The 57,671-nt window shown below is 60.6% G+C and carries 52 protein-coding genes and 2 rRNA genes (1 of these 54 running past the window's edge); 22 read left to right on the top strand and 32 right to left on the bottom strand.

The genetic code is table 11. The annotated features are described in order from the left end of the window. From INQ47_RS18090 to INQ47_RS18075, 4 genes are all read right to left on the bottom strand, one after another. Positions 1-279: the 5' end (the start) of a hypothetical protein gene (locus INQ47_RS18090; RefSeq protein WP_392488179.1), read on the bottom strand. The gene continues 471 nt to the left of window position 1, outside the view; 279 of the gene's 750 nt are visible here — the first part of the coding sequence; the start codon lies at positions 277-279; the stop codon falls past the left edge of the window. 54 nt (positions 280-333) lie between these two features. Next, complete coding sequence (locus INQ47_RS18085) at positions 334-1,998, bottom strand: DUF5666 domain-containing protein (RefSeq protein WP_404702263.1); 1,665 nt, start codon at positions 1,996-1,998, stop codon at positions 334-336. Next, entirely contained in the window at positions 1,995-2,840 is an 846-nt protein-coding gene (locus INQ47_RS18080) for a DUF6502 family protein (protein ID WP_021783318.1), read from the bottom strand. Before INQ47_RS18080 ends, INQ47_RS18085 begins: the two co-directional genes overlap by 4 nt. A gap of 190 nt (positions 2,841-3,030) precedes the next feature. Then, positions 3,031-3,570: a hypothetical protein gene (locus INQ47_RS18075; RefSeq protein WP_404702262.1), complete on the bottom strand. Its 540-nt coding sequence runs from the start codon at positions 3,568-3,570 to the stop codon at positions 3,031-3,033. 294 nt (positions 3,571-3,864) lie between these two features. On the opposite strand from INQ47_RS18075, the gene INQ47_RS18070 reads away from it, so the two are divergent. The 4 genes from INQ47_RS18070 (at position 3,865) to tsaA (ending at position 6,360) form a co-directional block, all read left to right on the top strand. After that, positions 3,865-4,320 carry a GNAT family N-acetyltransferase gene (locus INQ47_RS18070; protein WP_404702261.1) on the top strand — a complete coding sequence of 152 codons (456 nt, stop codon included), beginning with the start codon at positions 3,865-3,867 and terminating at the stop codon, positions 4,318-4,320. Between the two features lie 119 nt (positions 4,321-4,439). Continuing rightward, a complete protein-coding gene (locus tag INQ47_RS18065; protein WP_404702260.1) occupies positions 4,440-5,150 on the top strand; it encodes an rRNA pseudouridine synthase in 711 nt (236 codons plus the stop codon). Between the two features lie 49 nt (positions 5,151-5,199). Then, on the top strand, positions 5,200-5,661 hold the full coding sequence (locus tag INQ47_RS18060) for a DUF1456 family protein (protein ID WP_003254807.1): 462 nt from the start codon (positions 5,200-5,202) through the stop codon (positions 5,659-5,661). Positions 5,662-5,667: 6 nt separating this feature from the next. Beyond that, positions 5,668-6,360, top strand: a complete 693-nt coding sequence (gene tsaA / locus INQ47_RS18055; protein ID WP_404702259.1) for a tRNA (N6-threonylcarbamoyladenosine(37)-N6)-methyltransferase TrmO — start codon at positions 5,668-5,670, stop codon at positions 6,358-6,360. 153 nt (positions 6,361-6,513) lie between these two features. On the opposite strand, the gene INQ47_RS18050 is transcribed toward tsaA, so the two are convergent. From INQ47_RS18050 to INQ47_RS18035, 4 genes are all read right to left on the bottom strand, one after another. Further along, entirely contained in the window at positions 6,514-7,836 is a 1,323-nt protein-coding gene (locus INQ47_RS18050) for a dicarboxylate/amino acid:cation symporter (RefSeq protein WP_252459758.1), read from the bottom strand. 351 nt (positions 7,837-8,187) lie between these two features. Then, positions 8,188-9,534 carry an ATP-binding protein gene (locus tag INQ47_RS18045; RefSeq protein ID WP_404702258.1) on the bottom strand — a complete coding sequence of 449 codons (1,347 nt, stop codon included), beginning with the start codon at positions 9,532-9,534 and terminating at the stop codon, positions 8,188-8,190. After that, complete coding sequence (locus INQ47_RS18040) at positions 9,531-10,208, bottom strand: response regulator (protein ID WP_176685113.1); 678 nt, start codon at positions 10,206-10,208, stop codon at positions 9,531-9,533. Before INQ47_RS18040 ends, INQ47_RS18045 begins: the two co-directional genes overlap by 4 nt. A gap of 195 nt (positions 10,209-10,403) precedes the next feature. Further along, the gene (locus INQ47_RS18035) at positions 10,404-11,009 is read right to left on the bottom strand and encodes an outer membrane beta-barrel protein (RefSeq protein ID WP_010952338.1); all 606 of its coding nucleotides are present in this window, start codon (positions 11,007-11,009) and stop codon (positions 10,404-10,406) included. A 129-nt stretch (positions 11,010-11,138) separates the two neighbouring features. Here INQ47_RS18035 and INQ47_RS18030 point away from each other — a divergent pair, with 129 nt between their 5' ends. After that, complete coding sequence (locus tag INQ47_RS18030; RefSeq protein ID WP_021783309.1) at positions 11,139-11,930, top strand: dienelactone hydrolase family protein; 792 nt, start codon at positions 11,139-11,141, stop codon at positions 11,928-11,930. Positions 11,931-12,177: 247 nt separating this feature from the next. After that, on the top strand, positions 12,178-12,879 hold the full coding sequence (locus INQ47_RS18025) for a 4'-phosphopantetheinyl transferase (protein WP_404702257.1): 702 nt from the start codon (positions 12,178-12,180) through the stop codon (positions 12,877-12,879). Positions 12,880-12,882: 3 nt separating this feature from the next. Here the strand turns inward: INQ47_RS18025 and INQ47_RS18020 are convergent, their stop codons facing one another. Continuing rightward, complete coding sequence (locus tag INQ47_RS18020; RefSeq protein ID WP_209967606.1) at positions 12,883-14,490, bottom strand: ATP-binding protein; 1,608 nt, start codon at positions 14,488-14,490, stop codon at positions 12,883-12,885. Continuing rightward, on the bottom strand, positions 14,487-15,185 hold the full coding sequence (locus tag INQ47_RS18015; protein ID WP_176685117.1) for a response regulator transcription factor: 699 nt from the start codon (positions 15,183-15,185) through the stop codon (positions 14,487-14,489). The genes INQ47_RS18020 and INQ47_RS18015 overlap by 4 nt, the downstream gene beginning before the upstream one ends. A 927-nt stretch (positions 15,186-16,112) precedes the next feature. Here INQ47_RS18015 and INQ47_RS18010 point away from each other — a divergent pair. The 3 genes from INQ47_RS18010 to INQ47_RS18000 all read left to right on the top strand — a co-directional run bounded on the left by INQ47_RS18010 (position 16,113) and on the right by INQ47_RS18000 (position 20,956). Then, positions 16,113-18,992 (top strand): ribonucleoside-diphosphate reductase subunit alpha, encoded by a 2,880-nt coding sequence (locus tag INQ47_RS18010; protein ID WP_176685118.1) that lies wholly within the window; start codon positions 16,113-16,115, stop codon positions 18,990-18,992. Between the two features lie 139 nt (positions 18,993-19,131). Beyond that, positions 19,132-19,263: a hypothetical protein gene (locus INQ47_RS18005; protein ID WP_289711634.1), complete on the top strand. Its 132-nt coding sequence runs from the start codon at positions 19,132-19,134 to the stop codon at positions 19,261-19,263. Positions 19,264-19,705: 442 nt separating this feature from the next. Further along, on the top strand, positions 19,706-20,956 hold the full coding sequence (locus tag INQ47_RS18000) for a ribonucleotide-diphosphate reductase subunit beta (protein WP_252459761.1): 1,251 nt from the start codon (positions 19,706-19,708) through the stop codon (positions 20,954-20,956). A 208-nt stretch (positions 20,957-21,164) separates the two neighbouring features. Here the strand turns inward: INQ47_RS18000 and INQ47_RS17995 are convergent, their stop codons facing one another. From INQ47_RS17995 to INQ47_RS17950, 10 genes are all read right to left on the bottom strand, one after another. Beyond that, the gene (locus tag INQ47_RS17995) at positions 21,165-21,683 is read right to left on the bottom strand and encodes a nuclear transport factor 2 family protein (protein ID WP_404702256.1); all 519 of its coding nucleotides are present in this window, start codon (positions 21,681-21,683) and stop codon (positions 21,165-21,167) included. A gap of 40 nt (positions 21,684-21,723) precedes the next feature. Next, positions 21,724-22,848, bottom strand: a complete 1,125-nt coding sequence (locus INQ47_RS17990; protein WP_404702255.1) for an amidase — start codon at positions 22,846-22,848, stop codon at positions 21,724-21,726. A gap of 45 nt (positions 22,849-22,893) precedes the next feature. Beyond that, positions 22,894-23,502, bottom strand: a complete 609-nt coding sequence (locus INQ47_RS17985; protein ID WP_404702254.1) for a flavin reductase family protein — start codon at positions 23,500-23,502, stop codon at positions 22,894-22,896. 106 nt (positions 23,503-23,608) lie between these two features. After that, positions 23,609-24,907, bottom strand: coding sequence for an MFS transporter (locus INQ47_RS17980; RefSeq protein WP_404702253.1), 1,299 nt, complete (start codon positions 24,905-24,907; stop codon positions 23,609-23,611). A gap of 21 nt (positions 24,908-24,928) precedes the next feature. Beyond that, a complete protein-coding gene (locus tag INQ47_RS17975) occupies positions 24,929-26,173 on the bottom strand; it encodes an OprD family outer membrane porin (protein ID WP_404702252.1) in 1,245 nt (414 codons plus the stop codon). Positions 26,174-26,281: 108 nt separating this feature from the next. Beyond that, a complete protein-coding gene (locus tag INQ47_RS17970; RefSeq protein ID WP_404702251.1) occupies positions 26,282-27,232 on the bottom strand; it encodes a PDR/VanB family oxidoreductase in 951 nt (316 codons plus the stop codon). Positions 27,233-27,242: 10 nt separating this feature from the next. After that, the gene (locus INQ47_RS17965; protein WP_404702250.1) at positions 27,243-27,719 is read right to left on the bottom strand and encodes an aromatic-ring-hydroxylating dioxygenase subunit beta; all 477 of its coding nucleotides are present in this window, start codon (positions 27,717-27,719) and stop codon (positions 27,243-27,245) included. Beyond that, positions 27,719-29,002 carry a Rieske 2Fe-2S domain-containing protein gene (locus INQ47_RS17960; protein ID WP_367249990.1) on the bottom strand — a complete coding sequence of 428 codons (1,284 nt, stop codon included), beginning with the start codon at positions 29,000-29,002 and terminating at the stop codon, positions 27,719-27,721. The genes INQ47_RS17965 and INQ47_RS17960 overlap by 1 nt, the downstream gene beginning before the upstream one ends. A gap of 377 nt (positions 29,003-29,379) precedes the next feature. Then, entirely contained in the window at positions 29,380-30,306 is a 927-nt protein-coding gene (locus INQ47_RS17955) for a LysR family transcriptional regulator (RefSeq protein WP_404702249.1), read from the bottom strand. Between the two features lie 135 nt (positions 30,307-30,441). After that, positions 30,442-31,632: an acyl-CoA dehydrogenase family protein gene (locus INQ47_RS17950; RefSeq protein WP_367249986.1), complete on the bottom strand. Its 1,191-nt coding sequence runs from the start codon at positions 31,630-31,632 to the stop codon at positions 30,442-30,444. A gap of 226 nt (positions 31,633-31,858) precedes the next feature. Between INQ47_RS17950 and INQ47_RS17945 the strand changes: the two genes are divergently transcribed. Both INQ47_RS17945 and INQ47_RS17940 read left to right on the top strand, forming a co-directional pair. Further along, positions 31,859-32,386 carry a flavin reductase gene (locus INQ47_RS17945; protein WP_404702287.1) on the top strand — a complete coding sequence of 176 codons (528 nt, stop codon included), beginning with the start codon at positions 31,859-31,861 and terminating at the stop codon, positions 32,384-32,386. Between the two features lie 108 nt (positions 32,387-32,494). Continuing rightward, positions 32,495-33,082, top strand: coding sequence for a hypothetical protein (locus INQ47_RS17940; protein ID WP_404702248.1), 588 nt, complete (start codon positions 32,495-32,497; stop codon positions 33,080-33,082). Between the two features lie 60 nt (positions 33,083-33,142). Here INQ47_RS17940 and INQ47_RS17935 read toward each other — a convergent pair whose 3' ends face one another. Further along, complete coding sequence (locus tag INQ47_RS17935) at positions 33,143-34,072, bottom strand: LysR family transcriptional regulator (RefSeq protein ID WP_404702247.1); 930 nt, start codon at positions 34,070-34,072, stop codon at positions 33,143-33,145. 305 nt (positions 34,073-34,377) lie between these two features. Here INQ47_RS17935 and INQ47_RS17930 point away from each other — a divergent pair, with 305 nt between their 5' ends. From INQ47_RS17930 to INQ47_RS17880, 11 genes are all read left to right on the top strand, one after another. Beyond that, the gene (locus tag INQ47_RS17930; protein ID WP_404702246.1) at positions 34,378-35,772 is read left to right on the top strand and encodes an MFS transporter; all 1,395 of its coding nucleotides are present in this window, start codon (positions 34,378-34,380) and stop codon (positions 35,770-35,772) included. 159 nt (positions 35,773-35,931) lie between these two features. Continuing rightward, entirely contained in the window at positions 35,932-36,156 is a 225-nt protein-coding gene (locus tag INQ47_RS17925; RefSeq protein WP_404702289.1) for a hypothetical protein, read from the top strand. Beyond that, positions 36,062-36,502, top strand: coding sequence for a cytochrome b/b6 domain-containing protein (locus INQ47_RS17920; protein WP_404702286.1), 441 nt, complete (start codon positions 36,062-36,064; stop codon positions 36,500-36,502). Before INQ47_RS17925 ends, INQ47_RS17920 begins: the two co-directional genes overlap by 95 nt. Before the next feature lie 678 nt (positions 36,503-37,180). Further along, positions 37,181-38,419, top strand: coding sequence for an OprD family porin (locus INQ47_RS17915; protein ID WP_404702245.1), 1,239 nt, complete (start codon positions 37,181-37,183; stop codon positions 38,417-38,419). 548 nt (positions 38,420-38,967) lie between these two features. Next, a complete protein-coding gene (locus tag INQ47_RS17910; RefSeq protein ID WP_176685120.1) occupies positions 38,968-39,774 on the top strand; it encodes an NAD(P)-dependent oxidoreductase in 807 nt (268 codons plus the stop codon). 21 nt (positions 39,775-39,795) lie between these two features. Next, complete coding sequence (locus INQ47_RS17905; RefSeq protein WP_404702244.1) at positions 39,796-40,677, top strand: SMP-30/gluconolactonase/LRE family protein; 882 nt, start codon at positions 39,796-39,798, stop codon at positions 40,675-40,677. Between the two features lie 64 nt (positions 40,678-40,741). Then, the gene (locus INQ47_RS17900; RefSeq protein ID WP_404702243.1) at positions 40,742-41,713 is read left to right on the top strand and encodes a TRAP transporter substrate-binding protein; all 972 of its coding nucleotides are present in this window, start codon (positions 40,742-40,744) and stop codon (positions 41,711-41,713) included. A gap of 65 nt (positions 41,714-41,778) precedes the next feature. Further along, positions 41,779-42,306 (top strand): TRAP transporter small permease, encoded by a 528-nt coding sequence (locus INQ47_RS17895; protein ID WP_404702242.1) that lies wholly within the window; start codon positions 41,779-41,781, stop codon positions 42,304-42,306. Beyond that, the gene (locus INQ47_RS17890) at positions 42,307-43,587 is read left to right on the top strand and encodes a TRAP transporter large permease (RefSeq protein WP_404702241.1); all 1,281 of its coding nucleotides are present in this window, start codon (positions 42,307-42,309) and stop codon (positions 43,585-43,587) included. It abuts the gene before it with no gap. Positions 43,588-43,653: 66 nt separating this feature from the next. Beyond that, on the top strand, positions 43,654-44,577 hold the full coding sequence (locus tag INQ47_RS17885) for an EamA family transporter (protein WP_252460280.1): 924 nt from the start codon (positions 43,654-43,656) through the stop codon (positions 44,575-44,577). 25 nt (positions 44,578-44,602) lie between these two features. Next, entirely contained in the window at positions 44,603-45,472 is an 870-nt protein-coding gene (locus INQ47_RS17880) for an aldose 1-epimerase (RefSeq protein ID WP_404702240.1), read from the top strand. A 73-nt stretch (positions 45,473-45,545) separates the two neighbouring features. On the opposite strand, the gene INQ47_RS17875 is transcribed toward INQ47_RS17880, so the two are convergent. The 11 genes from INQ47_RS17875 to INQ47_RS17825 all read right to left on the bottom strand — a co-directional run. Further along, positions 45,546-46,442 (bottom strand): LysR family transcriptional regulator, encoded by an 897-nt coding sequence (locus tag INQ47_RS17875; protein WP_404702239.1) that lies wholly within the window; start codon positions 46,440-46,442, stop codon positions 45,546-45,548. A 108-nt stretch (positions 46,443-46,550) separates the two neighbouring features. Further along, positions 46,551-48,587, bottom strand: a complete 2,037-nt coding sequence (locus INQ47_RS17870; protein WP_404702238.1) for a pyridoxamine 5'-phosphate oxidase family protein — start codon at positions 48,585-48,587, stop codon at positions 46,551-46,553. A gap of 27 nt (positions 48,588-48,614) precedes the next feature. After that, complete coding sequence (locus INQ47_RS17865; RefSeq protein ID WP_103462089.1) at positions 48,615-49,244, bottom strand: glutathione S-transferase family protein; 630 nt, start codon at positions 49,242-49,244, stop codon at positions 48,615-48,617. A gap of 168 nt (positions 49,245-49,412) precedes the next feature. Then, positions 49,413-49,964 (bottom strand): UPF0149 family protein, encoded by a 552-nt coding sequence (locus tag INQ47_RS17860; RefSeq protein WP_104960945.1) that lies wholly within the window; start codon positions 49,962-49,964, stop codon positions 49,413-49,415. 91 nt (positions 49,965-50,055) lie between these two features. Beyond that, positions 50,056-51,045 carry an asparaginase gene (locus tag INQ47_RS17855; RefSeq protein WP_404702237.1) on the bottom strand — a complete coding sequence of 330 codons (990 nt, stop codon included), beginning with the start codon at positions 51,043-51,045 and terminating at the stop codon, positions 50,056-50,058. Then, the gene (locus tag INQ47_RS17850; protein WP_404702236.1) at positions 51,042-52,196 is read right to left on the bottom strand and encodes a hypothetical protein; all 1,155 of its coding nucleotides are present in this window, start codon (positions 52,194-52,196) and stop codon (positions 51,042-51,044) included. The genes INQ47_RS17855 and INQ47_RS17850 overlap by 4 nt, the downstream gene beginning before the upstream one ends. A 10-nt stretch (positions 52,197-52,206) precedes the next feature. Next, a complete protein-coding gene (locus INQ47_RS17845; protein WP_404702235.1) occupies positions 52,207-53,103 on the bottom strand; it encodes a nitrilase family protein in 897 nt (298 codons plus the stop codon). Positions 53,104-53,248: 145 nt separating this feature from the next. Further along, entirely contained in the window at positions 53,249-55,183 is a 1,935-nt protein-coding gene (locus INQ47_RS17840; RefSeq protein WP_252460287.1) for an FAD-dependent oxidoreductase, read from the bottom strand. Positions 55,184-55,326: 143 nt separating this feature from the next. Beyond that, positions 55,327-56,970 carry an acetolactate synthase large subunit gene (locus tag INQ47_RS17835; RefSeq protein WP_404702234.1) on the bottom strand — a complete coding sequence of 548 codons (1,644 nt, stop codon included), beginning with the start codon at positions 56,968-56,970 and terminating at the stop codon, positions 55,327-55,329. 376 nt (positions 56,971-57,346) lie between these two features. Then, positions 57,347-57,462: ribosomal RNA gene (gene rrf, locus INQ47_RS17830) — 5S ribosomal RNA — on the bottom strand. 131 nt (positions 57,463-57,593) lie between these two features. Further along, positions 57,594-57,671, bottom strand: a 23S ribosomal RNA gene (locus tag INQ47_RS17825); the annotation flags it as partial.

Here is a 57,671-nt window from a genome sequence, read left to right as displayed (position 1 = left end):
TAACCCGCTTTCCACGTCTCGGCAACCACCGGGCAAGGGGTCACCATTGGGGCCGACTTCGGGGTTGGTGATACGCAACCAGGGCACGGTAACCTTGTAGGTCATGGGGCCGTTCTCATACTTGCCGACCACCGGCAAGTACCAGATTTCCGACGTGGTGCCGGTGCCATAGTCGCCACTTGAATAGTCCATGCCAATAGCGGCACTGAAGGTATCAGCCAGCACCGACACACAGGTGCATGAGAGCAAACAGGCGAAAAGAGGGAGCGAGGGTTTCATTTGCACCTCAGTACGCTTTCGGGAAGCATGGTCGGACTTTCCCAGCCTAGTTGGCTAACGCCCGGATCGCTCTGGATGCTCGACTTTTTCCACCTTCTCAACTCTCTCTGGTAACTCCACCTTCTCGACCTTTTCGACCCGTTCAGGTTTTTCGACCTTCTCGACTTTTTCGACCTTCTCGACCTTCTCGACCTTCTCGACCTTCTCGACTTTCTCGACTTTCTCGACTTTCTCGACTTTCTCGACTTTCTCGACTTTCTCGACTTTCTCGACTTTCTCGACTTTCTCGACTTTCTCGACTTTCTCGACTTTCTCGACTTTGTCGGGTTTTTCGACCTTCTCTACTTTTTCAACCTTCCCGGTTTTTTCGACTTCAACCTTTTCAACCCGATCGGAGCTTCCGCTGTTGCTGCGGGCCGACTGCTCCAAGGTGTCGCGGTGTGCCGACGTTCCCGACTTGTCAACGCTGCCATGGCTACCGGAGCCGTCGACGGCGCTGCGCCCACTGTGGTCATCACTGCTTTCATCGCGATCGTTGGTCGCATCGCGTGCGCCATGACCGCTGCTGGAACCGCCGGAGCTGCTTTTGTCATGCTCACTACCTTGCCCCGACTGGCTTCTGCCGGGATTGTCTACACGGTCATCCTGGAATTCCACGCGGGTTGCCCGCAGCTCATGAGTACCATTGAGCACCCCGCTCACCCGCACACGTTGATCGAGCGCCAACGCCGTTGGCTGCCTGCCGACAATTACGGTGCCCTGCCCCAACGTCACATTGATACCTGCGACCACCAACTGCCGAGCTTGTGTGCGCTGCACCAGCCCTTCAACCACCGCCTGCTGGACACGGCCAGCAAAAGGCAGGCTCGGGTCTGGACGGGTTTGCGCCACTTCAAGCTGGCGCCCGGTCCACTGGCCGCGCACCAGCAATTCACGAGCAGGCGCCACACGGGTACCCAACTTCAGCCCCTGAAGGCTGCCAGTGCGATCAACCGCGCCGATGGCGCTGGCCTCCCTCAAACCCGGTGCCCGTTCGATGCGGGTGGCCACTACTTCTCCCCGGGCATCGCGCAGGCCGCTGACCCTCACGGGCTCACCAGGGCGCAGCCCTTCAGCCACCCGCGCGCCAGCGGCCAACCGCACAGGTTGCCCCATGACCCGCAGGGGGGCCGAGGCATTGGGCAGCGCCGTCAATGGCCCTTCGAAGACGTTGAGGATCGAAATGCGCCCTGCTTGCAGGCCGCGCTGGGTGGCGAATGCCTCCACCGCCACCACCTGCCCGATCGCCAGCTGACCACTGCTGGCAGGTGCGCCGTTTTCACTCACCGGTACGTCCTTGCCATAGTGCACTTCCATGCCATTGACGCAGATCGAGGCGAATCCGGTGATGGTACCGACGATGCCAGTCCCTCCAGTACCGCCCGGGTGCAGGATCGGCGTACCGGTACCGTCCACACCATCCGCCACTGCACCTGTGCCGCCTGTACCCCCAGGCCGTTGCTGGACTGGGGCACCGGTGCCACCGACGCCGCCATTTTCATTGCGCACACCGGTGCCGCCCATGCCGCCGGGAAACTGTAGACTCGCGGCACCGGCCATACCCACTTCGTCACGGCTGACACATACCGGCGCTGCAGCCACCTCGCCCGGGACCATCAGGTTCCACCCGAAAACCAGGGCAAACGTGAAAGCACTTAGGTAGCGCACAAAAAGTGTCATGGCCCGGGTGTCTTCGACGGATCGGAATCGGTAGCTTCAGTGTAGAAATAAAGCCCGACAGTGATGCGCTGACGTTGTTCGATACCGGGCTCATCAACACTCTCCAACTCAGCTGCAAGTCGGCTGAAGGCAAGTAGTGTCTGCATGCCATCCTTGGCTACCACGTCACGCAGATGCTCGACGCTGGCCGGGCTCAAGGCATCGTAGTGCACGCTACGCTCAAAAAACGGCTGGCCTTCGCCGCTGAGGTTATGCACCGCAGCACAGGCATGGTCATGCAGGTTGTGGCCGAAATACGCAGCCTTTTCATCAAAGCCCTTCTGTGGCACAAATGCATGGGCTTCCAGGTGCACGCAATCCTGCTCATCGAGCCGCACGACGCCCAGGCGCAGCCATTCGTCCAGCACCACCCGACCGCGGATATCGGTGCTGACCCTGGCGACCAGGGCATCGAATGAGCAATCGCCACCCACACTGGCTAGCCGTGCAAGCGCCCTCGCCTGGCCGGGCGCCGAGCAGAATGGTGGGGTGTTGGTCCACACATTGACCAGCTGTGCACCTAGCGTGATGTTATCCGGCAGGGTCGCACGTGCAGTGTCGCCCTCATTACGCAGCCGCCGGACATCTTTACGATGTACGCCTGTAAGCAGGCTGATACGGCTGTCGGTTGGCGCAGTGTCGTTCAGGCGAAACTCGCGATGGGCTACATCGACGAACACCTCCTTGAGCAGGTCGGTGAACATCGTGTAGGTGACCCCTTTGCGCAGCATCAGGCGCACCAGCGGGCGCATGACACGCCGCAGCGCACTCAGCATCGACGGGGGTAAAACAGGCGATTGCATTGAGGGCATTCCTTGACAGAGGCACCCAGTATAAAGCGAGGGAATAAATCCCACGCAAACCGCAATCATGTCCCGGCATGGACGAGGAAAAAGCTGTCAGCGCTCATTGGAAATGACGTGACAAAGGCAGGCAGGCCAGAACCTGCTCATACAAAACCCGTCCGCTGGGTTTTGTATGGACCACTTCGGATCAGTACCAATCAGCTTCTGCTGTTGTCATCCCCGGCCTCGCCACCGGCATGAACACCGTGGTCATCACCCGGTTCGCCACCCACATGGTTGCCGTGATCATCACCAGGTTCACCACCAACGTGATTACCGTGATCATCCCCAGGCTCACCGCCGACATGATTACCATGATCGTCACCTGCTTCAGCATGGTTGCTGCTGCGCCCAGCGTTTGAATTGCCGTCGTGGCCACTGCCACTGTTGCCGGCATGGCCACCACCGTCACTGCCGCTGCCGTGGCCACCACTTCCGCTTCCGCTGCCACCATGGCCACCGCCTCCCCCACTTCCACCGCCACCGTGACCACCGCCTCCACCACTTCCGCCGCCACCGTGACCACCGCCTCCACCACTTCCGCCGCCACCGTGACCACCGCCTCCACCACTTCCGCCGCCACCGTGACCACCGCCGCCGCCACTTCCACCGCCACCATGGCCACCACCGCCTCCCCCATGACCGCCACCGCCGCCGCCGCCATCTTTAGCGTAAGCACTGGTGCCATGAGAAATCGAGTCAGGGATCAAGGCAATGGACATCGATAACACGCCAGCTACAGCTGCCGCGAGTAACGCCTTCTTGAACAGCAGGTGGATTTGCATAGTCCGTCTCCAGATCTTCGCCACGAGAACGCCAAATCAGTCAGGAATCCAGTTTCAGATTGAACTTATATTTACGTGGGATTTTTTCCCACGCTTAATTAATAGACCGTCACTCCCCAGGTCTCAAGCGCCAAGCGAACAAGCCGACCGGTGGTTGGCCTGCTATGTTTTCCCTATTGCCCCAGAGGAACGCCGGCATGCCTGCGCTACTGACGCTGCAAACCCCGCGCTTGAGCGACTACAGCGAGCTGGTACAAGTGTGGGAGGATTCGGTACGTGCCACCCACGACTTTCTGCCAGAGGGCTATATCCTGCTGCTGCGCGAACATGTGCTGCGCCGTTATCTCGACGCAGTGATGCTGATCTGCTGCAAGGACCGCCAGCGCATCTGTGGTTTCGCCGGTGTCGCCAACGGGCGGGTGGACATGCTGTTCGTCGCACCTGGCTACCGCGGCCAAGGGGTAGGCAAGCGCCTGCTGCGCTATGCCATCAGCGAACTGAATGCCGAGTACCTTGACGTCAACGAACAGAACCCGAGAGCGCTGGGCTTCTACCTGCATGAAGGTTTCGAGGTCATCGGCCGTTCGGAAACCGACGGCCTGGGCCAGCCCTACCCTCTGCTGCACATGAGGCTAATGCGCATAGTGCCTTGAGGCGGCGCCTGAATGTGCCGCGCTATGTGTCCAAAATGGCGCATCTGACACAGATTCCCATCATCTACCGCTTGCAGGCAGGTACAATGGAGGCCTTTCCCTGCCTTGCGAATTGCCCCATGTCCGAACCCGTCCGCCTGTCCAAACGCCTCATCGAGCAGCTCGGCTGCTCCCGCCGCGAGGCCGAGCAGTACATTGAAGGAGGCTGGGTAACGGTCGATGGTGTGGTGGTCGAGCAGCCGCAATTCAAGGTTGAGCAGCAGCGCGTCGAGCTGCTGCCGGGCGCCCGTGCCGAAACCCTGGAGCCGGTCACCCTGCTGCTGAACCAGCCGGCCGGCATGGACAGTGAAGTCGCCCGCGCCAGCATGAACATGGGCAGCCTCAGCGAAGCCCACCGCGAAGGCGTGCGCGCCCTGCACGGGCATTTTGCCCGGCAGGCCTGCGTGGCACCGCTGGAGCGTGGCGCCAGCGGCCTGCAGGTGTTTACCCAGGACTGGCGGGTATCCCGCAAGATCGAGGCCGACCTGCGTCGCCTGGAGCAGGAGTTCATCATTGAAGTGCGCGGCGAGACCACCCCCCAGGCGCTGGAACGCCTGGCGCGCGGGGCCATGCGCAATGACCGCGAATTGCCTAAGGCCAAGGCCAGCTGGCAGAACGAGACACACTTGCGCATGGTGTTGAAAAACCCACAACCAGGGCAGATTTCCGAGCTATGCGCCTACCTGCGTCTGGAGCTTTTAAGCATGCGACGCATTCGCCTGGGTGGTGTGTCGATGGGCAAGTTGCCCTTGGGCCAATGGCGCTACCTGGCTACCTCCGAACGTTTTTAAGCAATACGCCGCGCCGGAACGCGCGGCACCTGAACAGGATTCTGCTGCAATGAACCACAACGACGTCCTGCGCAGCCTGCGCTACATGCTCAAGGTGAACGACGCCAAGATGGCCGAGATCATTGGGCTCTCTGGCCTCGAAGTGCATCCTCTGGTGCTGGCCACCTACCTGAAGAAAGAAGAAGAGGAAGGCTTCGTGCGCTGCCCGGAACGGGTGATGGCGCACTTCCTTGACGGCCTGGTGATCTACCGCCGAGGCAAAGACGATAGCCGCCCGCAGCAGCCGATCGAGCTGCCGGTAACCAACAACCTGATCCTCAAGAAGCTGCGTGTGGCCTTTGAGCTCAAGGAAGACGACCTGCACGCGATTCTCAAGTCGGTCAACTTCCCGGTCAGCAAACCTGAGCTCAGCGCGCTGTTCCGCAAGGCTGGCCACGACAACTACCGCCCGTGTGGCGACCAGTTGATGCGCAACTTCCTCAAGGGCCTGACCCTGCGCGTGCGCGGCTGAGTGGCCATGCAGCATACGGTTGTCCCGGTCGGCATCGTCCACTCCTGTTTCAAGGAAAAGTTCGCCATTCCGCGCCAGCCACAGCTGGCGCCTGCCGCCCGTGGCGTACTCGAACTGTTGCCGCCGTTCGATCAAGGTGACGCGGTCGAAGGCCTGGAGCAGGTCAGCCATGTCTGGCTGCTGTTTCTGTTCCACCAGGCCCTGGAAGAAAAGCCGCGTCTGAAAGTGCGGCCACCGCGTCTGGGCGGCAACAAGAGCATGGGGGTGTTCGCCACGCGCGCAACCCACCGGCCCAACGGCATCGGCCAGTCGGTGGTACGCCTGGAGGGCGTGGAGCCCGGGCGCCTGCTGCTGTCCGGGATCGACCTGCTCGACGGCACGCCGGTGCTGGATATCAAGCCGTACGTGCCTTATGCCGACAGCATCGCTGGCGCCAGCAACCAGATGGCCAATGCTGCGCCGGTGGCAATTGCCGTGCACTGGGCCGACAACGCCCTGTTCCAGGCCCGCGAGCATGCGCTGCGCCTGAGCGAGCCGCTGGTGGAGCTGATCGAGCAATGCCTGGCGCAGGACCCACGGCCGGCCTACCAGATACCACCGGCTGAGCGGGTGTACGGGGTGAAGTTCTGGGATGTGCAAGTAAGGTGGCATTACCCGCAGCCGGACGTCATCCGGGTGCTGGAAGTGGTACTGGGCTGAGGGCCACGGGCTTCGCCCGTGTTCGCGGGCAAGCCCGCTCCCACAGGGATCGCGCCAGCTTTTTAGAAATTGAGCAAGACAGTTGCTCCCACAAGGGACCGCGCAGACACGAAAAAGGCGACCTTGGGTCGCCTTTCTCATTTCAACTAGCTATCAACGAGCCGGGCCTTCAGCCACGCCCAGGTCGTCGGTCGGGCGGGTGTCGATCAACGGCGCACCACCGGAGGCCAATTCCGAAGCCAGCTTGTCGTCGTCCATTTCCTTGACCCACTTGGCCACCACCACGGTGGCAACGGCGTTGCCCACCAGGTTGGTCAGGGCGCGGGCTTCGGACATGAAGCGGTCGATGCCGAGGATCAGCGCCAGGCCGGCAACCGGCAGGTGGCCAACAGCCGACAGGGTCGCGGCCAGCACGATGAAGCCCGAACCGGTAACGCCGGCAGCCCCCTTGGAAGCCACCAGCAGTACCAGCAGCAGGGTGATCTGGTGAGTGATGTCCATGGTGGTGTCAGTGGCCTGAGCGATGAACACCGCAGCCATGGTCAGGTAGATCGAGGTACCGTCCAGGTTGAACGAGTAGCCGGTAGGGATAACCAGGCCGACTACCGATTTCTTGGCACCCAGGCGCTCCATCTTGGCCAGCATGCGCGGCAGGGCCGACTCCGAGGACGAAGTACCCAGCACGATCAGCAGTTCTTCACGGATGTAGCGGATCAGCTTGAGCACGCTGAAGCCGTGGGCACGGCAGATACCGCCCAGTACCACCAGCACGAACAGCAGGCAGGTGATGTAGAAGCAGGCCATCAGGTAGCCCAGCTGCACCAGCGAGCCGACACCGTACTGGCCGATGGTGAAGGCCATGGCGCCAAACGCGCCGACCGGAGCCAGCTTCATGATCATGTTGATGATGTTGAACATGACATGGGCAAAGCGGTCGATCAGGTCCAGTACCGGCTTGCCGTAGCTGCCCAGGCGGTGCAGGGCGAAACCGAACAGCACCGAGAACATCAGCACTTGCAGGATGTCGCCGTTGGCGAAGGCGCCGACGACCGTATTGGGGATGACGTTAAGCAGGAAACCGACGGTGGTCTGCTGCGAACCCGCGGCGGCGTAGGCAGCCACGCTGCTGGCATTCAGGGTGCTGACGTCGATGTGCATGCCAGCGCCTGGCTTGACCACGTTGACGACGACGAGGCCAATGATCAGCGCGATGGTGGAGACGACTTCAAAGTACAGCAACGCGTAGCCGCCGGTTTTGCCGACCGACTTCATGCTCTGCATGCCGGCAATGCCGCTGACCACGGTACAGAAGATGATCGGGGCGATGACCATCTTGATCAGTTTGACGAAGCCGTCACCCAAGGGTTTGAGGGCAACGCCCGTTTCCGGATAGTAGTGGCCGAGCAGGATGCCGATGGTGATGGCGACCAACACCTGAACATACAGGGATTTGTACAGCGGCTGACGTGTCGTCATGGCTAATTTTCCTCAAGTGTGCCGGTTCACCCTTCCCAGGGTGATGGGGGCACCTGAATCGCTAACCCTCCTGCACTTGGAGGGATTTGTCGTTGTGTTCGAGCTGCCTGGGCAGGCCTCTGCGAGGATCAATAGCAAGGGTGGTGCCAAAATGCCCATGAAGGGTGCAAGGCCCGTATTTGCTAGGGATAAATGCCCAACGACAGGGCGATATTCCCAGGGCGGATTGGCGGATTTCCGCCCGTTGGCGGAATTTGTACAAGGAGGGATGGCGGAAATCCGCCCATTATGGATTGCCTGTGCCAGCCCATTCGCGGATTTACCTGCGGATGGGCTGGCACAGGCTGCGAGTCAATCCAGGTTGAAGGTGATCCTGAACGCGGCGCCCCCCAGCGGAGAATCGCCAAGGCTCAGCTCGGCGTCATAGCTGTCGACGATATCCTTGACCACTGCCAAGCCTATGCCCTGCCCCGGGTGCTGGCTATCCAGCCGCTCCCCGCGCTCCAGAATGCGCTCGCGCTGATCGGCGGGCACGCCCGGCCCGTCGTCCTCGATGCACAAGGTCAGGTGCCCCGGCGCCTTCACCAGGCTCACCCGCACTTGGCCCAGGCTCAGCCGGTAGGCGTTCTCCAGCAGGTTGCCAAGCATTTCCAGCAATGCGCCCTGCTCCATCGGTACCTGCGCCGCCTCCGGCAACTCCAGCACCACGTTCACACGTTTGTCCCGGTAAACCTTGGCCAAAGTGCTGCACAGGCTGTCGAGCAACGGCCGCAGCAATACGCTGTGGCGTACCAGGCCACTCTTGCGCAGGCTGGCGCGTTGCAGTTGATAGTCGATCTGCTGGCTCATGCGTTCGATCTGGCTTTGCAGCACCCGTGCCTGCTCGCGCTCGCCACTGCGCTGCTGCAAGCTTTCACCCACGCCCTGTAGCACCGCCAGCGGCGTCTTCAGGCTGTGCGCCAGGTCGTCCAGCGAGTCGCGGTAGCGCGTGCGCTGCTCACGCTCACTGCGCAACAGACGGTTGAGCGAGCGGGTCAGGCGCAGCAACTCGCGTGGGTGCTCGCCGCTCAGGCCGTCACGTGCACCTGATTCCACTTCATCCAGTTCGTGGCTGAGGCGTCGCAACGAGCGCAGCCCCCAGGTCAGGCCTGCCCACAACAACACCATGAGCGCCAGTAATGCAGCGCCGAACCCCAGGTAGAGCTTTTCGCGCAGGCCATTGAGGGTGGCCTTGTACTCGCTCACGGGCTGCAGGGCAACAATGCTGTAGGCGGCGCTCTGCCCACCCAGCAGTTTAATCTCGACGTCGTACACGAAGAACTCTTCGCCATCGGACTGGTGAATGCGGGCGAATTCGTTGCCGCGCCCGTCATAGCGCGGCTGGTAGTTGATGTGCCGGTCGGCGGTGGCACGCGACTGCCAGACCAGTTTGCCGTCGCGGTCAAAGATATAGCCGAGCAGGCCTGTGTAGGGCAGGTTGTAGCGCTCGTCCGGCAGCAGTGTCGGCATCTGCAACCGGCCATGCTCGATACGCGCAGCGGAAATCAGCGTGGTCACATCCGAGGCCAGACGCTGCTCGATCGATTCCTGCAGAGCCAGGCTGAAGGCCTTCTGCAAGGCCGGCAGCAACGCCAGCATGAACAGCAGCGCCAACACTGCGGCGGCCAGCATCAGGCGCACCCGCAGCGAGCGGATCATCGGCAGCGCTCAGTGAACAGGTAGCCCAGGCCGCGCACCGTGTCGATGGGCTTGAAGCCGTGCTCGCCTTCAAGCTTTCGGCGCAGGCGGCCAACCAGCACTTCGATGACATTGGGGTCGCGCTCCTCGTCACCTGGGTACAACTGCTCCATCAGGCGATCCTTGGCCACCACCTGCTGGTGATGGCGCATGAGGTATTCGAGGATGCGGTATTCGTAGGCAGTCAGGGCCAGGGCTTGTTCGTCCAGGGTGGCCTGCTTGCGGTTGAGGTCAAGCACCAAGGGGCCTGCGGCGATGGTCGACTGGGTGAAACCACTGGAGCGGCGCAACAGGGCATTGAGCCGTGCTTCAAGCTCCTCGAACTGAAACGGCTTGACCAGGTAGTCGTCGGCACCGGCGGCCAGGCCCTCGACCTTGTCTTGCCAGTTGCCACGGGCTGTGAGGATGAGAATGGGGAAGGTCTTGTCCTGGCTGCGCAGGCGCGTGATCAGCTCCAGGCCGCTGATACCGGGCAGGCCCAGGTCGATGATGGCTAGGTCGAAGTGGTACTGCTCGGCCTGGTACAGCGCTTCTTCGGCGTCAGCGACCGCCTCGACCACATGGCCGCTTTCGCCCAGGCGGGTGTAGAGGTGATGGCGAAGCAGGGCTTCGTCCTCGACCACCAGCAGTTTCATGTGCAGCTCCTTATATGTATTGCCTGTACCGGCCCTTTCGCGGGCACGCCCGCTCCCACAGCAATCGCACAGTTTCTGAAACTTGTGCAGCACCTGTGAAGCCAAAGGCACTGCACGGTTTCTGAGGTTTGTGCAGCACCTGTGGGAGCGGGCGTGCCCGCGAAGAGGCCAGTACAGGATAACGCGGCTCGTCCGTCAGAACTTGTATGAAGCAGCCAGGTAGGTCTGGGCGCTGCTGGTCAGACGCAGGGTGCCGTCCTTCGGCCCGCCATGTGCGCCCACCTCGGTCGCGGCATTGGTGCGCAGGTAACGGTAGCCCAGTTCGACCGAGGCCTTGTCGGTGATGTCCTGGATCACGCCGGCCTGCAGACCGTAGGCATAACCGTAGTCAGTATCCCGGCTGGCACCGGGCGAGTCCTGGGTGAGCTTGGTCACACCCAGGCTGCCCCCACCGAACAGCTTGGTGGTATCGCCCACCGGCAGGAACAAATCGTAGCTGCCCAGCAGGTTTTCCTGGCGCAACTTCAGGCCGCTGTGGTCGCCCGAGACATTGTCATAGGTCATGTAGTAGCGGCCCTGGTCGTTGATCTTGCCCAGACGCACACCCCAGGTATCGTCCTTGCCGATAATACCGTCGGCATTGAGGTGGTCGGTGTTGCGTTGCAGCAGGCCGGACTTGCGGACTTTGTCGCTGGTCTGGCCGTAGGTGAGGCTGGCGAAGTTGTCGTCCGCGGCCTGGGCGGTGGTAATGCCAGCGGCACAGACGGCCATGGCGGCAAGCAGGGTATTGAAGGTTTTCATGGCTGGATACTCCAGTTGGGTGCGCTGTTTCGGTCTGGAAGCTAGAGTAATCAGGGCACCCTGAACCGCGACTGAACCCTGGCTGAACCCCGGCTGAACGAACCGACAGCAAAACAAGGAGTAGTGAACATGCGAGCCCTGCTGGCCCTGACCCTGATGTGCAGCGCCGCCCTCGCCCAAGCGGCGGTAGTGACCCGTGAGATTCCTTATCAGGACGACGATGGCAACCGCCTCGTCGGCTACTACGCCTACGATGATGCGCTGGACGGCAAACGCCCAGGCATCGTTGTGGTGCATGAATGGTGGGGCCTGAACGACTATGCCAAGCGCCGCGCGAGAGATCTTGCCGCCCTGGGCTACAAAGCGCTGGCCATCGACATGTATGGCGATGGCAAGCACACCGAGCACCCGCAGGATGCCCAGGCATTCATGGCCGAAGCGATGAAGGACCCGGCCGCAGCCGCAGCGCGCTTCGACGCGGGCCTGGACCTGTTGAAAAAGCAGCCGAATGTGAACAAGCATCAACTGGGCGCTGTCGGCTACTGTTTTGGCGGTAAGGTGGTGCTCGATGCCGCACGTCGTGGAGAGAAACTGGACGGCGTGGTGAGTTTCCATGGCGCGTTGTCCACCAAAACGCCGGCCAAGCCTGGCGTAGTGCGCGCGGACATCCTGGTTGAACATGGCGCTGCGGACAGCATGGTCACCCAACAGCAGGTGGACGCGTTCAAGGCGGAAATGGATGCGGCCAAGGTCAACTACCAGTTCGTCAACATTGAAGGGGCCAAGCACGGCTTCACCAACCCCGATGCCGATCGGCTGAGCCATGGTGAGCATGGGGGGCCGGACATTGGCTATAACAAGGCAGCGGACGAGCGTTCCTGGGCGGATATGCAGGCGTTCTTCAAGAAGGTGTTCAAATAAAAGATTGTGCAATCGTTGTAGCAGCAACTGTCTTGCTCAATTTCTAAAAGCTGGCGCGATCTGTGTGGGAGCGGGCTTGCCCGCGAACACGGGCGAAGCCCGTGCCATCCACCGCGGTGTATTCTTTGCGGGTAAACCCGCTCCCACAAGGATCACGCTGTGATCTGCGCCATGTTTTCATGGCTGCGGTAAGTCATCCTGCCACGCCACCTCCCTTAGCGCCTGCACAGCTGGCACAATAGCCGCCATGAACACACTTCCCGCCTGCTGCGCCCCGCTCCAGCACCACTGGCCCCTGCCCCACCCATTGCCCGGCGCGGTGCTGGTCAGTTGCGCCTTCGACCCTGCCCACTTGGCCGCCGACGACTTCCAGCGCGCCGGTATCGTGCCCAACGCCAGCCTGCAGCGCTCGGTCGCCAAGCGCCAGGCCGAGTACCTGGCCGGTCGCGTATGTGCCCGTGCCGCGCTGCAGCACCTGGACGGCCGCGACTACGTGCCCGGCACCCACGAAGACCGCTCGCCCATCTGGCCCACCGGTATTCATGGCTCGATCACACACGGCAAGGGCTGGGCCGCCGCCGTGGTCGCCGCCGAGGGCAGTTGCCAAGGCCTGGGGCTGGATCAGGAAACCCTGCTGGATGACGAGCGCGCCGAGCGGCTGATGGGCGAAATCCTCACCCCGGCAGAACTGGAGCGCCTGGACCGCCGCCAGCTTGGGCTTACGGTCACCCTGACGTTCTCGCTGAAGGAAAGCTTGTTCAAGACCCTGTACCCACTGACTCGCCAACGCTTCTACTTCGAACACGCAGAAGTACTCGACTGGTCCGCGGAAGGGCTGGCGCGCTTGCGCCTGCTCACCGACCTGTCACCGCAGTGGCAGCAAGGCGCAGAGCTGCAAGGCCAGTTCTGCCTGCAGGACGGCCACCTGCTGAGTCTGGTCAGCGTCTGACCTTTACAGCGGTGCCTGCTGCCGCGGCCAGGTCAGGCTGAAGCAGGCTCCACCCAACGCGGCACTGCGCCCCACCGTAGCCCGACCCGCGTGCCAGTAGATGATCCGCCGTACGATCGACAAACCCAGGCCATGCCCGCCCGAAGCACGGGTACGGCTGTCATCGAGGCGGGTGAACGGTGTGAAAATGCGGTCCCAGACACCCTCGGGTATCCCGGGTCCGTCATCTTCCACATCGATGCGGCAGCGTTGCTGCCCCAACTGAAAGCTAAGGCGTACCTCGGACTCGGCATGGCGCATGGCATTGCCGACAAGGTTCTGCAGGGCCCGGTGCAAGTAGCGCGGCTCGGCCTCGACCCAGGCGCCTTCGGTATCCGCACCCTGGCAGTCGCCGCGCACCACCCGCACCTCGGCACGCAAAGGTGCCAGCTCTTCGATCACCCGATCGAGCAAGGCATCCAGATCGACCCGCTGGAACTTCAAGGCCGGTGCGCCCTGCTCCAGGCGGGCGTAGGTCAGCATCTCGTCGACCAACTTGTCGAGGTCCTGGATATCCCCGTCCATGCCCGCCAGGTGCTTTGCCCGCATCTGTTCATTCGTGGCGCTTTCGATCATCTCCAGGCCAAAGCGCAGGCGCGCCACCGGCGTGCGCAGCTCGTGGGACACCGCTCGCACCAGCTCGCGCTGCATGGTCAGCGAACGCTGCAGGTGCTCGGCCATGCCATTGAAGGCAGCTGCCAGGCGCCCCACCGAGTCGGCGTCGCCGGCCGGCACGCGGGTGTCCAGGCTGCCCTGGGCGATGCGCGTGGCAGCAATCTCCAGGCCTGACACACGACGCTCCAACTGACGCACCAGCAGGTAGACCACCAGGCCGATCAGGCACAGCCCCAGGAAGGCAATCAGGATCAGCAACTGCGGCGGATAAGGGTTGAGCTGGTACAGCGGGCCGATTTCCAGTACCCATGGCGAGCCCGTCAGCCCGGCGAAAACACGGATCGAGTCACCATCCTTGCCCAGCGCCATCACCGTGTCCCCCTCCTCCACCCGGCGCCGCTGGTCATCGTCCAGGCCGACCCGCTCGATACGTTGCAAGGCGACGCCAAAGCCGAAGCCTTTTTCCTGCTTGATCTGTGCCAGGCGTTGCTGCTGTTCGGTTACCGGGTAGCGCACCAGCTCGTCGGCCAGTAAATAGAGGGTGGCCCGCGCCAGTTGCTCGCTGATCTGTTTGATCTGCGCGACCAGCATCAGGTCTTCCTGGCCCACCTTGCGCAGCACTTGCGCCGCATGCGGGCCAATCCTCTCGACCACCACCAGGCCACGGTACAGGCGCGCCCGCTGGCCGCCGTCAAGGCTGCGTGCGCTCATCGGCTGCAGCGCCAACGGCACGCCAAGCAGGCGCTCCCAGATCAGCAGCGAACGCTTGCGTTGGGTTTCATTCTGCACTGCCAGGTTGTCGGCCATCAGGCTGAAGGTGCCTTGGGCCAGACCCTCGCGGTGCTGGGCAGCGCGCACTTCATTGACCAGGTGCAGGCTGAGCACGCCAAGCAGGGCCACCAGCACCAGCACGGCCAGCATGCCGCCGTAGATGCGCAGAAAGATCGAATTGTTCATGGTGCCTCGCCGACGAACAGGTAGCCTTTACTGCGCAGGGTCTTGATCAACCGCGGCTGAAGCGGGTCATCGCCGATCTTGGGGCGGATTTTCGAGATGCGGATGTCGATGGAGCGGTCCTGGCCGTCGTAGCCCACGCCACGCAGTGCGGTGAAGATCTGTTCACGGGACAGCACCCGCCCAGCGTTGCTGGCCAACAGCCAGAGCAGGTCGAATTCGGCGCCGGTCAGCTCGATCAACTGCTCGCCCAGGTGCGCCTCGCGCAGGCGGTTGTCGATACGCAGCGCACCGAAGGCCAGGTCCTGGCGCTTGCTGTCCACGGTTTCGCTGCGGCGCAACAGGGCCTGGATACGTGCCAGCAGCAGGCGTGGGCGTACGGGTTTGCAGACGTAGTCGTCGGCGCCCAGGTCCAGGCCCTGAACCTGGTCGAGTTCATCACTGCGCGCGGTGAGCATGAGGATCGGCCCCTGGTACTGACTGCGCACGCGGCGGCAGATGCTCAGGCCGTCCTCGCCGGGCAGCATCAGGTCGAGGATCACCAGGTCGGGCTGGCTGTCGATGATGCGCCGGGCGGCGCGGGCGCCATCGCCTTCCACGCTGACCTCGAAGCCGTTGGCCTGCAGGTACTCGGCGGTGAGCTCGGCCAGGCGCTGGTCGTCTTCGACGATGAGGATGCGGGGTAGGGTTTGGTCCATGACTTTGGCCTTGTTTGTTCTTGGGATCGTGTCAGGGCAGCTGAGAGTATGACTGTAGATGGGTGGGGCCTGTGAGATCGAGCGCCGCGCGGGCGGCGCATCGCGAGCGAAGCTCGCTACAACGACCTGTGTCCGCCCCCGATGTGTGCCCACCACCGATCAATGTGTAGGAGCGGGTTTACCCGCGAATACGGTGGCGGGGGCAACGGTGAACGGCAGGTGGAGATTGGCCAGCAGGCTCGGCCCTTTCGCGGGTAAACCCGCTCCTACAGGCGACCGCGCGCGCGGGAACCAAGATCTTCAGACATGCCCCTACCGCCCCCTCGACTGAACCGTTTTTTGTGACAGGGTTCGCGCCCGAAAAAAACTGCCCAAGAGCGTCACGTTGCAGAAAAATACTGCAAACCACTTGGCACAAGGCCTACAGCGAATACCCACCATTCACTCACAAAGTACGCACACGTTATCCACAGGCGCTCGCCTTGCAAAGCCCCCAATACCGCATTATCTTGTATCCCGATCGCAGTGAACCACTAGATATAGGGTTTCGTGCAAAATCACACACAAAAGTCAACCCGCAAAATCAAGCGATTTTCCGGGCGGAACTTGAAGTGATTTCAGCAACCAAACCGCTCCTGCGGAGGCGACCGAGGCAAGCCCTTCCAGGGCCTTGTTCGGGCATGGGTGTTGCAGGCCAGGCCTGGCATCCATCAGCAACAGATTTTGGGCCCCGCCCAGAACCTTTGACTTCGGCCAGGGAGCGGCAAGCCATTGCCCCTTATTCCTGAGTCTGTCCCGAAGTCGGTACGCCCGTGCGGGCGGATGCGCATGCTTTGCGCATCCCCGCAGGGCCATCGAGCAAGTGGACGGAACGGTGGGCGCCCCTAGGGCGCCTGAACAAAATAGAAATTGTGGAGACACCCACCCATGCAAACCGACACAACTCGCGAGAACCCGCAGGCCAAGGTGCCGCAGGCCGCCGATTCCAACCAGGATCTGGCTGCCACCGCCCCTGGCCAACTGCGCGTGATCAAGCGCAACGGCACTGTCGTCCCTTACACCGACGACAAGATCACCGTGGCCATCACCAAGGCGTTCCTCGCAGTTGAAGGCGGTACCGCCGCCGCTTCGTCGCGCATCCACGACACCGTCGCGCGCCTGACCGAGCAGGTTACCGCCACGTTCAAGCGTCGCATGCCATCGGGTGGCACCATCCACATCGAAGAAATCCAGGACCAGGTCGAACTGGCCCTGATGCGCGCCGGCGAGCAGAAAGTCGCCCGCGACTACGTGATCTACCGTGACCAGCGCGCCAAGGAGCGTGCCACCCGCGCCAACACCGACGCCGTGGTCGAGCCGCACCCGAGCATCCGCATCACCCTGGCTGACGGCAGCCTGGCGCCGCTCGACATGGCCCGCCTGAACACCATCATCAGCGAAGCCTGCGAAGGCCTGGCCGAAGTCGATGGCGACCTGATCCAGCGCGAAACCCTGAAGAACCTGTACGACGGCGTGGCCATCAAGGACGTCAACACCGCCTTGGTAATGACCGCCCGTACCCTGGTGGAGCGCGAGCCGAACTACTCGTTCGTTACCGCCCGCCTGCTGATGGACACCCTGCGCGCCGAAGGCCTGGGCTTCCTGAATGTAGCCGACAGCGCCACCCACCACGAGATGGCTGACCTGTACGCCAAGGCCCTGCCGGCCTATGTCGCCAAAGGTATCGAGTTCGAGCTGCTGAACCCGGCCATGGCCGACTTCGACCTGGAAAAGCTGGGCAAGGCGATCAACCACGAGCGCGACCAGCAGTTCACCTACCTGGGCCTGCAGACCCTGTACGACCGCTACTTCATCCACAAGGATGGCGTGCGCTTCGAGCTGCCGCAGGTGTTCTTCATGCGTGTGGCCATGGGCCTGGCGCTGGAAGAAAAAGACAAGGAAGCCCGTGCGATCGAGTTCTACAACCTGTTGTCGTCGTTCGACTACATGGCCTCGACCCCGACCCTGTTCAACGCCGGTACCCTGCGCCCGCAGCTGTCCAGCTGCTACCTGACCACCGTGCCGGACGACCTGTCGGGCATCTACCACGCGATCCACGACAACGCCATGCTGTCGAAATTCGCTGGCGGCCTGGGCAACGACTGGACCCCGGTCCGTGCACTGGGCTCGTACATCAAGGGCACCAACGGCAAGTCGCAGGGCGTCGTACCGTTCCTGAAAGTGGTCAACGACACCGCCGTTGCGGTCAACCAGGGCGGCAAGCGCAAAGGCGCCGTGTGTGCGTACCTGGAAACCTGGCACCTGGACATCGAAGAGTTCATCGAGCTGCGCAAGAACACCGGTGATGACCGCCGTCGTACCCACGACATGAACACCGCCAACTGGATTCCTGACCTGTTCATGAAGCGTGTCTTCGATGACGGCAAGTGGACCCTGTTCTCGCCTTCGGAAGTGCCAGACCTGCACGACCTGACCGGCAAGGCCTTCGAAGAGCGCTACGAGTACTACGAAGCCCTGACCGAGTACAACAAGATCAAGGTATTCAAGACCGTCCAGGCCAAAGACCTGTGGCGCAAGATGCTGTCGATGCTATTCGAGACCGGCCACCCATGGCTGACCTTCAAAGACCCGTGCAACCTGCGTTCGCCGCAGCAACACGTGGGCGTGGTCCACAGCTCGAACCTGTGCACCGAGATCACCCTGAACACCAACAAGGACGAGATCGCGGTCTGCAACCTGGGCTCGATCAACCTGCCGAACCACATCGTCGACGGCAAGCTGGACACCGCCAAGCTGCAACGCACCGTGAACACCGCCGTGCGCATGCTCGACAACGTGATCGACATCAACTACTACTCGGTGCCGCAAGCGCGTAACTCGAACTTCAAGCACCGTCCGGTCGGCCTGGGCATCATGGGCTTCCAGGATGCGCTGTACCTGCAGCACATTCCTTACGGCTCCGATGCTGCCGTCGAGTTTGCCGACAAGTCGATGGAAGCGGTCAGCTACTACGCCATCCAGGCTTCCTGCGACCTGGCCGATGAACGCGGCGCCTACGAGACCTTCCAGGGTTCGCTGTGGTCCAAGGGCATTCTGCCGCTGGATTCGCAACAGATCCTGATCGAGGCCCGTGGCCAGAAGTACATCGACGTCAACCTGGAAGAAACCCTGGACTGGGCGCCGGTACGTGCCCGCGTACAGAAAGGTATTCGTAACTCGAACATCATGGCCATCGCACCAACCGCGACCATCGCCAACATCACCGGCGTATCGCAGTCGATCGAGCCTACCTACCAGAACCTGTACGTGAAGTCGAACCTGTCGGGCGAATTCACCGTGATCAACCCGTACCTGGTTCGCGACCTCAAGGCTCGCGACCTGTGGGACTCGGTCATGATCAACGACCTGAAGTACTACGACGGTTCGGTACAGCAGATCGAGCGTATCCCGCAAGAGCTGAAAGACCTTTACGCCACTGCGTTCGAAGTCGAGACCAAGTGGATTGTCGACGCGGCTTCCCGTCGCCAGAAGTGGATCGACCAGGCGCAGTCGCTGAACCTGTACATCGCCGGTGCATCGGGCAAGAAGCTGGACGTGACCTACCGCATGGCCTGGTACCGTGGCCTGAAAACCACCTACTACCTCCGTGCCTTGGCCGCGACCAGCACCGAGAAGTCGACCATCAACACCGGCAAGCTCAACGCCGTTTCCAGCGGTGGCGACAGCGCCCCGGTCCAGGCAGCCGGCCCTGCGCCAGTGCCAAAGGCCTGCGCGATCGACGAGCCTGACTGCGAAGCCTGCCAGTAAGGCCTGAATGCCGCGCGGGGTGCCCAACGGTGCCCCGCGCGGCATTTTTGTATCCGCGCCTCAGAGAAACCTTGCCCTTTGCCCACTGTTCACGCAGCTCGGTAAAAGAACAGGACCTCTCAAAACAGGATGTAAACCCATGGCGCGGAAAAAACTGGCATCTCGCAAGATTGGTCGCAACGCCGAAACCGGCCGTTTCACCTCGGTCGAACAGGCACGCAAGTACCCCAAGACACACATTGTCGAAACGCTGCACACCCACCGCAGCTAGTGGTAGCTGGCCTCATCGCCGGCAAGCCCGCGGTGAGGCCGGCCCCGACAACGCAGCCCTCATAAAAACACCATATGATGTGCCTTAAAATTTAAACTGGCACAACATATAGGTTGGCGCTACACTCTCCCCCCGTAGAAGAAGCCACCTGTTTCGTGAACCGACGCATGCCAAACCGGTCGAAAAAGTTACCCTCGCCGGCAACACGCGCACCCCGATCGAAGGTGAATTCCGGTATACTTTGCGCCCTCTGAAAAGAGCACCTATTCAATTGTCCTGGCCCCTCCCAGAGGCCTGGCCAGGTACAAGCCAGAACACATTCAGATGTAAACGAGAGTCAGCCTCTCGAGCTGCCCATTCGCCATTACGGCCTTGCGTCAGGCATCACATTCTTAAAATCCAACCGGTTGCCTCTGGGCGACCCTCAAGCAGGAGCCAAACCATGCTGAGCTGGGACGAATTCGACAAAGAAGACGGCGAAGTAGTCGCCAAAGGCAACACCCCTGCGCAGGCCGCTGCCGCCGCCACCCTCGACAAACTCGACAGCGCCGGTGGTGCCGCCGCCCTGGAGGCCCGTGCGGCCACCGCTTCTGACTCCGAAGCCGTCAAACGTGCCAAGGCTGCCCTCGACGCCCTCGACGTTGCCGAAGGCCTGGCCGAACTGGAAGGCTCCTCGGCCCGCGTTGCAGTAGATGAAAAGCGCATGATCAACTGCCGCGCCGACCTCAACCAGCTGGTACCGTTCAAGTACGACTGGGCCTGGCAGAAGTACCTGGACGGCTGCGCCAACCACTGGATGCCGCAAGAGGTCAACATGACCGCCGACATCGCCCTGTGGAAGAGCCAGGACGGCCTGACCGAAGACGAGCGCCGCATCGTCATGCGCAACCTCGGCTTCTTCTCCACCGCCGACTCGCTGGTTGCCAACAACCTGGCCCTGGCCGTGTACCGCCTGATCACCAACCCGGAGTGCCGCCAGTACATCCTGCGCCAGGCCTTCGAAGAGGCGATCCACACCCACGCCTACCAGTACTGCATCGAGTCGCTGGGCATGGATGAAGGCGAGATCTTCAACATGTACCACGAGATCCCGTCGGTCGCTAAAAAAGCCGCTTGGGGCCTGAAGTACACCCGCGCCATCTCCGACCCAGAGTTCAACACCGGCACCGTCGAAACCGACAAAGAGCTGCTGCGCAACCTGATCGCCTACTACTGCGTACTGGAAGGCATCTTCTTCTACTGCGGCTTCACCCAGATCCTGTCCATGGGCCGCCGCAACAAGATGACCGGCGTGGCCGAGCAGTTCCAGTACATCCTGCGTGACGAGTCGATGCACCTGAACTTCGGTATCGACGTGATCAACCAGATCAAGATCGAAAACCCGCACCTGTGGGATGCGGCGATGAAGGAAGAAGCGACCCAGATGATCCTGCAAGGGACCCAGCTGGAGATCGAATACGCCCGCGACACCATGCCACGCGGCGTGCTGGGCATGAACGCGGCGATGATGGAGGACTACCTCAAGTTCATCGCCAACCGTCGCCTGACCCAGATTGGTTTGAAAGAAGAGTACCCAGGGACTACCAACCCGTTCCCATGGATGAGCGAGATCATGGACTTGAAGAAAGAAAAGAACTTCTTTGAGACGCGGGTGATTGAGTATCAGACGGGTGGGGCGTTGAGCTGGGATTGATCTCGCCTACCCTTATTTTTCTGCGAGAACCGAACGAATTTCAGATTTTCCGAATTCTCGCACCAAATAAGCGCATGAAATGAAAAAAGCCACCTGAGCCGCAAAGGCCAAGGTGGCTTTTTTGCATATAGGGATTTGCTGCAGCTTGGCGTTTTACCCCCTCCGCGTAAGGCTTAGAGCCAACCCACTTTAGCGCTTTGATTGAGGATCAGGAAGCTGATGTAGGTACTGGCAACACTGCATCGCTATCCCAGAAGCGCACAGGCCGGCTGAACAGGTTCTCGGTCTGGAAGTGGGCCATCCGCCATACACCGCCATTAAGCTCGAAGCGAACGGTCAAGTGAGCGGCATTAAGGTGCGAAGCACCGTCGCTGAAGGTGCTGGTCTGCAACATCGTCCAGCTTCCCAAGCCGATATCTTCCTGCACGTCGATGACTTCACTAGTAAGGAAATGCACGTTCAGTGCGAAGTGCGCAGGCGTTTGCATGTAGGTAGAAAACATGCCGCGGATGGCTTCACGGCCACGGTGCCCTCCAAAGCGCCCGGCATAACGGGCTCCTTTCCCCTCCCACACAGCATCCTGGGTGAACAGCCCGGCCAGCTCATCCAACGGTGTGTTGGCATCCAGCCTGTCACAAAGCTGCATATAGCGGTTGATACAGACACGTATTGCCTGCTGATGCTCGAACGCTGCAAGGCGCGCTGCGATTGCTTGGATATCCAACATGTAACGACCTCGACAAGGGCAATCAGTACAGCACCGACCTTCAAGGTCGGGCGGCGTAGATGTTCATCAATACACGCTGAGCGACCGCAAGCAGGCGCGCGTCCTTGCCCTTTGCGCCGACCAGTTGCAGCCCCACGGGCAAACCGCTCTCATTGGCCAACGGTATGCTCAATGCAGGGTGACCTGAGAGATTGAAGGGGCGCACCAAGGCAGTCATGCCAAGTACTGCGCTGGTGTCGCCTGCTTCTTCCAGGCGCAAGGGAAAGTCGGGCATGGTCGGCAGCGCAATCACATCGAAACGGGCCAACGCCTCGTCCACCTCGGCGCTGAACAACCGCCGGGTTTGCTCTGCTCGGGCCAATGTTGCCTCGTTGGTATCGGCAGCTGCGCTGAGCCTGACGGCGACATCTGCTCCCACTTTCTGCGACTGCAGCAGATGACCACAGGCCCGGTACGTCTCGCGATTGATGATCACCAAGCCCGCCTCAAAGGCGGCGGCGAAATACTCGAACGCCACGTCTTGCAGAGGCAGCCCGCTACGCAGTAGTGCCTGGGCGACAGTCGCGGCGACTTCTGCGCGGGCTGACACCTGCAGCACGCCCACCGTGGCTCCCTCAGGAACTGGTGAGGGCCGGTAGGTAGGGTCGATCATGCCCATGGCGATTCCCAGCATGGACAGCGAATTTGCAAACGGTCCGACGCAATCCAGGGTCGTATGCTCGGGCATGACCCCTGCCCTGCTTACCCGGCCAAACGTAGGCTTCAGTCCGAAAACCCCGCAACAACAGGCCGGAATACGTACTGACCCACCGGTATCGGTCCCCAGGCTGAAATCTGCCAGGCCCGCCGCGACCACAGCCGCAGAGCCACTTGAAGATCCCCCCGGAATACGCCCTGGAAAACGCGGGTTGGCTGCAGTACCCACATGATGGTTGATACCGGTGGTGCCGAAAGCCAGTTCGTGTAGGCTGACCTTGGCCGTCAAATGTGCGCCTGCTGCCAGCAGGTTTGCAACAACATCGGCATGCCGTTGTGCCACCACGGAATCTTCCAGTGCCTGCGAAGAAGCGCGCGTGACAACGCCTTCGACGTCGATGGTGTCCTTGACCGCCACACGCAGTCCGCCGCGCGCCCTCAGATCCAGCTCGCTAACGATGATGGTCACTGCAGTGACTCCTTTTCATGAATGTTTGAACAAGCACCGTAGCCATCACTGCTGGATCGGTCGGTGAAATATTTCGCCCAGGGCGGCGTAGAAAGGCCCCCCCAGGCGAGCCAGCGGGCGCATCTTGGCGCTATCGATACGCCTGCCATCGAAAATCTCCTCGGACAGGTGAAAGGCCACGACTTCCCCGACGAACAGCGTGCTGCTGCCATTCCCCAGGATAAGTGCCTGGTGGAGACGGCACTCCATCTGCACAGGTGTACTAGCGATGCGCGGTGCACTGACGCATCGGCTGGGCAACAACTCAATACCGAGCAGATCGACCTCACTTTCATCTGGCCCATAGGTCCATGCGCAGCGATGCATGAGTTCCATATTGGCCTCGGTCACCACATTGACCACGAACTCATCCGACTCACGAATGTTCCTCGCCGTATCCTTAGGCTGCCCATCACGATGCTCGATATTGATCGCAATGAGGGTCGGACTGGTCGATACGTAGTTGTAGGAGCTGAAAGGAGCGGCGTTGACCCTTCCCTCTTGATCGACGGTCGTCACCCAGGCAATGGGCCGGGGAACCACACAACCCACGACCAACTTGTGCGCAGAGTCAGGATCGAGCCCACGCCCGTCTATATAGGAAAATGTTGTCATTTCGATACGTCCTCATTGAGCCGTCCACATGACGGCTGCGGCTGGACCAAAAAGCCGGAGCCCTTCCCGCACAAAGAGCCCAGGCAAAACGGACTTACTGCACGGTCTAATCTGTGTCCTTGGGCTGACGGATCGTAAACACTGCAACGGTGGTGATGGCGCCCATGACGACCAGCATCACAGAGACTGGCCATGCATCTTTGTAGAGGCTGAACAACGCCGTGGCGGCGAGTGGGGCAAGGCCGCCGGAGACGATAGAGGCAATTTCATGCCCCATCGCCAGCCCCGAATAGCGCACTTTTGCGGGGAAAAGCTCGCCCATCAGGGCCGGCTGCGTACCGATCATTGCGCCGTGACAGACAGCAAGGCCTACCAGCGTCGCCAGATACACCAGCGCAGGTTGATGTGTGTCCAGCAGCCAGAAGAAGGGAAACGCGAACAACATCAGGCTGACCGAACCGAATGCGTACACCAGGCGCCGCCCGATTCGATCCGACAGCCATCCCCAGAAGACCAGGCTAAACGCCTCGACGATCATTGCTGCCATTACGCTGGCCAGTACCAGTTGAGTGTCCAGGCCGGTGAACTTCGCGTAAGCAACGGTAAAGGCGAGAAACAGATAGGCGCTGCCATTCTCGGCGATACGCAGGCCCATGGCTTGCAACAGCGCTTTTCGGTGGTTGCGGAACAACTCCAGAACCGGCACATGCTCGTTCTCGTTCTTGCTGCCTTGCGCCTCGAATTCCTTGCTTTCCGGCAGGTGACGGCGGATGTAAACCCCAACGCCAAAGATCACGATGCTGGCCAGGAATGGCAAGCGCCATCCCCAGCTCATCATTTGCTCAACGGGCAACAGCTGGATCAGATAAAAAGCTGCAGCCGACAACACGAAGCCGCCCACCACACCCAGCTGGCTCCAGGCGGCGAAAAAGCCCAGCCTGCCTTTCGGCGCGTTTTCGCTGATAAGCAGTACACCACCACCCCATTCGCCACCCGAGGCGATGCCCTGCAAAATCCTCAGCAGCACCAAGCAGACTGGCGCGAGATAACCCGCTTGCTCGAATGTGGGTAGCAGCCCTATCGCGAACGTGGCCGCGCCCATGATGCCAAGGGTCAGGATCAGCGCTTTCTTGCGTCCCGACTTGTCGCCGATGTGCCCGAAGATCACCCCGCCCAGCGGACGAGCCAGAAAGCCGACGGCGAAACCGGCGAACGATGCCATGGTGCCTAGGACAGGATCGGTCCCTGCCGGGAAGAACAACGGGGCGAAGATCAGCGCCGCTGCCGTTCCATAGAGAAAGAAGTCATACCACTCAAGTGCATTGCCCAACACCGAAGCCATTACAATACGTCGCATGGTTCGCGCATCGCGGTTGGTCTGGATGTGATTTTCAAAATTAGTCATTATTGTATTTCTCCGCTGCGCTTACCAAATATTCCAGGTATAGGAGGTCACCAGACGATACTCGTCATAGTCGTTGCCGTATTGCTGCTGGATGCGGTAGTTCTTTAACTCAACACCCAAACCTTTCAGTGGCCCACTTTGAATCGCATAACTGACCACCACATCCCGCTCACTTTCCTGGTCGCGGTTCAATCCTGCGCCGCGGTCGATATCGGTGCCTTTTATGTAGCGGGTAAACACGCGCAGCCCAGGCAGCCCCATCGCGGCAAAGTTATAGCCGTAACGCACTGACCAACTCCGCTCATCCGGACGGATGAACGGCATGCCAGCCCAGTTGGGTAAATACAATTGGGGGACATAGCCGTTCAGAGTTGGGAATACGGTATCGCCCGTCATGCGTTGGTAACTGGCACCGAACAGATGCCCGCTTTTCTCCAGCGTCACCAGCGCACTGTAGGCTCGGTTATCGACGGTTCCACTGCGGGCGTTACCGTCCTCTCGGTTGTTGAAGTAGCCAATGTCGGTCTTGAGCAAATAGCCATTACCGGCGTCCCATTGGTGTTTAAAACCTCCATAATCCTGTTTGTAGATATCATTCAACACACCATGGAAGTAGCTGACCTGCAACTTCGGGGTCAGGGAATACGTTGCCCCGGCAAAGTCCAGTCCTTCGCTGTCCAGGCTATCCGAGGTGCCATAGCGATACAGCCGCTCATGATTCGAGGACTCGCGGGTAACGATGGACCAGAACCTGCCACCTACCACTGTCAGGCGATCAATATCCCGTGACTCGATCACCGCGCCTTGATACACGGTGTCCAATAAACGACTGGGGTCATTGGAGGCGACTGGGTAATTGGGTTTGATGTCGCCTATCTTCAAAGAACTATTGAAAAACTTCAGTTTCAACGTTGCGCCCGCGCGCCCATAGTCCCGAGTCACTCTTTCATCGTGATGGCTATAGGGTAGCGAGCCATCGTTACCCGAGGCGTCCAAACGTACGGCGATTTGACCATTGACATCCAGCCCAACGGCCAACGGTGTGTCCGTATACCCGGACTCAAATTGTAAATCGAAGCCCTGCGACCAGTTACCCACTTTGTCGGCAGGTGCGTCACGGTTGGTAAAATTCCTGTTCAGGTACAAGTTTCTTAAGTTAATGGAAAGGTGGCTGTCATCCATGACGTCGGCATTGACCTGTTTCGGCACTACCGAACCCAACAATATGCAAAGCGTTGTTGCACGCAACGGCCAGTGAATTTCCATTGTAGTTTCCTGAAATTGTGATCCTGCATGTCATCGGCAGTCGAATGAAGTGCAGATGCGAGCACCTGTGGGCGTTCGAATTGCAGTCACGTATTGTTTTTGTTTTTTTCAGATATCCAGCACCAGGCGCGGTGTACGCGCCCGGGAACAGCACAAGACTATTTGCTCATTAGTTTGTTTTTCTTCCTCGGTCAGGTACACGTCACGGTGGTCCGGTTCACCTTCGAGCACGTCGCATAGGCAGGTACCGCAAACGCCTTGCTCACACGACACGTCCACCTTGATACCCACGGCGCCGAGCGCATCGACAATTGTCTGCCCTTGGGCAACCGGCACCGACTTGCCGCTGCGCGCGGCAACCACCTCGAAACCGGCCCCGGCAGTGTCCGCTTCTCCCTGGAAGTACTCGCGATGGATCTGCTGCTCTTCAAAACCTAGGGCACGCGCATTTTCGACGACCCAATCCATGAAACCGACCGGGCCACATGTATAGACATGGCTGCCAGGCGGGGCAGAACCGAACACCGCGGCCAGGTCCAACTGCGGCCCTTGGTCACCAAAGTGCGTGAACACTTGCTCTGAAAAAGCCCCCGAGGTGAGTTCGTCGACGAATGCACAGCGTGACTGCGAACGCCCTTTGTAATGCAGCTCGAACGAGCAGCCCGTGGCATGCAACTCATGCGCCATGGCGATCATCGGGGTGATGCCGATGCCGCCACCCAGCAGAATGTAATGACTCGCCCCAGGCACCAGGGCGAACAAATTGCGTGGAGCGCTGATGCAAAGGCCAGCCCCTGGCTGCAGCGCATGCACCGCGATGGAACCACCCCGCGAGTTCGCATCCCTGAGCACACCCAGGCGATACATGTCGCCATCGGCAGGGTCTCCACACAGCGAATATTGCCTGACCAGGCCCGCTGCCATATGTACGTCTACGTGCGCGCCTGCGGTGAAAGCGGGCAAGGCCTGGCCATCAGCAGAGGCCAGCTCGAGCACAACCACATCGCCGCCTTGCACCTCCCGTTTGCGCACGACCACGTCCAGCATCTGACTCCTCATCAGAGTGTCCTCACAGGATGTAGCCGATACCGGCAAGGGTGTCGTCACTGTTGATCAGGTTGATCACTTTGCGGTGGATCCTGAAGCCGCCCTCGGCACGCACCAAGGTGTAGGTCAGATCGGCGCTGTAGTGCTTGAGGCTTTCTTTGCGGAACTCCCGCACGTTCTGTGCAGCGCGCACGGTGACGTTGACGCCGTCGTCTGCCAGCACGCGGACACGCGAAATGCTGCGCACAGTGCGCGGCTGAGGGCTGGTGGAAATCGACTCGCCACCAATCAGGCGCTTCACGCGCAAGCCGCGCATGTGGTGATCGTCGAAGGCGTAGTTCAGCGTGTTCTCATAGTCGGTTTCGTTCGGATCAATCGGGATGATGTAGGTCCCCTTCTCGGCCCACAGGTTCAGCCAGGCGTCGTACTCGCCGTGGTCGAGCATGTCGCCTTCCTGCCAGATGAACGCGGTCACTTCATTGAACAGATTCAGGTTCATTATTCAGCTCTCTCGGTCATCATCTTCTTCCACTGCTGGTACGCCGCACGCATGCCGGTCTCGGCACTGACGTCGGAGATCAGGCCGTCGGCGCTGGGCTTCTCGCCCGGCAGCCCACGGTTGAGCATGATCCACAGGTTCTCGCCGGCATTGGCGCCTTTCTGTACGCGCTCCCAGGCCTCGGAGTCGTCCGGGGTACCGAAGCCCATCGGGCCCTGGAAGTGCTCGTGCAGGCGCAGGCGGTAGCGGTTGGCCGCGGCCGGGCCGCCGTCCATGGTGATCACCGAGTGGTGGATCTCGGTCTCGGTCACCGAGATCGGCTGCAGCACGCGGAAAAACGCCATCGAGCAGGCGACATTAGGGAACAGGTTGAGGTTGAAGCCCGAGCCGCCGACGGCGCGGACGATGCGACGCACCTGCTGCTCCTCAATGCCTTCGTCGCGCAGTTCGGCAGCGAGGCTTTCGAAGCGTTCGGGGATCGGTTTGTCGAGGTCGGCTTCAAGGTCTACCAGCTCGGGGATCATCACCATCACGCTGTGGCCGTTGCCTAGGTCCTCGACGTAACCAGGGCCTTTGACGAAGTCGAACAGCTCCAGGGTCTGCTCGTCGACCGAGGACAGGAAGCTCTTGTGCACCAAGGGGAAGTGGTAGGCATCGGTGGTGTTTTCCAACTGGATCTTCCAGTTGCCAGGGAAGCGGAAGCGGTGCTCGCCCGGCACCTTGATGCCATACCCCGCGCCTTGTTTCATGAACAGGTCCATCCACTTTTTCGCCGCACCGAGGAAGTCCTCCAACGGCTCGATGTCGTCCTTGAAGGTGGCGAAAACCATACCGGCGTAGCTTTCGGTGCGCAGGCTCACCAGTGGCAGTTCGGCCTTGTCGATGCAGTCGCCGTAGCTTTCCGGGTGCGGGATGCCGCGCAGTGAACCGTCCAGGGCATAGCCCCAACCGTGGTACGGGCAGACGAAGCTGTTGGTCTTGCCCTTCTTGTGCTCGCAGACGGTGGCGCCGCGGTGGCGGCAGCGATTGAGCAGCACATTTATATTTTTCTTGCGATCGCGCACGACGATCACCGGCTGCCTGCCGATGTAAGTGGTCTTGTAGCTACCAGCGTCCGGTACTTCGCTCTCGTGAGCGACCCAAATCCAGGTGCCGTGGAAAATCTTTTCCAGCTCGGTTTCGAATAGCGCCGGGTCAGTGTACAGGGACGTGTGTACGCGGTCGGGCAGCACCAGCTCGGCTGGGTCCAGGCTCAGGTTGATCGTCGGTATCAGGTTGGTCACGGAATCACCCTATCAGTGGTAGTGGCGTACTGCTTCATGCGGACAGCGCAAGTCATGCCTTCTGCATGACGAGGCATACGCTGAAATCGGGGTTACTCGTTCAGCCCACTCTTCCCGTCACGCCTTGATGACGGGGGAAAAGTTGACCTGGATGGGAAACACCCTGAGGGTGTCGGCGATGCGCGATTGCGCAGATACTTTGCGGTGCACGGTCATGGCATGAGCCCTCTTTCTTGTGTGCTTTCCGTTGGAAAGCGTTATGGCTCACAAGCTAAGGGGGGACCGTCAACGTCTCAATGACCGAAGCGGTCAAGGTCGTTGCGTTTTTCGCAACAAGTCGTCGCAGCGAACTTTCGGCGTGGGCGCGGTGCCGGGCGTTAGAGCGCCTTTTTCATTGTTTTCGCGATTGCAATGGCCAGCTCCCTGGTCAGTTCATCCAAGGTACGGCCTCGGCGCGTGACAACCTGTATCTCGGTGGCTTGCATTTGCGCGCAATCGACCGTCACAGCCTTGAACAAACCGCTGCGAAGCTCATCCATGACGGGCAGCTCAGCCAGCAATGTCACACCCAGCCCCGACCGTACGAAGTCGAGGATGACAGCGAGGGAATTGGACGTCATGGACGGCACTACCTCGATGTCCAACTCACGGCAGGCAGCGTCCAGCAATTCTCTGACCCGGAACTTTGGCCCTGGCAGCACCAACGGCTGCCGAGCCACTTCCTCCAGGCTGACGACGCTGCGCCGGGCCAGTTCACTGTCGCGATGGACAATCATCCGCAGTGGCTGGGCCAAGCTGTAAAGTCGACACAAACGTGCTGGCTGATTGGGCGAGAAGACCACGCCTAGATGCGCCTCATCTGTCAGCACCATGCGCTGCACCTCGCTCGAGGGCGCTGTGATGATTTCAGTCTTGTGATGAAGGTGGGTCCGCATCAACTCCTGTAGCGAGTTGATGCCCTTGGCACCGAGCAGGCCCTCCCCGACCGCGATAACCGTGGTGGTTTGCGCTTCACCTCGCAGTTCGTCGAGCTGGGCCATGAACAAGGCATAGCGCACATTGCGCTCTTCAAAGTACGCAACAGCAGCTTCGCCTGCAGCAGTAAGACTTATGCGATGACTGCCCTGCTTGACCAGGTCGATTCCCAATTCTTCCTCGAGCTTGGCGATTTGCCGGCTCACCGAAGAGGTTGCGATACCGAGTTCTTCGGCAGCAGCACGCATCGAGCCCCTTGCGTGGCTAAGGTGCAGATAACGTAGGCGGTTGTCCTGCAATTCGTTCTGACGATGGGTACGGTTTGGCATGCGGGGCCTGTTCGGTCAGGGCCCGCTTGAGGCCGCTGGCTTGAGAAGCCCACGACGTTCACTCGCGCATGCGAGGGCCGGGGCCTTGCCAGCATCCTACATCAGGTTTGCTGGCGAGACCTCAGGTTCTGCGCATCATGGGTATGGCGTGGTTGGCGCGATACCGGCAAACAGCGCGCCAGCGCTGTCATAAGTGGCTTCTCCTAGAAAAGCGTGCTGCGTGACGACCATGGCATCACGCAAGATCCATTGCAGCCGGTTATCATCGAAAATCGCGGTAGTCCCGGCCAGGCGATACGCCATAGTGACCACCTCAGCGCAGGTATGGGCAGCATGGGTAGCACTCAGGCGTAGCAGATTGGCTTGTCGTTCGCTCACCGGCTCACCCGCAAGGATGCTTTGCCAGACAGCGTCAGGCGCCTCGTAAAAAAAAGCGCGAGCGCTGCGTAGCATGGCCTCGGCCTTGCCCAACTCGATCCGGTAGTAGGCACGATCGCCCAGGCGCGGGGCACCGGTCACCGTCTTGGTGCTGCCCGACATGGCGGTGACCAGGTCCAGTGCGGCGCGTGCCAGCCCAAGATTGACCGCAGCGTGGACCTGCGCCTGGTAGGACACCGAAGGGTATCGGTAGAGCGGCTCATCAATGGTCGCCGCGGCACCTCGGGTGAATGTCCAGGCATGCTCGACCCTTTTACCCTGCAACCTGAGGTCATGGCTGCCAGTGCCTTGCATGCCAACCACATTCCAGTTCTCGATGATTTCCACTTCACCTGCGGGAAACACTGCGGTCAGCGGCTTGCCGGCACCCGCTCCGCCACCATTTGCCGGCGTACCGCCAATGCCTACGCCAATCCAGTCCGCGCCCTTGCAACCGCTAGCAAAACGCCAATGCCCGTTGATCTCCCAGCCGCCCTCAATCGCACACGCGGGCTGTAACGGGTAGAGGCCGCCTGAATAGACCTGGTCTGGCCCGCTGGCATAGATCAGCGCCTGGGTTTCTGGCGGCAGGGACGCCAGGTAAATGTTGGCGGAGCCAAATGCAGCCACCCAACCCGTAGACCCGTCCGCCTCGGAGATTCGCTCGATAATCCTCAGAAACTCGGCAGGGGCAAGTGCATCACCGCCAAAACATTTTGGTGTGCTGGCGCGGAATATGCCTGCTGCTTTCATCTTGTCGATCATGTCGCTAGGAACATGGGACCGTTCATTGAACTCACTTCGGCGGTTAACCACCTCGGCAATGACTTCTTCAAGCGTAGCTTTATTATTCAAACCGGGTGGACAGGGCACCGCCGGGCGATCAATACATTGGACTTGCGTATTCATCTTATTCTCCGAGTGAACTTGAAACCGGCATTAGCATGGACACCGACTGACCGTTGATCAAATTCAAAACCTGCATACGCTCCATGCTCCAAATGAATGACGTCTTGACATTGAGCGCGCAAGCGCATTCCGCGTACGAATAACATCAATGCGAAATAAGAATTTGACCCACCTTGCAACTATGCCCAGCATTCAACCGTTCACTCATGGCAAACGGAATAAAAACATCATGACGCTCACAACAAACAAAGATGGTTTTCGCCAGGCACTTTCCCTGCTGTCCGCTGCAGTCAATGTCATTACCACGGACGGTCCCCATGGTCGCCTGGGGCTGACGGCAAGTGCCGTGTGCTCCGTAACCGACATGCCCCCGACGGTCTTGGTCTGCATCAACCGCAACAGTTCGATTCACGCAGCCGTGGTCGCCAACCGCGCCCTGTGCGTGAACATTCTACCGGGCCATCTCGAAGGGATGGCCAGGCACTTTGCAGGCATGACCGATGTGCCGCCTGAAGAGCGCTTCGCCGACGACGCATGGAGCGACGGCATGACCGGGCTGCCGGTGTTGGGCGATGCGCTTGCTAGCCTTGAAGGCCAGGTGGTCGACATCAAGGAAGTCGGATCACACTCCGTGTTGTTCGTCGAGATCGCACATATCCACCTCGGCTCGGAGGGTGAGAGCCTGACCTACTTCGGGCGCAACTTTCATCGCCTTGACCGATCGGGCACCGGTCAACGCCCATCAATTTCCTGACCGAGGCGCGCAATGACATTCTGCCTGTTTATGACGGCTCGCAACCGGATGCCCGGCTTTTGCCTAGGGGTGACGGATATCCAAGAGCACCTCGCGGTGATACCGGGCATGACCCACGCGCTGTGCCATCAACCACTCGACCTGCCGGAAGCCAACCCGTTTATTGCGTCCAAAGCCGCGCCAAGCTGCGTTCTGCAGCTCTATTTCGGCACAATCGACCACGTCGAATCGGCGTTGCATACCCAGGGGAACCTGGGCACGTTCGTGCATGTTTCGAGCATGGCCGGTTACCAGTGGGAGCAGCAAGTGATGCTGGTCCGACGCTTCAGCGATAACCTGCCCAAGCGGGCCCTGCCTACAAGTGAGGAGCAGGTGACGTATCTGGTGCACTACACAGGGAGGGTTGCAGATGAGGCGCATTGGATTGAGCGCTACGTGCATCAGCACCCGTCCTTGCTGGCAAGACTGCCAGGTGTACGCAACGTCGAGGTGTACACCCGTCTCGACTATTGCAGCCAGTTGCCGGTGGCGCGTAGCCAGGCTCTGCAGCGCAACAAGGTTGTGTTCGACTCAGTGCACACGTTGCGTGATGCACTCACCTCACCCCAACGAGAAACCTTGCGCCAGGATTTTCTTAGCCTGCCTCGCTTCGAAGGCGAAAGCCCTCATTACCCTATGCGTACCTTCGAATGCTGAATGGAGACACGCGCAGCGCCACAAGGTGCTGCCCGGAATCCGAAACGCGGCCTGTCGGGCTTATAGAGCAGGCGTGGCCGCGAACAATTCCACCAACAGTGTGCGCAACCAGGCGATCCCCGTGTCGGATGAAAAACGCCTGTGGCAATAAAGACCGACCGAAATCCTTGGCAACTCAACTGGCAGGCGCAGCAGCCGATACGTGCCGGTTTTGTTGATTTGCAGAGCGATGGCGCGCGGCAGTATCAAGGCAAGTTCGGTGCTGGCGACTATTTTGGGCGCGATCGTGAAATTGGGGACCTTCAGTGCAATGTCCCGCTGCAGGCCTACTTTGCGAAACGCAGCGTCAGCAGTCTGACCGTGACCGGTGATGTTGCTCGAAACGTGCACATAGCGCAGCGTCTGCATGTGTTGAAGCGTCAGCTGACTCGCCTGCAAGGGGTGGTCTCTGCGCAGCAGGCAAATGAACTCATCCTCCAGCAAACTCTCATACAGGCAGTCTTCGTTGGGTTCGACCAAGTAGCCCAGCGCAAGGTCGATATCACTCTTGCGCAGTGCCACCGTCAACTGGTCGATCGGCAGCGGCTGGATTTCCAGGCTGATGCCTGGCGCCTGACACGCAAGCACCTCCATGATGCGGGGCAGGACATACAGCTGCGCCATATCTGACATCGAGATACGGAACGTGCGCGAGGCGGTAGCAGGATCGAAGCGCGACGAACTCATCAATGCGCCCTGGATGATGACCAAGGCTTGCTCTATGGGCCCGGCCAGGCGCAAAGCCGCATCGGTCGGTTCCATTGAAGTCGCCGTGCGGACGAACAGCGGGTCGTCGAAAACATCACGCAGCCGACGCAGGGCATGGCTGACAGCTGGCTGGCTGAGGTGCAGGCGATCAGCCGCGATCGTCAGGCTCCGGTGCTCCCAGATCGCCATGAACGTTTTCAACAGGTTCAAATCGATCGTGGCCAGATTGATGTGCTTCGTCATGTAAATTCTCGAAGTGGAAGTTCGACAAACGATAGCGTGCTGCTTTTTCTTGGGCGCATACCGCTCAACCATTATGAGGCTGTACTACGCCGCAGTGGGAGCGTTTTTTTCTATGCACTATCAACAAAGCCCTGCCAGCCATCCAGCCTGATTTCGCTGCACAGCAGCCGTGGGGTTATTCATATGGTGCATTGCGCAAATAATTCTTGATCATTTGACCCTGCAGAGTCGGCAAACCTACTGTGTCACAAACGCAATCCCGACAAACCCTGTGTGCACAAGCAAACTACAGAGTCGTTTATAAGATGAAGAACAAAATGACTGCACCAACAAGTGGCGTTTCTCCCGATTCTGGATCGCATCGCGTGGTCCGTGCTGTTTTCATATCCGTTATTGGCCAGATTCTGGAATGGTATGACTTCTTTCTTTATGGAACAGCGGCAGCTTTGGTATTTGGCGAACTCTTCTTTCCCATTGATGAAGATCCACTCACAGGCACTATCGCCGCCTATGGCGGGCTAGCGCTCGGTTTTATCGCACGGCCGGTCGGCGGCATAATCTGCGGCCATCTGGGTGACCGTTACGGTCGCAAGATGGTGCTTACATTGACCCTGGGCGCCATGGGCGCTGCCACGTTCCTGATGGGGCTTTTGCCCACCTACCAGAGCATTGGCATTGCCGCCCCAATTCTGTTGGTCGCGTTACGCCTGGTGCAGGGGCTCGCGGCGGGCGGCGAATGGAGCGGTAGTATTCTGGTGATCAGCGAGAACACCCATCAAAGCCAGCGAGGGCGTTTTTCCGCCTGGGCTCCCTGCGGCGCGGTGGTGGGCTTCGCGATGTCTACCGGGGCCTTCATGCTCGCCGAGACCGTCTCGGGCGAGGCCTTCATGACCTGGGGCTGGCGTGTTCCCTTCCTTTTCAGCCTTGTGCTCATCGGCGTTGGTCTCTATCTGCGCAGACACATGGACGAAAGCCAGGAGTTTTCAGAAATCAGTACCTCGGGAAAATCTGCCCACGCCCCGGTCATGGAAGTGCTGCGCTGCCATCCAAGAGAAATCCTCATGATCTTCGGGCTGCGCCTGGGTGAAGGATGCGCGGCGTGGATCTTTTTCACCTTTTCGATCGCCTACGGCAAATTCCTCGGGTTATCGAATACCTTTGTGCTCGGGGCGCTGACGTTCTCGATGGTGCTGATGATCCCCTGCGCGCTGCTGGCAGGCTACGCCTGCGACAGGCTGGGGCGAAAATCCGTGTACCTGGCGGGCGCTCTGGCCATGTTGCTGTTCGCCTACCCGTTTTTCCTGATGTTCGAATCGGGCGTACCCTGGGTTATCGTAACCGGTCTGGTAGTGGCCAATGGCCTAGTTCTGGGCCTTCTTGAAGGTGCTCAGCCACCGTACATCAGTGAGTTGCTACCTGCCCGCCTGCGTTTTTCAGGTCTGGGCATCGGCAGGGAAATTGCTTCAGTGCTCGGCGGCGGACTTGCGCCGATCATTGCCACCGCATTACTCGCCCACTACCGCGCACCTGAACCCATCGCCCTCTACCTGGCCAGCATGGCGCTGGTCACGGTTGTTACCACCTTTCTTACACCTGAAACCTATCCTCGCGAGCACCGTATCCGTGACCGCGCAGCATTGAAAAAAACACCTGCAAGCAAACAAGCCTATACCGAAAGCAGCACTGTAGCGGGAGGCTGACACAGTAAACGGTGGCTTCACTTCTCGTATTTTCGGCATGAGTCGGCAAGACCTGGGGCAACACGTGCAATCCGGAGAATTCAAGACGTTTTACAGCTTGCTGAGGCCGACGACCCGATTGATGACAGCTCACGGCCCTGGCCGGCCACACGAAAGCAGGTGGTCGCAGGCACCCTGGCCGTGACGGGCGTTCATGACCAGACCGAGGGGGAATGCCGTGATATCAACTTCGACCCAACACTCGTGCCGTCTGGCATCGAACTGTCGGACGACCCTGTTCTGGCGGCACGTGCGGGCATTTACTCGCACTCCTATAACGCACGCCTTCGCGAGATCGGGTTCGGAAAAGCTACCGAGACCACAGGCCAGAAGGACAGCAACTGATGCAAGACCAATCCAAGGCCCTTTCGCCTGTACCCCAGCACTTCAACCTTTTCGCCCGGCTGCTCTATCTGCTGATGATTGCCCTGCCACTGGCTGGGCAACGCGCTCGGCTGGCAACTGGCCCGTCATCCTCATGGATGGACGGGCATTGCCTGCCATCGTCCCTGAAAACCCGGTGCTCTATGCCTGGTTGCGGCTGGTCCATGCCGTAGGGGCATGGCGGCTCTTCGCAGCGCTTCTGGGACATGTGGGCGCCGCGTCGATGCATGCTTGGATTTTCCGAGACAAGGTATTCGCCAGCATTGCATGCGGTGCTGGCGCGCGAGAAAAGGTAAGAACCGGATAGGTAGCCAAGCCGGACGTGAAAGGATGCCATTCCCTTCAAATGAAGAGGCCTCGCCCCTGCCGACAGGAGGGGTACGGCACCAGCAAGGATGCCGGGACTGGACATGCCAGTCTAAGTGGTCAAGGGCGAGGCCAGATCTGAAGATAGCGCAGGCTCGGGGATAGGGCCACCGCTGTTCCGATTTGATTTGTAACCCTGTCCCCGGTTTGCGGTGCGAGGCAGCCAATGGGGTGGATGGCACGGGCTTTACCCGTGTTCGCGGGCAAGCCCGCTCGCGTACGTGCGTGGCATGGTGCAAGGCAGTTGTAGTATGTCTGCAGCGCGTTCAGGGTAGAGCCTCTGCAGCTCAGTTTTGGCGTCCAGGACCCTATTTGCTCTGCGATCAGCCGTTGACAGCCCTCCTCCCCCTTGCTAATAATCGCCCACAGTTGTACGACAACACATAACAAAAACAACAATCCGTGGACGAACCCATGTCGACACCCATCCCGCTGCACCCACGCCTGTTGCACACCCCTCTTCCCCCGGCCAGCTCGCGTACACCTGCCAGTACGTAGCGCCCGGTTACCGCGCGTTCACACCTGGCCCTGACCGGCCCGTTATCTACCCGCCCCTGCCGCAGGCCGCTTGCGCGTGCCCGGTGGACGGGCTGCCACACCCTTAGGGAGCACAACAATAATGAAAATCTGCCACACCCTGCCCTTCGCCCTGCTTGGCGCCGGGGTTATCGCCGGCCTGCCGGGCACCAGCCTGGCTGCGGGATTTGTCGAAGACAGCAAGGCCACCCTCGGGCTGCGCAACTTCTACATCAACCGCAACTTCATCAACCCCAGTAACCCGCAAAGCAAGGCCGAGGAGTGGACGCAAAGCTTCATTCTCGATGCCCGCTCGGGGTTCACAGAAGGGCCAATCGGCTTCGGCGTGGACGTGCTGGGGCTGTGGTCGGTCAAGCTCGACGGCGGTGGCGGTACCTATGGCACGGCGTTGCTGCCTCGCCATGACGATGGCCGGCCAGCCGACGATTACGGGCGCCTGGCGGTGGCGGGCAAGGCGCGTATTTCCAAGACCGAACTGAAGATCGGTGAATGGATGCCGGTGCTGCCGATTCTGCGTTCGGACGACGGGCGTTCGTTGCCGCAAACATTCCGTGGCGGGCAGGTGACCTCCAATGAAATCGCCGGGCTGACCCTGTACGGCGGCCAGTTCCGCGGCAACAGCCCGCGTAACGACGCGAGCATGGAAGACATGAGCTACGGCGGCGGCGTGTCGGACCGCTTCAACTTCGTCGGCGGCGAGTACAAGTTCAACCAGGACCGCACGCTGGTGGGGCTGTGGAATGCGGTGCTGAAGGACGTGTACCAGCAGCAATACCTGCAACTGAGCCACAGCCAGCCGGTGGGTGACTGGACCCTGGGGGTCAACCTGGGCTACTTCCATGGCGACGAGGACGGCTCCGAGCGCGCCGGGCAGCTGGACAACAAGACCTACTCGGGGATGTTCTCGGCCAAGTACGGCGGCAGCACCTTCTGGGTAGGGCTGCAGAAAGTCGATGGCGATACCTGGATGCGGGTGAACGGCACCAGTGGCGGCACCCTGGCCAACGACAGCTACAACTCCAGCTTCGACAATGCCAACGAGCGTTCGTGGCAGGTGCGCCATGACTTCAACTTCGTCACCGTTGGGGTACCGGGGTTGACCCTGATGAACCGCTACATCAGCGGGCGCGATGTGCACAGCGGGGGCGTGATCGATGGCAAGGAGTGGGTGCGTGAAACGGAGCTTGCGTATGTGATCCAGAGCGGGGCGTTCAAGGATTTGAGCGTGAAATGGCGTAACGCGTCGATTCGCCGGGATTACAGCAATAACGAGTTCGATGAGAACCGGTTGATCTTCAACTATCCGTTGTCGTTGCTCTGATCAAGACCTGCGGGTTTACCCGCGAATACGGTGGCGATGGCAACGGTGAACGACAGGTGGAGATTGGCCAGCAGGGTCGGCCCTTTCGCGGGTGAACCCGCTCCTACAACGGCCTGCGCCCAACCACCGACCTGTGTCCACCATTGATCAGGTGTAGGAGCGGGTTTACCCGCGAATACGGTGGTGGCGGCAACGGTGAACGACGGGTGGAGATTGGCCAGCAGGGCCGGCCCTTTCGCGGGTAAACCCGCTCCTACAGCGGCCTGGGTCCAATCACCGATGTGTGCCCACCACCATGGTAGGCGCGGGTTTACCCGCGAATACGGTGGCGGTGGCAACGGTGAACGGCGGGTGGGGATTGGCCAGCAGGGCCGTCCTCTTCGCGGGTAAACCCGCTCCTACGGGCGACCGTGCAGGCCTTTCGCCTTTTCCCCCCCGCGAAAAGGCCGGCAAAAGCCACCCAAGCCTCATTGACAACACACAGAACCACCGCCAATAATCAGCCAAGTCATACGACAACCTACAACAACCAACAACAAGAGCCGGCCATGACCACTACCCCCTTCAATCGCCTGCTGCTCACCGGAGCCGCAGGCGGCCTGGGCAAGGTCCTTCGCGAACGCCTGCAAGGCTACGCCGAGGTCCTGCGCCTGTCTGATATCAGCCCCATGGCCCCGGCCGCGGGCCCGCATGAAGAAGTCATTACCTGTGACCTGGCCGACAAGGCTGCGGTACATGCCCTGGTCGAAGGCGTAGACGCCATCCTCCACTTTGGTGGGGTTTCTACCGAGCATGCCTTCGAAGAGATTCTCGGCCCCAATATCTGCGGCGTATTCCACGTGTACGAGGCGGCGCGCAAGCATGGGGTCAAGCGCATCATCTTCGCCAGCTCCAACCACACCATCGGTTTCTATCGCCAGGATGAGCGCATCGACGCTCACGCGCCGCGCCGTCCCGACAGCTATTACGGGCTGTCCAAGTGCTACGGCGAAGATGTGGCCAGCTTCTACTTTGACCGCTACGGCATCGAGACCGTCAGCATTCGCATCGGCTCGTCGTTCCCGCAGCCACAGAACCTGCGCATGCTCTGCACCTGGCTGAGCTACGACGACCTGGTGCAGTTGATCGAACGCGGGCTGTCCACCCCCGGCGTTGGTCACACCATTGTCTATGGCGCCTCCGACAATCGCACCGTGTGGTGGGACAACCGCCATGCCGCGCACCTGGGCTATGTACCCAAGGACAGCTCCGAAACCTTCCGCGCTGCCGTGGAGGCCCAACCGGCCCCCGCCGCCGATGACCCGAGCATGGTCTACCAGGGCGGCGCTTTCGCCGTGGCCGGCCCGTTCAACTGACCCCAAGCCAAGAGGCACGGCATGAACTGCGAACTGATCGTCGACGCCCGCAACGGTACCGGCGAAAGCCCTGTGTGGCACCCCGGTGAACAGGCCTTGTACTGGGTAGACATTCCCGCTCGCCAGTTGCATCGCTGGCAAGCGGCCGATGGCAAACACCAGTGCTGGCAGGGCGACGAGATGCTGGCCTGCATCGCCCGCAGCGGTCAGGGTTGGGTTGCGGGCATGGAAAGCGGCATCTTCCAGCTCCAGGCCAGGGCGGACGGCAGCCTGGACAGCCGGCTGCTCAGCAACGTGCAGCACGCTCAGGCCGGCATGCGCTTCAACGATGGCCGCTGCGACCGTCAGGGCCGCTTCTGGGCCGGGACCATGCTGCTGGACATGCAGCAAGGTGCCCACGTGGGCGCGCTGTACCGGCATGACGGCGAAGGCCAGCTGCACCTGCAGCAGGACGGCATGATCGTGCCCAACGGCCTGGCCTTCAGCCCCGACGGCACGCGCATGTACCTGTCCGACTCGCACCCGAACGTACAGAAGGTGTGGGCTTTCGACTACGACATCGACAGCAGCACACCGCACAACAAACGGCTGTTCATCGACATGCGCGACTACCCCGGCCGCCCGGATGGTGCCGCCATCGACCAGGACGGCTGCTACTGGATTTGCGGCAACGACGCCGGGCAGATCCACCGTTTTACCCCCGAAGGTCGCCTCGACCGATCGCTCCGCGTGCCGGTGAAAAAGCCGGCAATGTGCGCCTTTGGCGGCGCCAGCCTGGACATTCTGTACGTCACCTCGATCCGCCCCACGGGCATCGACCTCAGCGACCAGCCCCTGGCTGGCGGGGTATTTGCCCTCGACCCTGGCACCAAGGGCCTGGAGGAACCAGCCTACCGGGGCTGACGCGCCTTGCCACACCCACACTTGCACCCACGAAACCAGATAATAAAAACCACGGAGTTTCATCATGACGTTCAAACGCAAGCTGCTTCTTGCCGTACTCCCGTTCGCCTTCAGCGTGGCCATGCCCGCCTCGGCGCTGGACATCAAGTTCGCCGAAATCCACCCGGCCGGCTACCCGACCGTGGTCGCCGAGCAGAACATGGGTAAAAAGCTGGAACAGGCCAGCAATGGCGACATTACCTTCAAGATGTTCGCCGGCGGCGTGCTGGGATCGGAGAAGGAAGTGATCGAACAGGCTCAGATCGGCGCCGTGCAGATGACCCGCGTCAGCTTGGGGATCGTCGGCCCGGTGGTGCCCGATGTGAACGTATTCAACATGCCGTTCGTGTTCCGCGACCATGATCACATGCGCAAGATCATCGACGGCGAGATCGGCCAGGAAATTCTCGACAAGATCACCAATTCCGATTTCAACCTGGTAGCCCTGGCCTGGATGGATGGGGGCTCGCGCAGCATCTACACGAAAAAGCCGGTGCGCAGCCTGGAAGACCTCAAGGGCATGAAGATTCGCGTACAGGGCAACCCGCTGTTCATCGACATGATGAACGCCATGGGCGGCAACGGCATCGCCATGGACACCGGGGAAATCTTCAGTGCCCTGCAGACTGGCGTGATCGATGGTGCCGAGAACAACCCGCCCACGCTGCTTGAGCACAACCACTTCCAGAGCGCCAAGTACTACACCCTCACTGGCCACCTGATCCTCCCGGAGCCGGTAGTGATGTCCAAGACCACCTGGAACAAGCTCAGCCCCGAGCAGCAGGCGCTGGTGAAGAAGGTGGCGCGTGAAGCACAGATGGAAGAGCGCGCGCTGTGGGATGCCAAGACCGCCGCCAGCGAAGAGAAGCTCAAGGCCGCCGGTGTCGAGTTCATTACCGTCGACAAGAAGCCGTTCTACGACGCCACCGCTTCGGTACGCGAAAAATACGGCGCGCAGTACGCCGACCTGATGAAACGTATCAACGCTGTCCAGTAACCGCGCCCCTTCCCGAACGACCTCGGCAGCGCGGCGCCCGCCGCACTGCCGCTTTGGTGATGCCCATGAAAAACCTGTTCCTGCGTGTGAACGACACGCTGTACTGCACCTGCACTTGGGTTGCCGGCCTGTCGATCCTGACCATGTCGCTGATCATTCCGTGGGGCATCTTCGCCCGCTACGTGCTCGGCACCGGCGCCAGCTGGCCGGAGCCAGTCGCCATCCTGCTGATGGTGGTGTTCACCTTCGTCGGCGCCGCCGCAAGCTACCGGGCCGGGGCACACATGGCGGTGACGATGATCACCGACCGCCTGCCACCGCTGCCGCGCAGCCTGGCCGCGCTACTGGTGCAAGTGCTGATGATTATGGTGTGCGTGTTCATGACCTACTACGGCACCAAGCTGTGCATCACCACCTGGAACCAGTTTCTGGCGTCACTGCCGGGGGTGCGGGTGGGCATGACCTATGCGCCGATCCCGATCGGTGGCGTGCTGACCCTGGTCTTTGTGCTGGAAAGGCTCCTACTGGGCGATCAGAGCCACCGCAAGGTAGTGCGCTTCGACCACCTGGAAGAAAACGAAGGAGCAGCATAAATGGATGCGTTCATTCTGTTGGGCAGCTTCATTGCGCTTATTCTGCTGGGCATGCCAGTGGCCTACGCCTTGGGCCTGTCGGCGTTGATTGGCGCCTGGTGGATCGACATCCCGCTTCAGGCGATGATGATCCAGGTGGCCAGTGGGGTTAACAAATTCTCGCTGCTGGCGATTCCGTTCTTCGTGCTGGCCGGTGCGATCATGGCCGAAGGCGGTATGTCACGGCGGCTGGTGGCGTTTGCCGGGGTACTGGTGGGCTTCGTGCGTGGCGGGCTGTCGCTGGTCAACATCATGGCCTCGGCCTTCTTCGGCGCAATCTCCGGCTCGTCGGTGGCGGACACCGCGTCGGTGGGTTCGGTGCTGATCCCGGAGATGGAGCGCAAGGGCTACCCGCGCGAGTTCTCCACCGCCGTGACCGTCAGCGGCTCGGTACAGGCGCTGCTGACCCCGCCCAGCCACAACTCGGTGCTGTACTCACTGGCGGCGGGCGGTACGGTTTCCATTGGCTCGCTGTTCGTGGCAGGTGTGATGCCCGGGTTGCTGTTGAGCGCCGTGATGATGGGCCTGTGCCTGATCTTTGCCAAGAAGCGCAACTACCCCAAGGGCGAAGTGATCCCGATGCGCCAGGCGCTGAAGATAGCCGGCGAAGCGCTGTGGGGCCTGATGGCCATGGTGATCATCCTGGGCGGCATCCTGTCGGGCATGTTCACCGCGACCGAATCGGCAGCAGTGGCGGTGGTGTGGTCGTTCTTCGTGACCATGTTCATCTACCGCGACTACAAGTGGCGCGACCTGCCCAAGCTGATGCACCGCACGGTACGGACCATCTCGATCGTGATGATCCTCATCGGCTTTGCTGCCAGTTTTGGTTACGTGATGACGCTGATGCAGATCCCGTCAAAGATCACCACAGCATTCCTGACCCTCTCGGACAACCGCTATGTGATCCTGATGTGCATCAACTTCATGCTGTTGCTGCTGGGCACGGTGATGGACATGGCGCCGCTGATCCTGATCCTTACGCCGATCCTGTTGCCGGTGATCACCGGTATCGGCGTGGACCCGGTGCAATTTGGCATGATCATGCTGGTGAACCTGGGCATCGGGCTGATCACACCACCGGTGGGCGCCGTGCTGTTCGTCGGCTCAGCCATCGGCAAGGTGAGTATCGAGTCGACGATCAAGGCAATGCTGCCGTTCTACCTGGCGCTGTTCATGGTGCTGATGGCGGTGACCTACATTCCGGCCATCTCGCTGTGGCTGCCCAGTGTGGTGCTGTAAATAAAATCGGGGCTGCGATGGGCTGCAAAGCAGCCCCCTTGGCCCTACCTGCAACGGATCCTGCACATGGCTGCCCCCTCCTCGGCTGTACCTCTATTCCCACGCAAACTGGCAATCGCCTTGCTGGCCCTGCTGGCCTGTTCATTCGCCGGCAACCACATTGCCGCTCGCATCGCATTCGACGACGGCACCGGCGTGCTGCTGGCCATTCTCTGCCGCTCAGGTATTACCTTGCTGGTGCTTGCCTGCCTGCTGCTGTGGCAACGCCAGGCCCTGAGCCTGCCCGCCGGTACCCGGCACTGGCAACTGCTGCTCGGCCTGCTGATCGCCACCCAAAGCCTGTGCCTTTATTCGGCAGTCGCACGCATTCCGGTAGCCTTGGCGCTGCTGGTGGGCAACACGTTCCCGATGCTGTTGGCGCTGCTCACCTGGGCACTGGGCGGTGCACGCCCCACTGGCCGCACGGTGTTGTTCATGGGCCTGATTCTGTGCGGCCTGGTACTGGCGCTGGATGTGCCGGCACACCTGGCCGACAGCGCTGCGGCCAACCCGCACTGGGCATTAGGGGTAAGCCTGGCTTTTGGTGCGGCCTGTGCCTTTGCCTGTGCCTTGTGGGTCACCGACCACAAACTGGCTGCCGTGCGCGGCCCAGTACGCAGCCTGCTGACCTTGCTGATCGTGTTCTCCAGCATGCTGGTGGCAGGCGCAAGCGGCGTGATCCCATCCGGTTTGTCACTGCCAGGCAGCAGCAGTGGCTGGGCGGCCCTGGCCAGCCTGGTTGTGCTGTATGGCCTGGCCTTCAGCTTGCTGTTCGTCTGTGTCCCTCGCCTGAACATGGCGCAGAACGCACCGGTAATGAACGTTGAACCCATCGCCACGTTGTTGCTGGGCTGGGCCTTGCTCAACCAGCACCTGAGCACTGTGCAGTTGGTCGGCGGCGCGGTGGTGGTGTGTGGCATCGTGCTGCTCACATACCGCCGGGCCAATTGATTGATCTTCCACAAAGGAGCCTTGCATGGCTGTGACCGAACTGCACCTGCAAGACCGCCTGACACGCCTGAGCCTGGCCCCGGAAATCGGCGCCAGCCTGGTCAACTGGCAGGTAAAGGCGACCGGGCAGGCGCTGCTGCGCCATACCGACGCGGCCGCGCTGGCCAGCGGTACACCCCGACGCCTGGCCTGCTACCCGCTGGCGCCGTGGTCCAACCGTATTGCCGAGGGTGGCTTTGCCCGGCCCGAGGGGTGGCAGGCACTGTTACCAAATACCGGGCATGACCCTTACCCGATTCATGGCAGTGCCTGGCAACAGGCCTGGCAGGTAGAACACCACAGTGAACAGCAAGCTCGGTTGACGCTGGACAGTGCCGTGCCGTTTGCCTACCAGGCCACGCTGGATGTGCACCTGCATGAGGGTTGCCTGAACCTGGACCTGCATGTGATGCACCAGGATGAGCCAGCTACCTGGTATGGCCTGGGGCTACATCCCTACTTTCCGCGGTATCCCGATACCAAGTTGTACGCAACTGCGCGCAAGGTGTGGCTAGCCGAGGATGGGCGGTTGCCTTCGTACGAGGCCGAGGTGCCCGAACAATGGCGTTTCAATGCCATGAGGCGTTTGCCCGAGACAGTGGTTGATCACGCCTTCAGTGGCTGGCCAGGGGAGTGTGTGATCGAACAGCCCAGCGCGGGTTATCGACTGGCGTGCAGTACCAGCGGGGCTGGCCACTTCTTGCTGTTTTGCCCGCAAGGGCAAGGGTTTTTCTGCTTTGAGCCGGTTAGCCACCCCATCAATGCGCACCACCTGCCAGGGCGGCCAGGGTTGCGATTGTTGCACCGGGGGGAGGCAATGAACCTGGGGTTCAGGATGCAGTATCAGGCGTTGTGAGCGGGTTGCCTGAAAAACAGCCGCCACGGTATCAAGCATTGTTTCGCATCATTTCTCGACGCGATGCAAGTTCTCAATCCAGCTGCTGATCGCGCAGTTCTTGCGCCAGCATGTCGATAAAGGCCCTGACCTTGGCCGAACCGTACTTGCTTTCGCGGTGCAGCACATGAATGGGCCAGGGCGCCTCTTCGTACTCGGCCAGCAGCACCTGCAACTGCCCGCTGGCCAGTTCGTCCACCACCTGGTAAGACAGCAGCCGGGCAATCCCCAGCCCGCCGCTGGCAGCGGCGATTGCCCCGTCATTGCTGGTGACCGTCAGCCGTGGCTTCATGCGCACCAAGGTCGGCTCGTCGGTCACGCCGAAGCGCCAACCGGCCCGCGGCGACAGGTTGGTGGTGCCGATTACCGCATGCCCGGCCAAGTCCGACGGGTGCTTCGGCACACCATGGCGCGCCAGGTAGTCGGGTGAGGCACACAACATGCGCCGCACCCTGCCCACCCGCAGCGCCTTCAACCCGGAGTCGGGCAACGGCCCGATGCGCACGGCCACGTCCATGCCCTCCTCGACCATGTTCACCACGCGGTCGAGGAAGTACGCGGAAACATCGACTTCCGGGTACTGCTGCAGGTATCGGACGATGCACGGCATGACGAACTTCCTGCCGAACAGGATCGGCGCGGTCACCGCCAGGTCGCCCCTGGGGGTCGCGTTGATGCCGGCAGCGGCTTCATTGGCCTCGTGGATGCTGGCGAGGATGTGCCGGGTGTCTTCCAGATAACGGCCGCCGGCCTCGGTCAGACGCACGCTGCGAGTTGTGCGCAGCAACAGCTTGACCCCTAGCTGCTCTTCCAGGGCGCTGACGGCGCGGGTGACAGCGGCCGGGGAAATATCCAGACGGCGGGCAGCCGCGGCGAAGCTTTCCAGCTCGCCGACGGCGACGAATACCTTCATCAGGTGGATCTGGTCCATGCGGGCTCCTGAGGGTTATGCGGCGTGCGGATTATCTTTCATCTGGATGCCTGGTGTTAGCTGTGCCGGCCTCTTCGCGGGCAAGCCCGTTCCTGCAACTGGCTTGAATCAGACATCCAGCACCAGCGCCTGCATCCCCTCCTCCACTTTCGCGGGCACAGCACAACAGATCAGCACCGAACCCGCCTCCGGCAGCTCTGCCGGCGGATTTGGATAATGCACCTGGCCGCTCACCAGTCGGGTCTTGCAGGTACCACACGAGCCACCCCGGCAACTGAACTCCGGGGCCAGCCCACGCGCCTCGGCCAGTTCCAGCAAGGTGCCGCTACCGGGAACCCAGCGTGCCTCCTTGGCCGACGCGGCAAAATACACCGGCACCGGTTCGTCAGCGGCAGGTGGCTGTTGCAAGGTTGGCTGGTCTGCATCGGTGTGCCGCCGCAGCGTCGACGGGCCAAACGCTTCGGCGTGGATCCGCGCATCCGGCACATGCACCCCACGCAGCCCTTCGTAAAGTTGCTGGGTGAAGCTGCCCGGCCCACACAGGTAGAAATCGTAGTCGTCCAACGCCAGCGTTGCCTTGACCTGTTCGATACCCAACCGACCGGCGAGCTCATAATCACGGCCGAGCTGCGCGTGCCCTTCAGGCTGACTCAGGGCGCGGTGTACATGCAGCAGATCGCCAGCCTGTTGCCGCAAGGTCGTCAGTTCCTGCTGGAACGGCAAGTCAGCCAGGCTGCGTGCGCCATGGAACAGATGAATGCGCCGGGCCTGCCCCGTGCTCAACTGCTGGCGCAGCATGGCCAGCAGCGGCGTGATGCCCACGCCCGCACCGATCAGCACCAACGGCCGCGTACTTTGCTGGTCAAGCGTGAAGCTGCCCATCGGCGGACGTACATTCAACACATCGCCGGCCACAACGTGCTCATGCAGATACCGCGAAGCCGGGCCCTGGGCTTTGACGCTGATGCGCAAGAACCCATCGGCCGGGGCACTTGAAAGGCTGTAGGTACGAATCAGCGCCGCTTCGCCATCACGCGGCACTTGCACAGGCAGATGCTGGCCAGGGGCAAAGGCCACAGGGAAGCCTGCCTGTGGCTCAAGATAGAACGAGCGGATATCGCGGCTTTCCTGCTCTACCCGCAGCACACGCCAGGCCAGCCATTGGCGCTGTTGTTGCCGCTGCTCCAGGCGCGCATCGGCCTCGGCCCAGGTACCGGTCATCAGACTGGTCGGCGCGTATTCCTTGAAAGCCCAGCGCAGGGCAACGGCAGCCGGACGCCACACTACCTGCTCGACCTGCAGTGTCCATAACCGCTCCGCGCCTTCAAATGCCTGGATGGCCGGGCTGTCCAGCAGCACCTCGGCACGCCCGTACAGTTGCAAAACATTGCCATTATTGAAGTCGATGAACAGCAAGCCGGCCCGCGGGTTGACCACCAGGTTGCCCAAGGTGTTGAAATGCAGATTGCCAGCATAATCGGGAATGGTGAGCCGATTGCCTTCGACCTTGATGAAGCCTGGCCGCCCACCGCGGTGGGAGACATCCACCGAGCGCTGGCCGTCAGCATGCTCGACATAGCTGGCGACGAAGAAGGTATCGGCGGCCTGGATCATGCTGACGGTCGAGGTATCCAGTGTTGTCGCATCGATGCGTCCGAGGGCGGGTTTGGTGACGCGGATGTAGTCACGCAACTGGATGTACTGCGGGCAGTTGCCAAACGCCTGCTCTACGGCCACTTGCAGTTGCCCTTGGGATGCGTGGCGGATCTGCCCGTTGATGCGATTGCGCCGACGGGTGTGCAGTTCGATCCCCAGCAGGCCGACGGCCTGCCCGGCTGCCAACCCGGGGGTGGCGGGGTCCTCCGCTGGCAACGTGGTGTGGATCGTGAGCATACGAGGGTCGGGCGAGCTTACGAACCCTTCTGGCCCTTCCAGCAGCGTGGCCCAAGGCCGGCCCTGGGCATCCACACTGGCGGCGACCATGAACGGTAACTGGTGATAGAACGCTCGGTGCTGGTCGGGCATGTGGTCACGAATGACCTTTTGCCCGAACGCCTCCATGCGTTCTGCTACACCGACCTTTTCCTGCAGGGTCTTTTCACCCGTATGCCAGGGCGAGGGGCGGTGATCAGGCGATTGTTGCATGGCGGCGCTCCTCGCGATGGCGGGGTTTCAGGCGTGGGTTTGCAGCCCGATCACGGTGCGCGGCATGGGGACGAAACGCGGCAGTGCCTCGATCCGCGCCAGCCAGTTGCGCACATTGGCATACGGCTCCAGCGACACATTGCCTTCGGGGGCGTGAGCGATGTACGAGTAGTTGGCAATGTCCGCGATCGTGGGTGTGCTACCCGCCAGGAATGGCGTGTTGGCCAACTCGGCATCGATCACCTTGAGCAAGGTGTGGGCACGGGAAATCACCTCGTCGGTATTGAACGAAGCCCCGAACACCGTGACCAGGCGGGCGGCTGCCGGGCCAAATGCCAGCGGGCCGGCGGCGACCGAGAGCCAGCGTTGCACACGGGCAGCGGCGGCAGGTTCTTCGGGCAGCCAGGCACCGTTGTCATACTTTTTGGCCAGGTAGACGAGGATGGCGTTGGAGTCGGCAATCACCGTGCCGTTGTCATCGATGACCGGAACCTGGCCGAACGGGTTGAGGGCAAGGAAGTCCGGCTGCTTGTGGGCGCCTTTGGCCAAGTCGACGAACACCAACTCTGTGGGCAGGTTCAGTAGCGAGAGCATCAACTCGATGCGATGGGCATGGCCAGACTTGGGGAAGTTGTACAGCTTGATCGGGTTCGACATGGGCTTGGCTCCTGGTCAGCGCCGGGCTGGGGCTGATGGAGCACATGCTGCACTGGATCGGCTAGCAACAGAATCAGTGCGCAGGGGAAACCATAATTTCGCGGGGCGGAATAATGGCTTCCAAACACTGCGCTGGCGCCTACAGGTGAGCGCTAGCCAACGATCCGATCAGTGCAGCTTTTTGAAATGTCGGTACAGCCCACGCGCAGCCTCGACCACCTGCGGCACACAGGCCTGGATATCCTCATCGCTCATCTGGTCCAGCAACTCGAAGTTATCTTCCAGCCCATGTAGCGAAATGGCCTTGAGCAGCGGGGCCTGCTCCGGTGGCAACTCGCCCCAACCGGCCACCTGGGTACCGCGCATGTAGCCGAAACACCACTCCTCCATCACGATCACTGTGCCCTGCTCGCCTTCGCGTTCCTCGAACAGCGGTTCGAACTGGTCGACCTCATTGCTCAGTTCTTCTGCCACCTGGCTGGCATAACGCAGCATCAATGCCGTGTAGGCCTCCTCATGCGCGGGCTTCTTGAACTTCGGTACCTTGCCACCCGCTACCGCCGGCAGCCATTGTTCCGGCAGGACAGTGATCGGCGAACTGGCGAGTGCGACGAAAAAGCCATTGAGCTCGGCCAGGTCCAGCACCGAGTAGTCATTGCCATAGGTGATCAGCAGGTCTTCGAGGCGGTCGAGTTCTTTTTCGCTGAGTACGGGGAGCATGGGTAAGAATCCTGGGAAGCAAAAGTGTGTGCACCCTAGCACAGCAACGCCGGAAGGGCTGCCCGCGCGAACACCCGCGCGGGCAGATGGTTCAGGGCTGCAACCAGTCCTGCAGCTCATGTTGCCGGTCGGTGCCTATCAGCAGCCACAGCAAGATGCGGCATTTGCGCGGGCAGAGTTGCCCAGCCATGTAGACGCCTTTTTTCTGCAGGTCGATCTCTGCACCAGCAAACCCGTAGGTTGCCCGGGCTGTAGGCCCCCTACCTGTGCGCGTAGCAACCATGACCGGCAAGGTGGGCGCCAGGTGTTCCAGCACTTCGGACCAACTGGCGGAAACATGCCCAGCACCGAAACCGGCGATGACCAACCCCTCATAACCCAAGGTGGCCACAGCCCGCAGCAGCGCCGTGTCTGCGTCCAGGCAGGCTTCCAGCAGGGCAACGCGCTGGTCGGTGCGATAGGGTAACGGCAACACTTTCCGTCGCCCGGGCGGATGGCGATACAACACAACACCCTCCACAACGTCGCCCAACGGGCCACATCCGGGCGACTCGAATGCCGCCATCGCCAGGCTGGCCGTCTTGCGAACCCTTACCGCGCAGTGGACCTGATCATTCATGACCACAAGCACACCTCGCCCACGGCTGTGTTGTGCCAATGCAACCTGAGCCGCAGCCAACAAGTTGGCCGGCCCATCATTGCCCGGCTGACTCGCCGAGCGCATGGCACCGGTCATCACCAATGGCACATCGAATGGCCAGAGCAGGTCCAGGAAATAGGCCGTTTCCTCAAGGCTGTCGGTCCCTTGGCTCAATACCAATGCCTGAGCTCCGCGCTCCACCTCGCCCCGGGCCCATGCAAGCACCTCCAGCAACGTCGCGAAGCCCAGCGATGCACTGGGGAGCAGACACAATGAAGCAACGTTCAACTGCGCCATCTCGCGCAACTGTGGAACCTGAAGCAGTTGCCGCTCACAATCCAGGCTTGGCGTCACACCACCCCCGACAGCACCGGCCCGCATACTGACCGTGCCGCCCAGGCTGGCGATCGACAGCCTGGGCAGGCTCGAATGTTCACTCATGCTGCTCCCCCCACAAGCAATCCGACTACAGGCACGATTCCCAGCGTGCAGACGGCCATCGACATCACATTGCCGATGTAGCCATGCACATAGGCCGGCAACCGCTGAGTGATCGCCACTGCTAGCGGCGGAGCCACCAGTGCACCCAGTACTGCACTGATCACCACCACTTGCCAGCTGCCGCCATGTGTCAACACCGCAGCGGGGACGATCGACACAATCGGAATGTAGGTAGGGTACCACCCACGGGCTTTCCACTGTCCTCGCCAGATTGCAACGCCGACCAGGGATGCCAGGGCTTGGCCGGCCACTATCTGCATCACCAGCATCGAACCGTATGACACAGCAGCCGGGCTCAACAGGTAAGCCAGCAACACACCCAGCAATAACCCGAGGCTGGCCAGTTCATTACCAAAGAATGGGGCTTCGCTGAAGTCGGCCAGAACCCGCCGTAAAGTCCAGACCACACCGTAATCAGGCTGTTTGACCGCCGGCTCCACGACGGTGGGTTCACGGTATTGGCGTACCCATGAAGGAAAGCGCTTGCACAGGATGAAGGCCACGACGCTTGCCACTGCCATGCCACTCACATTGCCCACTACCACTGGCAACTGCAGGGGATAACACAGGTAATTGACCATCAGCAGGCTGGCCGGTGTTACCAGTAGCGCCCCCAGTAGTGCCCCCGTGATCGTTACCCGCCAGCCCGCACCAAAAAGCAATACCATGGCTGCCGGCAATGACACGAAGGCAACGAAGGTGGGTTGCCAAGTACCACTGGCCAAGGTCCATCCCCACAACACATGACTGAGCAGCAAGCCCAAAAGCGAGCTGGTAAACACCCATGGCCATAATCCGCTGCCATAGCAAATGGCAAAGCCCTGCCAGCGGTATCCTCGCACCTGCGCCCAGTGCGCCAGGCACGCGCCCAGCAGCAAGCCCAGCGCGGGTAGTTCGTGCTTGTAGAAAGCCACTTCACTGATATCACCAACAATCCAGCGCAAGCGGCTGAGCGGCTCATTGAGCGTCGCCACCCTTTGTGCATAATCCGGCCATTGGCCATGGGCAAGGCTTACAGCGAGAAACACCAGCAGGCAGCCGAACATCAACACAAGCCAATACTGCTGTCGTGAGAAGAGGAGCGTGTTCATTCGCAACTCCTCAACGTGGCATAGGTGCATGCAAGCGATAGCCAAGGGTGGCATCGTAGAGATCGGTTCGCCGGTCTCTTGGCAGGTCGTTGAGGTTGTTCCAGATCGGTGCCGAGCGTGCACTGCTCAAATCGACATCGGCATAGATAATCTCTTCGGCTTCTGCACTGCCCACCTCGCCGATTGGCCAGCCATTGGTACCGGCGATCAGCGAGCAGCCCAGGAAGCGCCCGCCCCGCTCGCTGCCGACACGGTTCGCGGCGGCGATATGAACGTTGTTGACATGGGCTGCCGTCATGGTCAGGTACGAAGCCATACAACGCCCTGCATCATCGAACAACGGCGGCGGGGTCCATACCCAGTTGTTGAGGCTGCAGATGATGTCGGCGCCTTGCGCGGCCATCACCCGCGGTACTTCCGGGAACCAGATGTCCCAGCAGATCAGCAGGCCGATACGGCCGATAGGCGTCTCGAATACCGGAAACCCCAAATCTCCGGGGGTGAACCAAAGCTTTTCCTGGTTCCACAGATGCGCCTTGCGGTAATGCCCGAGCAGGCCTTCGGGGCCGAACAGCACTGCACTGTCGTAGAGCTTCAGCCCGTCGCGTTCGGCAAACCCCGCAGCCAGGTATACCTGGTATTGCCTGGCGAAGTCGGCCCAGGTTTTCAGGCAAGGGCCGTCCTGCAGCACCTGCGCATGGGAATAAGCTTCGGCACGGGAGTTGAAGGTGTAGCCCGAGTTGGCCAGTTCAGGCAGTACGATCAGGTTGGCACCTTCGCGTGCTGCGCGCCGGGCCAATGCCAGGCCTCTGCTCACGTTGCTCTCACAGTGCTCAAGACCGACCTGAGGGTCGTACTGGATGACAGCGATACGTACGGGGCTGACGGGGGAACAGGATTCAGACATGGCGGCTTCCTTTTTGTGGTTGTTTTGGAAGGACGCCAGTAAAGCGATGTTGGGTCAGGGAGCGACAGTCAGGAGAGTCCTATGGGACCAAAGGAAAACTACATAATCGCAGTAGGACTCTCCCTACAAAATGGCCCGTACGCCGTTATTTCCCAACCTGATAGTGGGGGTAGTACTCGAGGGTAAAGCCACCATTGAACTCGGCTGACGTGTTGTTGCAGAGGTTGATGACCGTATCGATTGCCGTGCGCAAACACGGCTCGGTCCACCCGGCGTCCACTGAAAAGGACTCGCCAGCCAAATACAGCCCTGAGCGCGCGCTGAGGTCTCGGTTGTACTTCATCAGGCTTACAGCATCAAAGTAGGTACCTGCCCTATACAACTTCGCGCACCCGAGCGCATTTCGGTCTGTGCTCCAACGCTGTATGCGAATATTTCGAGTATCGATGTAGGGCGATATAGCCTCACCCACATTGGTGCAGCGTAGAAGGATCCGATCGAGCTCCTTCAGGCATTTGGTCGCCAACTCCTCATCAGAGAAGGCTGCCAACTTTGTCGCGTCATCCTCCCAGGTATAACTGAGGAGAATGCAGTCATCTGGATAGCTATCGTTGTATCGATAGGCATAGACATCGTGCACAAAGCTATCGGTAATCAGAATCTGCGGCATCGGCTTGTGGTCGAGGAAACTTTTCTTCAGCGGTGCATAGACCTTGCAGCTGGTCTCCCAATGGGCATGCTTCCAGGCATCGATAATCGGCTGCGGCAACATCTGGCGGGTGAAACCGCTGAGGCTGATGTTGGTTTCGATCAGCCATGACGGAGTAGTCATGATCACGCTGTCGAAGTCTTCATACTCGGTGCTCTCATGTAACGGGTCACCGCATCGCCAACGATATCCGACCCGAATACGGCCATCTTCCAGCTTCTGCACCGCGCACACTGACGTATCTGTCAGCAGCCCATCATTTTTTTTCAGAAGATGTTCATACAGCGAGATCCCACCCATGCCGACGTCCAGGTGCAAAAGGCTTTCGTCGAGGGCCGCAAGTCCGAGATAGGCTGGCCCTTGAAACGGCAATCCCCTGCTATCAGGGACATTGTTTGCTTCAAGATGCGGCGCAGCGTAAGGCACACCTCTTGAATCCACACGGCCATGTACCAACTGCAAATGACTGCTGAAGCCAAATATTGCCGTACGTAGCGGGTACAGGCAGCAAACATCATAAAATGCTCCCCAGCTGCCATCGCCAATACCGATTGCATAGAAAATGGCTGACTCGTCACTGCTCATGCCCAAACCGCCAAAGTCACCGGGGTTTTCAGGGTCCCAGGCAGCAAGGGCGGGTAAATGCACCAAATCCCTGAACGACAGTCGATGATAGCGATCGACGATGTCCCGCCATATCGACTCCCAGCTTGACGTGCCATAGACCGTGGCTACATGTTCAGCAAATTGCTTAGCAAAATTGCGCCATTTCTCGTAGACCTGTTGCAAGACAGCCGAAGGGGGGGGCGTTTCGCCTGACGGATTACGCCAGATCAGAAGACCCGGGTCACCTTCCCCTTCTAATTGACCTTCGCGAAGATAAATCCCCGTGGCATTCACCCAAGGTGTACCTGGGTTGGGGAAGTCAGCAATCCGCAGCTCGAACAACTTTGCGTAATAGGCCATAAGCGAGCGACCCTCTTTAGGCGACTCTCCAGTCCTATTGAAGAACGGCATGCGCATGGCCCCCATTTCAAAAGGGGTTGCAGGTTGCTTGTGGCTTGCTGAGCTGTTCACGATCGTCAGGTGTCGCCCGCCTACACGCCGGGACTGCTCAATCAAGGTGATACGGTTGAAACCACAGCGTAATAACTCTCTGGCCACAGTCAAACCGGTAACTCCGGCACCGACGATGCAAATGCGGTGATCCGGTTGTGTGGTACGTGCGACGCCTCCCTCTTGTTCGATAAGACGGCGGTAGTCGAAACAGAGATCCGGGGGATTAGGGAAACGCGCGGCCCACGGCTGCGTGGGCAGTGATGGGTCGATGGCCAGATCGGCAGGATGGTTGTGTGTTGAACCGATAGTCATGTTCTCGTGTTCTCCATGAGTAGAGAACCTGAGAATGATCAATTGCAAGAGGCGTGAAGTGGTTGCTATCTACCACCCGCCGGCACCTACAGGATCGTGAGATACCTGTGAGTGCCGGCTTACAGCGATAAGGTTGTCAGGTCTTAGACCGCCAGCGCGCGCTCACGCAGCTCGCTGTTGAGGATGCGGTCGTTCTCGCTGTAATCGACCGGGCAGTCGATCACGTGCACGCCCGGGGTCTTGATGCAGTGCTCCAGCAGCGGCAGCAGGCCTTCGGCACTTTCCACGCGGTGGCCGTTGGCGCCGTAGGCTTCGGCATATTTGACGAAGTCCGGGTTGCCGTAGTCCAGGCCGAAATCGGTGAAGCCCATGTTGGCCTGCTTCCAGCGGATCATGCCGTAGCCGTCGTCACGCAGGATCACCACGGTGATGTGCATGCCCAGACGTACTGCAGTTTCCAGTTCCTGGCTGTTCATCATGAAGCCACCGTCGCCACACACCGAGATTACCGGGCGGTCCGGGTGCACCAGGTGCGCAGCCATTGCCGATGGCAGGCCGGCGCCCATGGTCGCCAGGGCGTTGTCCAGCAGCACGGTGTTCGGCTTGTGCGCCTTGTAATTGCGGGCGAACCAGATCTTGTAGATGCCGTTGTCCAGGGCGACGATGCCTTCGGACGGCAATACACGACGGATGTCAGCGACCATGCGCTGTGGGTAGACCGGGAAGCGGTCGTCGTCGGCGCCTTCGGCGATCTGTGCTTCGTTGGCTTCGCGGATGGCCATCAGGCGGGTGAAGTCCCAGTGCGAAGTCTCGGTCAAGGCTTCGCCGATCTGCCACACGGCGTTGGCGATGTCGCCGATCACTTCCACCTGCGGGAAGTACACGGCATCGACTTCGGCAGAGCGGAAGCTGATGTGGATGACTTCGGTGCCGCCACGGACCATGAAGAACGGCGGCTTTTCGATCACGTCGTGGCCGATGTTGATGATCAGGTCAGCCGCTTCGATGGCGCGGTGAACGAAGTCACCGGACGACAGCGCAGCGTTACCCAAGAAGCGCGGGTGGCGCTCGTCGACCACGCCTTTACCCATTTGGGTGGTGATGAACGGGATGCCGGTCTTGTCGATCAGTTGCTTGAGGACCTTGGCGGTCATCTTGCGGTTGGCGCCGGCACCGATCACCAGGATCGGGCTGCGGGCCTTCTGCAGTTTTTCTACAGCGGCTTCGATGGCCACGTGCTCGGCCAACGGGCGGCGGTGCAGGCTGCGCGGGATCGGCAGCGCGTCGGTCTGCTCGGCGGCGATGTCTTCCGGCAGCTCCAGGTGCACCGCACCCGGCTTTTCTTCTTCGGCCAGGCGGAAGGCTTCGCGCATGCGGGCCGGGATGTTGTCGGCCGAGGCGAACTGGTGGGTGTACTTGGTGATGGGGTCCATCATGCCGCACACGTCAATGATCTGGAAGCGACCCTGCTTGGACTTCTTGATCGGCTTCTGCCCGGTGATCATCATCATCGGCATGCCGCCCAGGTAGGCGTAGGCGCTGGCGGTCACGAGGTTGGTGGCACCAGGGCCGAGGGTCGACAGGCTGACGCCGGTCTTGCCGGTCAAGCGACCGTAGGTGGCAGCCATGAAACCTGCAGACTGCTCGTGACGGGTCAGTACCAGCTTGATCTTCGACTTGCGCAGGGATTCGAGCAGGTCGAGGTTTTCCTCACCGGGAATGCCGAATACATACTCGACACCTTCATTTTCCAGGCATTGCACAACGATATCGGCGGCCTTGGCCATCTTGCTTGCTACCTCAAGTGATGGGACGGTGGAAGTCCAGGAATGCGCAGCACGGTACGCTGGCATCGCCAGGTCCAAGGGCAGAAGTGCCCCGAACCAGAGTCTTGACGTAGGGGGGACGCGGGAAAGTCACGTTAAGGTAACGGGAATATTGTCGCAGTCTGAGATGGTCTGTGGGAGGCGACGTGGCCTGGAGGGTACGCCCCCTGCCTGGCGTTGCACCATTCTCTGTAGGAGCGGGTTTACCCGCGAACACCGGCAACGCCGGTGCCATCTACCAAACTGCCTGCTCCCGGGATTCGAGCAGGCCAGGCTTTTTTGCCCACAAAGACAAAACCCCTACCTGCATGTGCAGATAGGGGTTTTGCGAAATGAATCTTGACGATGACCTACTCTCACATGGGGAAACCCCACACTACCATCGGCGATGCATCGTTTCACTACTGAGTTCGGGATGGGATCAGGTGGTTCCAATGCTCTATGGTCGTCAAGAAATTCTGTAGCCAGAATGTCCAGATGGACAGCCCAGCGAATTCGGATATGCGATATTTGTGGTCTTACGAATTTTCGGTTCTTTCGTCTTCACCACCGCAATCTGCGTCAGCAAATTGCTTGGGTGTTATATGGTCAAGCCTCACGGGCAATTAGTATTGGTTAGCTCAACGCCTCACAGCGCTTACACACCCAACCTATCAACGTCG

The sequence above is a fragment of the Pseudomonas sp. 3HC3 genome, from assembly GCF_044904505.1.
Taxonomy (GTDB): Bacteria; Pseudomonadota; Gammaproteobacteria; order Pseudomonadales; family Pseudomonadaceae; genus Aquipseudomonas; species Aquipseudomonas putida_Y.
This window is presented reverse-complemented; position numbering and strand designations above follow the sequence as displayed.

Bases quoted from the DNA above. Each gene is read 5' to 3' on its own strand.
- INQ47_RS17900 (WP_404702243.1), top strand. From the start codon at position 40,742: ATGACGTTCAAACGCAAGCTGCTTCTTGCCGTACTCCCGTTCGCCTTC.
- INQ47_RS18045 (WP_404702258.1), bottom strand. From the start codon at position 9,534: ATGATCCGCTCGCTGCGGGTGCGCCTGATGCTGGCCGCCGCAGTGTTG.
- INQ47_RS18020 (WP_209967606.1), bottom strand. From the start codon at position 14,490: ATGAACAATTCGATCTTTCTGCGCATCTACGGCGGCATGCTGGCCGTG.
- INQ47_RS18080 (WP_021783318.1), bottom strand. From the start codon at position 2,840: ATGCAATCGCCTGTTTTACCCCCGTCGATGCTGAGTGCGCTGCGGCGT.
- INQ47_RS17890 (WP_404702241.1), top strand. From the start codon at position 42,307: ATGGATGCGTTCATTCTGTTGGGCAGCTTCATTGCGCTTATTCTGCTG.
- INQ47_RS18070 (WP_404702261.1), top strand. From the start codon at position 3,865: ATGCCTGCGCTACTGACGCTGCAAACCCCGCGCTTGAGCGACTACAGC.
- INQ47_RS17980 (WP_404702253.1), bottom strand. From the start codon at position 24,907: ATGACTAATTTTGAAAATCACATCCAGACCAACCGCGATGCGCGAACC.
- tsaA (WP_404702259.1), top strand. From the start codon at position 5,668: ATGCAGCATACGGTTGTCCCGGTCGGCATCGTCCACTCCTGTTTCAAG.
- INQ47_RS17850 (WP_404702236.1), bottom strand. From the start codon at position 52,196: ATGAACACGCTCCTCTTCTCACGACAGCAGTATTGGCTTGTGTTGATG.
- INQ47_RS17895 (WP_404702242.1), top strand. From the start codon at position 41,779: ATGAAAAACCTGTTCCTGCGTGTGAACGACACGCTGTACTGCACCTGC.
- INQ47_RS17905 (WP_404702244.1), top strand. From the start codon at position 39,796: ATGAACTGCGAACTGATCGTCGACGCCCGCAACGGTACCGGCGAAAGC.
- INQ47_RS17930 (WP_404702246.1), top strand. From the start codon at position 34,378: ATGAAGAACAAAATGACTGCACCAACAAGTGGCGTTTCTCCCGATTCT.
- INQ47_RS17915 (WP_404702245.1), top strand. From the start codon at position 37,181: ATGAAAATCTGCCACACCCTGCCCTTCGCCCTGCTTGGCGCCGGGGTT.
- INQ47_RS18010 (WP_176685118.1), top strand. From the start codon at position 16,113: ATGCAAACCGACACAACTCGCGAGAACCCGCAGGCCAAGGTGCCGCAG.
- INQ47_RS17835 (WP_404702234.1), bottom strand. From the start codon at position 56,970: ATGGCCAAGGCCGCCGATATCGTTGTGCAATGCCTGGAAAATGAAGGT.
- INQ47_RS18005 (WP_289711634.1), top strand. From the start codon at position 19,132: ATGGCGCGGAAAAAACTGGCATCTCGCAAGATTGGTCGCAACGCCGAA.
- INQ47_RS17855 (WP_404702237.1), bottom strand. From the start codon at position 51,045: ATGAGTGAACATTCGAGCCTGCCCAGGCTGTCGATCGCCAGCCTGGGC.
- INQ47_RS17965 (WP_404702250.1), bottom strand. From the start codon at position 27,719: ATGAACCTGAATCTGTTCAATGAAGTGACCGCGTTCATCTGGCAGGAA.
- INQ47_RS17955 (WP_404702249.1), bottom strand. From the start codon at position 30,306: ATGCCAAACCGTACCCATCGTCAGAACGAATTGCAGGACAACCGCCTA.
- INQ47_RS17870 (WP_404702238.1), bottom strand. From the start codon at position 48,587: ATGCAACAATCGCCTGATCACCGCCCCTCGCCCTGGCATACGGGTGAA.
- INQ47_RS17910 (WP_176685120.1), top strand. From the start codon at position 38,968: ATGACCACTACCCCCTTCAATCGCCTGCTGCTCACCGGAGCCGCAGGC.
- INQ47_RS17995 (WP_404702256.1), bottom strand. From the start codon at position 21,683: ATGTTGGATATCCAAGCAATCGCAGCGCGCCTTGCAGCGTTCGAGCAT.
- INQ47_RS18050 (WP_252459758.1), bottom strand. From the start codon at position 7,836: ATGACGACACGTCAGCCGCTGTACAAATCCCTGTATGTTCAGGTGTTG.
- INQ47_RS18000 (WP_252459761.1), top strand. From the start codon at position 19,706: ATGCTGAGCTGGGACGAATTCGACAAAGAAGACGGCGAAGTAGTCGCC.
- INQ47_RS18030 (WP_021783309.1), top strand. From the start codon at position 11,139: ATGCGAGCCCTGCTGGCCCTGACCCTGATGTGCAGCGCCGCCCTCGCC.
- INQ47_RS18085 (WP_404702263.1), bottom strand. From the start codon at position 1,998: ATGACACTTTTTGTGCGCTACCTAAGTGCTTTCACGTTTGCCCTGGTT.
- INQ47_RS18060 (WP_003254807.1), top strand. From the start codon at position 5,200: ATGAACCACAACGACGTCCTGCGCAGCCTGCGCTACATGCTCAAGGTG.
- INQ47_RS17875 (WP_404702239.1), bottom strand. From the start codon at position 46,442: ATGGACCAGATCCACCTGATGAAGGTATTCGTCGCCGTCGGCGAGCTG.
- INQ47_RS18040 (WP_176685113.1), bottom strand. From the start codon at position 10,208: ATGAAACTGCTGGTGGTCGAGGACGAAGCCCTGCTTCGCCATCACCTC.
- INQ47_RS17950 (WP_367249986.1), bottom strand. From the start codon at position 31,632: ATGAATACGCAAGTCCAATGTATTGATCGCCCGGCGGTGCCCTGTCCA.
- INQ47_RS18025 (WP_404702257.1), top strand. From the start codon at position 12,178: ATGAACACACTTCCCGCCTGCTGCGCCCCGCTCCAGCACCACTGGCCC.
- INQ47_RS17985 (WP_404702254.1), bottom strand. From the start codon at position 23,502: ATGACAACATTTTCCTATATAGACGGGCGTGGGCTCGATCCTGACTCT.
- INQ47_RS17975 (WP_404702252.1), bottom strand. From the start codon at position 26,173: ATGGAAATTCACTGGCCGTTGCGTGCAACAACGCTTTGCATATTGTTG.
- INQ47_RS18035 (WP_010952338.1), bottom strand. From the start codon at position 11,009: ATGAAAACCTTCAATACCCTGCTTGCCGCCATGGCCGTCTGTGCCGCT.
- INQ47_RS18065 (WP_404702260.1), top strand. From the start codon at position 4,440: ATGTCCGAACCCGTCCGCCTGTCCAAACGCCTCATCGAGCAGCTCGGC.
- INQ47_RS17885 (WP_252460280.1), top strand. From the start codon at position 43,654: ATGGCTGCCCCCTCCTCGGCTGTACCTCTATTCCCACGCAAACTGGCA.
- INQ47_RS17940 (WP_404702248.1), top strand. From the start codon at position 32,495: ATGACCCACGCGCTGTGCCATCAACCACTCGACCTGCCGGAAGCCAAC.
- INQ47_RS18075 (WP_404702262.1), bottom strand. From the start codon at position 3,570: ATGGCACCAGTGCTTACGCTAAAGATGGCGGCGGCGGCGGTGGCGGTC.
- INQ47_RS17845 (WP_404702235.1), bottom strand. From the start codon at position 53,103: ATGTCTGAATCCTGTTCCCCCGTCAGCCCCGTACGTATCGCTGTCATC.
- INQ47_RS17880 (WP_404702240.1), top strand. From the start codon at position 44,603: ATGGCTGTGACCGAACTGCACCTGCAAGACCGCCTGACACGCCTGAGC.
- INQ47_RS17970 (WP_404702251.1), bottom strand. From the start codon at position 27,232: ATGAGGAGTCAGATGCTGGACGTGGTCGTGCGCAAACGGGAGGTGCAA.
- INQ47_RS17840 (WP_252460287.1), bottom strand. From the start codon at position 55,183: ATGACTATCGGTTCAACACACAACCATCCTGCCGATCTGGCCATCGAC.
- INQ47_RS17935 (WP_404702247.1), bottom strand. From the start codon at position 34,072: ATGACGAAGCACATCAATCTGGCCACGATCGATTTGAACCTGTTGAAA.
- INQ47_RS17865 (WP_103462089.1), bottom strand. From the start codon at position 49,244: ATGTCGAACCCGATCAAGCTGTACAACTTCCCCAAGTCTGGCCATGCC.
- INQ47_RS17860 (WP_104960945.1), bottom strand. From the start codon at position 49,964: ATGCTCCCCGTACTCAGCGAAAAAGAACTCGACCGCCTCGAAGACCTG.
- INQ47_RS18015 (WP_176685117.1), bottom strand. From the start codon at position 15,185: ATGGACCAAACCCTACCCCGCATCCTCATCGTCGAAGACGACCAGCGC.